The sequence below is a fragment of the Streptomyces sp. NPDC001502 genome, from assembly GCF_042894785.1.
Lineage (GTDB): Bacteria > Actinomycetota > Actinomycetes > Streptomycetales > Streptomycetaceae > Streptomyces > Streptomyces kutzneri.
In genome coordinates this window covers 57291-97903 of record NZ_JBIAVW010000031.1, presented here as the reverse complement: position 1 = coordinate 97903, position 40613 = coordinate 57291, and the positions used below count along the sequence as shown (strand labels likewise).

Genomic DNA, 40613 nt, shown 5'->3' with positions numbered 1-40613 from the left:
CGACCCCGAGGACAAGAAGGTCCTCGTCGCCCGCACCAAGGAACAGATCAAGAACGCCCCCGAGTTCCACCGCGACAAGCACCTCGGCGACGCCGTCTACCGGGAAGAGCTGGGCACCTACTACGGCACCGGCGCCCCCTTCGGCGGTCGCCCCGCCTGATCCCGATCCCGCACCACGACGCCGGTCCCGGCACCCTCCTGGGTGCCGGGACCGGCGTCGTGTGGGACCGGCGGTGTGGTGGGTCAGCCGCCCTCGGATGCGAGGACCTCGGCCAACGCGGCTTCCTGCTCCTCCACGTCTCCAGCACTCCCGGCGATCACCGCGTACCGCCAGGAACGGCCGTCGGGTGGCGCGTCCGCGTAAAGGACCACGCCCTCGCCGCGCTCCGGATCGAACGCGAGGCGGCAAGCGCGCAGCCGGGCGGCGGGACCAGAGCGGCGTACGGTTCGGCGACCGCCGAGGCTTCGGTCTTCGGGTGCGCCGACGCCTCCGCACGATGGGCCCGAGTTTCTGCCCTTCCGGCTCGGTCAGTCTGCGAACCCGGACCAGTTGCGCCCTCAACCCTCCCATGCTGCTTGGGGTGTCCGATGCCGGTGATCACGCTGGCGCCGGGGGTGCGGCTTCGCGGCGGCACCCTGGAATTCGGCGCCAAGGGTGTCCGGCTGACTGGGGACAGAGTCCTGGAGGCGATCTGCAGCCCCGAACAGGAAGCAGCTGTCCTCAACGACGTCACTGTGGCCGACCTGGGCACGCCGGTGCTGCGGGGGGGGGCGCACCACCGGGGTGCTGATCCTGGCCCGCGACGACCTCCAGCGGACTCGGCCCACCCTTCTTGGCCTGCGTCTCCTCCTCGTCCCCGCCGCCGTCGTGGTGGTTCTTCCATGCTTGCCAGACGGCCTTGAGGCCCAGCGCGAGTGGCAGCAGGCTCAGGTAGCGGACAACGGACTCGGGCAGGGATGTAGCGCCGAACGCGGCGGCCACCGCCATTGGCTTCCGCTGCGGCGGCAGGAGCAGTGCCGGTGGGCCACCAGCCGCTGAGCCGTAGGCCGGATCCGAGGGGCCAGACCGCGACCAGCAGGACGATGACAGCGGTGACGACGGTGAGCGCCCGCCGGGCCCAGGAGGCGGGCAGGCACGGAACCAAGCGTCATACGGCCTTCACGCCGAACGTGTCGAGTGCGAACAGCGGCATCAGGACGCCGGCCCCGAGCAGGGTGGTGACCAAGTCTGGCGCCGAGGAACCACCCGGCCCCGGTGCACGTCCGCCCGCACCATCGTCGGCTGATCGATGAGCAGCCCTGCCTCGCTCCAGCAGTTTGATCTTCCACTGCGGAGACAGGGGCCAGGACAAGGCCCTTCGCCGCGGTCAGCGTGTGCCGACATGCCGCGCATGGCGCAATGAGCCGCTCCGGCGGCTTCCCAGGTCACTTTGTGCGGAGGCGGTGACCGGCGTGGGCGGGCAGGAACGAGGTGGCGGGGCAGGTCATGGACGAGGAGAGAGTGGACCGGTCGGAGGGTTTCGGTGAGCGGCTGCTCGGCCTGTTGCTGGACCGGGCGCCGCATCTGCCGCCGCAGCTGATCGCCCCGCTGATCGCGGAGGAGGTGGGCCGGGTCGGAGGCCGTGACGTCTCCATCCTGCTCCAGGACTACGCGCAGGAGTTGCTGGTGCCGCTTCCGGGCAGGAAGCTGCATGTCAGTCAGCCCGAGCCGGTGATCGACTCCCCTGCCGGGCGGGCTTTTCTGCGCGGGGAGACCGTCGAGGTGCCGCTGGCCCGCGGCGGCGTCCGGATGTACTTGCCGCTGCTGGACGGCAGTGACACGGTGGGCGTGATGGTCCTCACCTTGGACGACGTCGGCGAGGACGACCGGCGCCTGCTGCGCCGACTCGCCGGCCTGGTCGCCGATCTGCTGGTCACCAAGAACGCCTACACCGACCAGTTCTTCCTGGCCCGGCGCCGGGAGCCGATGAGCGTGTCCGCGGAGATCCAGTGGGGCCTGCTGCCGCCCCTGACGATGACAGTGCCTCAGGTCGCGGTGGCCGGCATTCTGGAGCCCGCCTACCGCGTCGCCGGAGACAGCTTCGACTACGCCCTCAACGACAACATCCTGCACATGGCCGTGATCGACGCGATGGGCCACGGCCTGAACGCCGCCGCGATGGCAACCATCGCCATCGGCGCCTACCGGCATGCCCGGCGCGTGTTCGTCAGCCTGGCCGAGAAGTACACGTACATGGACGACGCCATCTCCGGGCAGTTCGGTCCCGACCACTTCGTCACCGCCCAGCTGATGCACCTGAACATCACCACCGGTGAGCTGGAGCTGGTCAACGCGGGTCACCCCGCGCCTCTGCTGATCCGCGACGGCAAGGTCGTGCGGCAGTTGGAGAGCGCGACGACGCTGCCCGTCGGCTTCGGCGGTGAGGAGCCCCGGATCAGAGAGCACACACTCCAGCAGGGCGACCGCGTGCTGTGCTACACCGACGGCATCATCGAAGAGCACGTCACCGGCGGGGAGCTGTTCGGCGAGGAACGCCTCATCCGTTGCGTCAACCGCCTCGGGGAAAAGCCGTCAGAGGGGATGCGGGCAGATCTGCGCCGGCTCTCCCACACGCTGAAGAGCGAACGAGGCGGGCACACCAGCGACGACGCCACCCTCTTCATGATCGAATGGCGCGGGGGCGCCGCCGACCACCTCGCGGTTCTCGACTGAACGCTTCGAAGCTGCGAATCATCCATCCTCAGTGGCGTGCGGCTGACAGTTCGGCCCATGGAAGAAGCAGTGCCCCGACCGGGGAGTTACGGTCTCGGACGTGGCTGTGCCTCCGTCCGACCTGAACGCCGTGGCCTACCGGACATCGACGACGACCGCACCGCGCCCGCGCGCCCGTCGTCCGAGATCGAACTCCCCACCGCCTCTGCCGGAGAAAATACCTGGTCACAACGGTCATTGCCCATCGACTAGGCGTACAGTTAAAGGACCGGAAGTACTTCGAGCACCGGCTTCACGCGGGTGTCATTTCCGGCGATCGCCTAAAAACCGGGCTGCCGACGGGCAGTCCGGGGGCAGGTCCGCATCATGACCACCACCCTCGACCGGACCGCGCCCCGCGACCTCGCCGCAGTGCTCCCGGCACGCTTGTCCCTCACCCCGAAGACCAACCTTGCCGGCCTGCTGGACGGTGCCTGGTGGCCCCGCTCGCGTGACCTTGAGGCCGAGCTCCCCGCTCTCGCCGCCGCTCTGGACGAGCCCTGGGGGCGCATCACGCGCGTCAGCGTGAACCCCAGCCGCTGGCCGGTCGTCCCGCGCACGGTTGCCGTGGCCGGGCGCGTGCTCCACGTGGGCTGGTTCACCGAACAGGACCCCGACAAGCTGATCCTGCTCTCCTACACCGTCGGCCGCTGGGACCTCCTGGTGATCCCGCCCGAGACCGAGCCCGCAGCCGCGGCCCGCCTGATGGCCGCCGCCGCGATCCCGGGCAGCGTCCTGGCCGCAGGCGTCCTGATGGCCAACGAAATGGTCATCGGGCGCGGCATCCGCGACGCCCGCCGCCGGGAAGCCACCTGGGAGGACGAGGCCGGGGCCTGCATGCCCACCTTCGGGGAGCCGTTCGGACGAGGCGCTCTCCCATTGTCCGCGAACGGCTGGAGGTGAGCTCCGTGGAGACCGTCGTCCTCATCGCGGTGATCATCCTCATGACCGGCATCGGGATGCGTTTGATCCACCTGCTGAACGCCCAGCACGACGCACGGATCGAGGCCTACCGCTTCAGTGACCCCCTGCCGAGGCCTCCCGGCCTGCCGGACGACACCGGTCGTCGAGCCCACCACACGGGTGCCGGCCGGTGAGGAACGGATCTTCCTCCGACCGGGGGCAGCGGGCGGGGCGCCTCGGCGCCCCGACCCGCCGGACTCCTCACCCGCCCTCGACGGGAACATCCGCCTCCATGCAGGACCCCGCCGGCACCGGCGCACGCTCCGACGAGACCTGAGAAGTCCGACGAGCCCCGGAGCCCACCCCCACCCCACACATTCGAAAGGACGCGGTCATGGCCACACTGCACGAACGCAAGACCTACCGCGACCAGGTGCTCCGGGTCCTGTACGAAGCCGTCGAAGGCAACCGCCTCCTCGGCATCACCGGAGCACAGCTGCGGCACGACCTCCACGTACCGGAACAGGACCTCGCCGCCGCCTGCACCTACTTGGCAGGCGAAGGACTCATCACCGTCGACTGGGAACCCGGCAACACCCCGGCGATGGTCACCCTCACCCACGAGGGAATCCGGCACATGGAAGCCGATGAGGAAGACACGGCTGAATCCCCTCACACATGCGAGGGCCTGGGACATGGGCAGGACCGGTGATGACACGTCCGCGTTACCCGTCACGGGCCCGATACCCCGGACACCCGCCCCGGAGTCTGTGTGCGCCAGGCGTGCACGGCGCGACGGCAAGATCCTGATGCGCTCGGGGAGGCCCGGGTGCGCCGTGTCGATCCGTGCGCCCCTGGCAGTGGGCTGTTCCGGTAGGGGCTGAGGGGTTACACCTGGATCAAGCAGAGTCACCCCGAGGCCGGTTCACACGTGAGTAAGTGTTCAGCACGTCATGCAGATTCGTGCCCGACTTCCCCTGAAGGATCCCCCAGGCCGCGCACCGTCACCTTTGTGGGAGTAGTGCGATGACCATCAGCTCTGCCGCCGACCCGCCCTTACCTCCTTCGCAGCCTCTCCCTTCGCCTCCGAGGATGGTGCTACCCCGGCATATCGCCGTGATCGTGGACGGCAACCGTCGGTGGGCACGCCAGCACCGTACTCATCCGGCCGCGGCCTACCGGCGCGGCGGGGAGCGTGTGCACGAACTGCTGACCTGGTGTCAGGCGGCCGGGATCCGAGCGGTCACGCTGTGGCCCCTGTCGGCGGACAACCTGCGGCGCGATCCCGCTGATGTCCGTGCTCTGGCCCAGGTGATCACTGAAGTGGTGTGTGAGCTCGCCGATGCCGGGTGTTGGCGGCTGCACCTGTTCGGCAACCCGGCACTGCTTGGCGATGACGCGCGGCGCAGAGTCCGCGGCGCTGTCCGGCGCACGGGTCGGGTGTCCGGTATGGCGGTCAACATCGCGGTGGCCTATGACGGGCGGGAAGACATCACCGCGGCGGTCCGGTCGCTGCTGGCCGAGCACGCCGGCCGGGGGACCGCGGTCGCGGACATCGTGGACGGCCTTACCAGTGATCAAATTGCGCGCCATCTGGCCCTGACCGGGCAGCCTCCGGTGGATCTGATCATCCGAACCTCGGGGGAGCAGCGCCTGTCCGGCTTCCTGCCCTGGCAGAGCGCCTACAGCGAGTTCTACTTCTGCGACGTGAACTGGCCCGACTTCAGCCGGGCGGACTTCGACGCCGCCCTCCTCAGCTACAGCCGACGATCTCGGAGGTACGGGCAGTGACGGTGGACAGAGCCATTTCCGCGCCCTATGACCCCCCGCGCCCTGAGCTTTCGTTCCCGTCGCTGCGCAGTGCGCATGCCGAGCAGCTTGAGGAAGGGGCGCTGCAATGGGCGGTCCAGAGGGGGATGGTGAGCGGCGGTAAGGCGGAGGCGTACTGGCGGCAGGTGGGCTTGGGCGAGGTCAGTGCCCGCGCCTACCCGTACGCGGAGGCATCCACCGGGCTGCTCCTGACGTGCTGGATCGGCTGGACCGCCTGTGTGGAGCGGTACTTCGACGAGCCCGCCGCACCTCCTCCTGGTGAGCTGCTCGCTCTGGTGGAGAGCCTGGCGGGTACGGGCGCGACGCCGTGGGTGCGGCATCCGCTCGCCGCGGCCCTGGTCGATCTGTGGCAGGGCACCACCCCTCTGATGCCGGCGCACTGGAGGCGGCACCTCGCGGTCAACCTCGCCGACTACGTCAACGCCTGCTCCGCCGAATCCCGGGACCATGGCAGCGACCCCCGACAGGTCGGGGTCGAGGAGTTCTTCGAGCAGCGGCGGCTCACCGTCGGCAGCTACGTCTACTGCGACCTGGTCGAACTGTCCGTGGGGTTCGCCGTTCCGGACGGCCTGTACCGCAGCCCGGTCTTCACCCGGATGCGGCAGGTGTGGAACGACCTGACCTCACTCGTCAACGACCTGGCCTCCGTACCCAAGGAACTCGCCGCCGGGGACATGCTGCACAACCTCGTACTCCTCACCCACCACCGGGACGCGGTCCCGCTCGCCCAGGCCGCCCTGCAGGTCGCCACGCACATCGAGGACCTCGCCAAGACCTTCATCGCCCTCGAAGGGCAGCTGGAGACGGAAGCCGACCGGCAGGGCCTGGCGGCGGCGGAACGGGAGGGCGTAGGGCGTTGTATCGAAGCCATGGAGGCGTTCATCGCGGGCGAGCAGCGCTGGCACGAGCTCAGCTCCCGGTACGCGCAGACCAGTGAACCCTCCGCAACACACGACTTGAAGGGACTGTGATGCTCGGTCGCAAGCGACAGCGCTGGTACACGAAACCCGACCTGCGTCCCACGGCGGGCGACGAAGCGTTCCCGTCGGCCCTGCCCGATCCGACGGGGTGGTTCTGCCTCGGCTTCTCCGACGAGGTGCGGCCCGGCAAGGTCATCACCCGCAGGCTCGTGGACCGCGACGTCGTGCTGTACCGCACGCGGAAGGGGCTGTTGCGGGCGGTCGAGGCGTACTGCCCGCACCTGGGCGCCCACCTCGGAGTCGGCGGCACCGTCGAAGGGGAAAACCTGGTCTGTCCCTTCCACCGGTTCTCCTACGGACCCGACGGAACCTGCGTGCAGACCGCGTACGGCAAGCGGCCCCCCAAGGCCCGGCTGGGGCAGCTGGAGGTCCGGGAGATCAACGGCGGCATCATCTTCGCCTGGTACGACCGTGACGGCCGCCCACCCTCGTGGGAGCTGCCCCAAGTCGACCTCACCGGGTATTCGCCTCTGGTGCACATCACCGTGGAGATGCCCACCCACCCGCAGGAGATCGGCGAGAACACCGTCGACGAGGGGCACTTCCCGGTCATGCACAAGTCGCCGATCCTGGCGATCGAGCCGTACACCTTCACCCGGCACGTCCTCGGCCTCAACTTCACCATGCGCGTCCCCCTTCCTCACCTGCCGCGTGCCGCCCTCACCGTCAGCTACGAAGGGGAACTCCACGGCCTCGGCTACACGGCCGGATCCATGACCTTGAAGGCCGGGCCCGTCCTGCGGGGCTGGATCATGCCCACCGTCGTAGGACCCTGGCGGATTCAGTTGCGGTTCGCCGCCTGCCTGCGCCTGCCCGCCCCGCGCTGGCTGCCCGACCGGCTCGGCCAGGTCTTGGCCTACGCCGGAGCCCGGGCCCTGTGCGACATCGGGCTCCGTACCACGGCCGCCGGCTTCGTGCTGAACGACGACAGCCCGATCTGGCACACCAAGCGCTACCAGGCAGCTCCGCGCCTGGCCGACGGAGACGGCCCGATCATGGCCTACCGGCGCTGGGCCGAGCAGTTCTACCCCGGCGGAGAGCCGGCCGACGAGCAGAAGGACGCCCATGCCGCCACTGTCCCCAGCGATCGACAAGCTCCCCTTCTACTGCCCGATACCGCCCGCACCCCATCCGCGCCCTGAGGCCCTCGACAGTAACTCCGTGCGATGGATGGTCGACTACGGGATCTGCGCACCCGACTCCTGGCTCGCTCAGATCAACAGCGGTCACGTCGCCTCCACGATGGTCCCGCTGGCCCAAGCGGACAGCGCCGCCCAGCACATGAGCTTGTTCTCGGACTTCTGCTACTGGGCGTACGCCTGGGACGACTCACGCGACGCGCGCCTGGACCTGCGGCCCCCCGGCGCACTCACCTCGCACTGCCTGCGTCTCGACAGGATCCTCGACTACCCCGGCCCGGCCCCGCACGAGAGTGACCCGTACTGCCAGTCGTTGTGGGACCTGCGCCGCCGACTCGCCGAACTCCCCGACTCCGAGCAGGTCAACCGTGTCAACGACGGCACGCGCCGCTACATCCACGGCAGCTACCAGTGGACGCGCATGCAGCGCAGCCGCTCCATCCCCGCGCTCAACGACTACCTGCTCGCCCGTAGCGACGACTGCGCCGGCAGCTGGATGGTGCCGTTCTACCCCCTCATCGGCGGCTACCGGCTCACGCCGGAGGAAGCGGGTGATCCGCTCACGCTGATCCTCACCGATCTCGTCCCTCTGATCGGCGCACTGGACAACGACGTCATCTCCCACCACCGCGAAGCCGCCATCGGCGAGTTCAACGTTCTCGACGTCCTGCGCAACCAGAACAACGGGTACCCGCTCACCGACGCCGTCACCGACGCGATCGCCCTGCGCGACCGGCTCATGACCCTCTACGTGCGCATACGCGACCACCTGGCCCGCACCGGCGGCCCCCACCTGGCCCGCTTCGCACACGACATCGGATACATCGTCCGCGGCCACATGGAATGGGCCCTGGAAACCAGCCGCTACCGAACCCCCCAGGACGCGAAGACCGGCGAGCTCCACGACGCCACCGCGTTCACCGTCGACTGGACCGACCACCCCGCCGACGACAACCCCCACCCGCCGGACCTCCCAGCGATCACCTGGTGGTGGGACCACATCCAGGCCGCCGAGGGCAACCGGCCGGCTCGAAAGGGCCCGCTCTCTTCCTGAGGCCGCCACGAGGCAACCGCGACGGCCGGTGTGCATGACGAGCGAGTCGTGCACACCGGCCGCGGGGACACGGGGAAGGGGGCGGCCAGAGACGGGACTACCAGAGCCAGGTGGGCATATCGCGTGGGAAGGGACCGCCCGGCTCGGCGGTGGCCGCGTTGGCCAGGAGGCAGGCGAGGATCACGACGTTGGCCAGACCCACACCCGCCAGGAGCCGAACACCAGGGCGTGCCGGGGCAGAGGTGCGGCCGCTCGTGGTGAACAGCCAGGGGACCGGGCGGGACTCGTCGATCCGGCGCAGAACCAGCATGGGGGTGACCAGGACCAGGCTCGCGGAGAGCACCTCCAGCAGCGGCAGCTGGTACCAGTGGCCCGCGAAAAGAGTGAGCGGGGGGGAATCCCACGGGGTAGGCGAACACGCCGGAGGACAGGAACAACGGCTCAAGCAGCAGGTCGATGAGGGTGCCGATGCCCGCGGCGGTGAGGAACAGCCGCCATACGCGCGGGCTACGGACTGCGCGCCGCAGCTGCCGTGCATGCGTCGCAGCCGGACGCGCTCCTGGCGGCGACCTGCGGGCGGAGGAACGTTTAGCCGGAGCAAGGGGCGCAATGCGCTGCCAGGTTCTGCGAGGTCCTTGTTCAGCGGCGGGTGGGGACCATCAGCAGCCGGTCGGGGCGCTCCACGGTGCCGACGCGGGAATGCACCGGGCGGTCGTCGGCCGGGCGGAGGCGCCATTGGGCCAGGACGTTGGTGAGCATGAGGGTCAGCTGTGTCCAGGCGTAGCCGTCGCCGGCGCAGCGGCGGTGGCCGGCGCTGAAGGGGATGAACGCGTCCTTGTGCTCAGGGGTGATGCGGTCAGGATGCCAGCGGTCAGGGGTGAAGGAGTCGGGCTCGGGGAACAGGGCGGGGTCGTGGTGGAGGATGTGGGGGCTGAGGTAGACGCGGGCTCCGGTCGGCAGCAGGGTCTGGTCGAGGTGCACCGGTTGGATGGTGCGTCGCATGAGGAGCCAGGTGGGGTGGCGGCGCAGGACCTCGCTGAGAACCTGCCGGGTGTAGGGCAGGTGAGGGATGTGCTCGGCCTGGACCTGGGTTCGGCCGGTCACGGCGTCCAACTCGGCCAGCAGCTGCTGCTCGACGTCTGGGTGGTGGGCGATTTCGTGGAAGGTCCAGGCGAGGGCGGCGCTCATGGTGCCGGTGCCGGCGACGAACAGGTTCAGGATCTCGTCGCACACCACCTCGTCCGACATGCCGGCCCCGCTTTGGCGGTCGCGGGCGTGGACCAGGGTGGACAGCAGCCCGCCCAGATCCCTGCCTGTGGTGCGCCGCCGGTTGATCTCCTGCCCGATCGCGTTGCGCAGGGCGGCCACAGCCTTCTGGGCTTGTGGATCGCTGCTTGGCTCGCGGGCGCCGGCCAGGTGGGTGCGCCAGGCCGCGGCCGGGGACAGGGCGCGCCGCATGGCGCCGTTTCTCACGGCGGTCCAGGTCTTGACGGTGGCCCGCAGGTCGTCGCTGGTCTGGTTGAAGATGATGTCGAGGAGCGTGGCAAGGGTGACGGCATCGATTTGGCGCGCCAGGTCGAGAGGGGTGTCCGGCTGCCAGGAGGCGGCCCAAGCGGCGGCGCGGTCGCTCATCACGTGGCCGAAGGAGGAAACGCGCTCCGGGCGGAAGGCGGGCTGGGCCAGGCGCCGTTGCCGGCGATGGAAGTCCCCGGATGAGGTGACCAGGCCGTTTCCCATCTGCTGGCGCAGCTCGTCGAACATTTCGCCCTTGTCGAATTTGCGGGCGTCGGGGACAAGGACCTGGCGGGTCAGGGCAGCGCTGGTGGCTACATGGACGTCCTGCGGTCCGATACGGATGCGGACCAGTTCCCCGTACTGGGGAAGGGAGCGCAGGAAGGGCAGCGGCCTGTGGGCGAGATGGTGGGCATGCCCCAGGAGTGGCAGCCGGCCGGGGACGAGCGGGGCGGGCCGTCCGGGGTCAGTGGCGGACGTCGTCACGGAGTGCCTCCTGCGGTTGGGGGGTCATCTCGGGGCCGTGCCGCCGGGATTCGTCGGGCCTGATCTGACCTCCGACTGCAGGTCCGATGACCGGCCGGTGGGTCAGGACCAGGGCCTCGACGGGTGAAGTGGCACGGACTGGCTGGTGATCGGGTCGGCGGTGAAGCGTCCGGTGACCGCCAGCCAGTGCAGGTTGGCCGCTGTGAGCCTCTCCACCAGGTCCACATGGTGGCCCAGTGCATCGAGCTGGCCCTGCGGCAGCCCGGGGGTGACGCGTAGGGATGCGGCAGCGGCGGTGAGGCCGGTGTGGCGCTGTTGGATCATGTCGGTCGCGCGGGTACGGGCGGCAGCGGCCGAGCAGTGGTGTCGGCGGGCGAGGACCGTGAGCAGGTTGTCCTGGCCGGCGGCCCGGTCGTCCTCCTGGCTGGCGAGGTCGTTCGCCCAGCCCGCGATGTCTGCCGCCGCCGATCGGAGCTCCGACAGTTCGGCTTCGAGTGCCGGTTCCTCGACCGGCTCGGTGTGGCCGGTGCGTTCCAGCACGGCCAGCAACGGGAACACGGTGATGGTGCGCCGCCGCAGCCCGACGTAGCGCGCCATGGACAGTCGGGTACCGGCTCGGCGCAATGCGACTTCTTCCTCGGTGGCGTCCAGGAAATCCGAGTAGTGCGCGGAGAACCGCTCCCGCCACCGGCCTGATCTCTCTGGATCGGTGTGCTGCAGCAGCTGGGCCAGGACCTTCGCATGCCGGCCTGGCGAGGCGGACTCGCGTCCGGTCGCAAGTACCTCGCGTAGGGGCGCGGTGAACTTCTCCAGCTCTACCGGTTGTGATCCCAGGCCTCGGCGGTCGAATTCGTCGTCCACCCAGCAGATGAACGCCGCCCACTGCGCGGTCAACACCACGTCCGCCGCACCGCCGTGCGGCAGCGCGCCACCGGCCAGCACCGGGAGTCTCATCCGTGCCAGCCGCCGCTCCCCTTCGGCGTCGCTGATCACACCCTCCTGCCAGGCCCAGCGCAGCAGCTGGGCCGCGACCGGGTCCGATAAGCCTGATGTGGGGTCCGTCATAGGCGGATCTTGGCAGATCACCATCAGCCGGGGACAGCGCACAGCAGGCCATGGCCAAAGTCCGCTGTTCTCCGCCTCCCGTAGAGGCGCCGGTCGGCGTCCGCTTCGCGCCATTCCCCGTTTGGCCGTGTTCTGCCAAGATCCGAACATGACTGACACTCCGCCTGGCTTGTCAACTCCTTCAGATCCGGCAGGTGTGACTGACGTCTGTACGGTCGGCTCCAGGCCGCCCGCGTCGGCGCCTTCCCGGAAAGGATCTAGATGAGAATTCCGGCGATCACCGGGGGTCTGCCCCGCTGGCCCCACGGCGCGTTACCTGTCGGCCTGTGGTCGGCCACACAACGGCTGCGCAGGCATCTCATCGCCCGCGTCGGCCCTGATGGTGCGGTACGGGAGCCCTGCCACAGCCGTGTTCTGGAGTCCGCCCTCTTACTGGCCCTCCTTGACCGCACCCGGGCGGATCCCGCCGCCCGTCGCCGGGTGGCCGACTACCTGGCCCGGTACCGGGACTCCCCTGGGCGGCTTGATCGATTACTGGCCCGGGCCGCTCTGGACGGCCACCAAGTGGCGGATCTGCCAAGCCTCGACGTCTTCCTTTCCCAGGCACCGGACTTCACCGGTACCCGCAAACGCGCCCTGCTCGACGCGGTGCTCCACCTGCTCGGCGTCGCACCTGCCGCAGCCGGGCCGCCCCCTCCCGAAGCATTCTCCCCACACGGTCTGCACCTGTGGGCACTCGTCCAGGTCACCGCGGTGAAAGTCGTACTCGCCCATGCCCACGGGGCACTCGCCGACATCGACGAGGGCGAGGTCGCTCTGCTCCGTTCCACGCAGCACCCCGGAACGGTGTGGGAGGGCAACCTCCTCATCCACCTGTCCGTGTTGCACGCCCTGTCCCTCATACCCGGCCACGAGCATCTGGTGGCCCAGGGGATACGGACCGCACTGACGCATCAACGCCCGGACGGCGGGATGCCGTTCATCTGCGACGAGGACACCTGGGTCACCGTCACCGCCGGCCTCGCCCTGCACGCCGCCGGAGCGGGCGCCCCGATCCTGGATGCCATCGCCCGGCGCCTGGTCGCCTTGCAGCAGAGCGGCGGCGGATGGTCCTACACCGAAGGCGCCGAGCAATCCGACGTGGACTGCACCTCGGCCGCCATCGAGGTCCTCCACGTCGTGGACACGAGGGCCCACCACGCTGCGATCCGCCGCGCGATCGGATCCCTGCACGCGGTGCGAGGCCAGGACGGCGGATTCCCCACCTACTTGGCCGGAGCCCCGTCGGAAGCGGGAATGGCCGCGGCCGCTGCCAACGCCCTCACCACCCAGGGACCAGCCGAGCATGCCACGGCCGAGGCCGCCCTCGCCTATCTCGGCGCCGTGCAGCGCGCTGACGGATCGTTTCCGCCGGACTGGAGCAGCAGCCGCCACCACACCGTCTTCCGGGCCGCCCTCGCCGCCACCCGTCACCCGAGCGCCGGCGGACACGCCGTCGCCCGCCGATGCCAGGACCTGGTGCTGGACAGCCAGAACAGCGACGGCGGCTGGGGCCGGCAGGACGGGGCACCCAGCGACGCTCTCAGCACCGCCTACGCCCTCATCACGCTCACCACAGTGACCGGCTCCCAGGCCCCTGCGGCTGTCGGCACCGGCGCGGCCTACCTGCTCGCCCAGCAGCGCCAGAACGGGTCCATCCGCAGCGTCCCGGACTCCATCGGACCACGCCCCTTCCCGTTTGCCGTCCCCGTCCTCGCCGACGTGTTCACCCTCCTCGCCCTGGGACACCTCATCCACCGCACCACACCGGATACCGGTCACAGAGGGCAGGTGAGAGACCGGGCAAGAGGCCGGCCCGTCGGCCGGATGTGACCTCTTTTTCCCGGCCCGGCACCCGGCGCCTCATCGCACCACGCATCCGCAGCCAGACCCATCAGCGCCCGCCAGTCCCAAGTCCTGCTTCGGCAGAGCTTCGAGAAGAGATGGACGGCAGTTGTGAAGAAGAACGCTCCCCGCCCCCGCACGTCGGCCGGGTTGAAGAGCAAGGTGTGCCTGGTCACCGGCGGCGCGCAAGGCATCGGCCTCGCCACCACCCACGCCCTGGCCCAGCAGGGCGCCCACGTCCATGTCGCCGACATCTCCGCCGACCACCTCGCCTCGGCGGCAGCGGGCCTGGATGCCGCCGGGCTACGCGGGCAGGTCACCCTCCAGCAAGTCGATGTCAGTGACCGCGCCGCGTACGAACAGTACATCACCGAGGTACACAAAGCCGGCGGGCGCCTGGACGTCCTGGTCAACAACGCGGCCTTCGTCAAATGGGCCGACGTGGCGGACATGAGCGTGGAGGACACGCAGCTGACCATGCGGACCGGCTACGACGCCACCGTCGTCGGGGTCAATGCCGTCCTGCCGCTGATGCGGGCGGCCGGCGGCGGGGCCATCGTGAACATGGGCTCCGCGGCGGGCGTCGTCTTCGTCAAAGGCCCCGCGGCAGCGTACGCGGCGTCGAAAGCCGCGATCAACGCCTACACCCAGGTCCTGGCCGGCGAGCTCACCGCCTCGCCCGTCCACGTCATGCTGGTGCGGCCCGGAACCGTGGGCGGCACCGAGTTCTTCGGCCGCCACGTTCCCTCCCATCTCATGCCCCGCATCGCCGACTTCCTGCCCGTCTCCACCCCCGAACAGGTCGCCGCCGCCATCGTCAACGGCCTCCTCCACCAGCGGGAAATCGTCGACGTCCCCGGCTACCTCCCGGCGATGTACCGCGCCTACGCCATGACCCCGGGCATCTTCCGCACACTCGCCTCCCTCGGCGGCCCGGCCCGACGCGACTTCGGCCACCCCACCCGCCGGTCGGCTTCCCGCCGGCCCCACGATGCAGTGGCAGGACCCGAAAGAGACGCGGGCGTGGGGATGCCAAGGACGGCGGGACCGATCGAGCGAACCGTTCACCGTGTCGGCTCGGCACGCTGGGTCGGTGCTCTGGCACGGGTCGCACTCGTCCCCCTCGACACCGCCCTGCAGACACGCACGACGGGCCGGTTCAGCGTCGGCCGCGGCCTCAAGGTGGCTTCCCTGCTCCTGACCACCACCGGAGCCCGCACCGGAAGCCTCCGCCCCACCCCGCTCTTCTACGTCGACCACGCCGACGGCTACGCAGTCGTCGGCTCCAACTTCGGCCAGGCCCACCACCCCGCCTGGACCACCAACCTCCTCAAGACACCGACCGGCACCGTCACCCTCGCAGGAGCGCAGATTCCCGTCACCGCACGCCTCGTCGACGGCCCGGAGCACGAAGTGATCTGGAACAAGATCCTCACCATCTCCCCCGGCTACCAGGCCTACCGCGACCGCTCCGGCCGGAACTTGCGCATCTTCCATCTCCAGCCCGTCGGCAGCACACCCGCGCAGCAGTGAACGAACCCGCCCGTCAGTCACCGTCCACCAGCCGGCTGCCGGAACCGCCGGCTACCGAAGAGCAGAGGGAAGTCACCGTGGAAGAAGACCAGAGGGTCACGCCGTATCCGTCGGGCGAATCGGTCGGAGCGTTCTACGACCAGATGAGCGCGTTCTTCGCCTCCGTGTTCGGCGAGCACCTCCACTTCGGGCTGTGGGACCAGGACGACGACTCCCTCATGGAGACGGCGCAGGTACGCCTGACCGACCGCCTCATCGACCTCCTCAACCCGCGGAGCGACGAGTACGTCCTGGACGTGGGATGCGGCACCGGACATCCCGCGATACGCCTCGCCCAGCGCACCGGCGCGAGCGTCCTGGGCGTGAGTGTCAGCTCCTCACAGGTGGCAGGCGCCACCGCGGCATCGAACAGCGCCGGGCTCTCCACACGAGCCGAGTTCGTCCAGGCCGACGCGATGAAACTGCCCCACGAAGCGGGGACCTTCGACGCCGCCTGGGCCATCGAGATGCTCTTCCACGTCCCCGACCGCCGCCACGTCCTGCGGGAAATCCGGCGCACCCTCAAGCCCGGCGGACGGTTGGTGCTCACCGACTTCGTCATGCTGGAACCGCTCACCGGCCAGGAATGGGAACTCCTCGCCCAGGGCTTCGCTTTCTCCTCCCTCATCCACCCCGACAGCTACGCCGACGTCATCACCCGGGCCGGCCTCGAAGTCGTCCAGGTCCACGACGTCACCGCCCATACGAGAGCGACCACGCGGGGAATCGCCGCCCGCTTCGAGCGGGACAAGGAACAACTGGCCGCCGTCTACGGCACCGAATTCGCCGCCCAGATGGAACTGCTGCTGCCGCTGTGCCTGTCCCTCGTCACCGACAAGATCGGCTACGTCATCGCCGAAGCCCGCCGCCCCCACGGCGCCTAACCTACGGCCCCGGTGGATGCCCACGGGCGCAGGCCATCCACCACCGTGCGGGCAACGCGTACACGACCACGGTCAGGCGACGCCGCAGCAGGGAGAGCGTCCCTCCGGACTCGGCCCGAATTCCCGGCCACCCCCCGGGAGCGTGCGGCTCCATTCCTGCGGGGCTGTCTGAGATCAGCGCGGTGCGGGCCGGCAGCTAAGGCAGTACGTCTACGGGGGCGCGCATTTGGGGATCAGGGAGTAGTGGGCGAAGGGCACCCACCACCGCGCCGAGCCGCCTCGAGTGGCGGCGCAGTGGACCCCACCGGGACGCACAGCCTGGCCCCAGCTCGTGGCCGTCGCCCTCACCGGCCTACTGCTGCTCCCGGTGCTCATGTCCTCCGGCGTCGCCCGCGCCCTCACCCTGCTGCCCCTGTGGGCGCTGATCCACTCCGTGGTGATCGTCAGGTATCGAGGCCGCTCGCTCGCGGACTGGGCCCCCTCGCCCTGCGCTACACGCTGCGCCGTACGAAGCGGCAGCTCGTCTGGCTGACCCGCCCCTCCAGCCGTCCCCGTCGCGAGGGACTCCTCCACCTTCCCGGCACCGCGGCCTCCCTGCGGGTTGTCACCTCCCCGGACGGCCGCCTCGGCGCCGTGCACGACCCCCACCACGGCACGCTGACCGCCGTCGTCAAGGTGTCCTCCCGTGCGTTCGCGCTGCTCGATCCGTCCACCCAGAACCACAACGTCACCGGCTGGGGTCGCACACTGGCCGCCTCGCGCGCATCGGCCACGTGGCCCGGGTCCAGGTGCTGGAGCGCACCGTGCCGGACAGCGGGGACTCCCTCAACCGCTACTGGAACACGTACGGCAACCCCGGCGCTCACCTGGCTGGACCGATCTACGCCGACCTGCTGACCGCCGCCGGCCCGGCCGCCGCCCCGCACGAGAGCTACGTCGCCCTGGCGCTCGACCTGAAGGCCGCACGCCGGCTGATCAACCAGGCCGGTGGCGGCCTCACCGGCCGCTTCACCGTGCTCACCCAGCTCACCTCCACCTTCGACCAGGCCGCCCACGGCGCCGGCCTGGCCCCTGCCGGGTAGCTGGCCGCTACCGGGATCGCCGCAGTGATCCGTACCGCCTACGACCCTATGAAGCTGGCGGCCCTCGACCAGTGGTCGACCACCGGGCGGCCTCAGGCCGATCCGGCCGCCGCAGGCCCCGTGGTCCTCGTGGTCCTCGTGGAGAAGGCAGACCGCATCGAGACCGACTCGGCCCGGCACGCCACCTTCTGGATCGAGAACTGGCCGCGCATCGAGACCTCCCCCGGCTTCCTGCACCAGCTGCTCTTCATCTCCGGAGTGCGGCGCACCCTGTCCCTGACCTACGAGCCCAAGGGCCCGACGCCGCAGCCGGCGACCTGTCCGGCCGCCTCGGTCACGCCGCCGAAGACCTCGCCCATGCACTGCGGCGGCTCATCCACGGTGACTTGGCCGGGATGTTCGACGCGCCGTCGACCGTACGGTTCGACCCCAGTGCCCCGATGCTGTCGATCGACCTGTCCCGGCTCGGCGGCACGAGCGACGACCTGCGCGAGCGCCTGGATGGAGTCCGCCCTGTCCGACCCCACCGGCGGGCGCCGCCGGGTGATCTACGACGAGGCGTGGCGCGTGATGCGGCACGTCGCCCTGCTGGAACGCATGCAGTCCCAGTGGAAGCTGTCCCGAGGCCTGGGCATCGCGAACATGATGGTCATCCACCGCCTGTCCGACCTCCTGACGGCCGGGGACGCCGGATCGCGGGGACGAGCTCTGGCCGAGGGCCTGCTGACCGATTGCTCGACCCGGATCATCTACCGCCAGGAGGCTGACCAGTTGGCCACCGCTGCGGCCGTGCTCGGACTGACCGGCGTGGAGACCCAGGCCCTCTCCGCCCTGACCAAGGGCCGGGGCCTGTGGAAGGTCGCCGGCCGGAGCTTCATCACCCAGCATCTGCTCCACCCGCGAGAACGGGAGCTGTTCGACACCGACCTGCGCATGGTGGCGAAAGGCCGCCGAACACGACAGACGCATCACGTAGCGTGACGTGTCATCATCTCGCGGAAGGATCAAGGACGAGGTGGGATCGCCCATGAGGTAGGTGCGGGCCGCGGCCCCGCTGGTGTCGAGCGCGGTCGCCACCTCCTCAATCGAGGCATCCTGGGCGGCGAGCTCGCACGCGGTGTCCTGGCCGGTGCGGGCGATGACGTGTCGGAGGTCGGCCAGGGCCTTCAATGCGACCCCTCGGCTCCTCGGCGGCCAGGCCGTCGAGTCTGCGGACGAGTTCAGGTGCGCGTCGTAGTCCGCGATCGGCCTGGACAGGTCGACGTCCGCCTCGCACAAGGGCCGCTCAGGCACAGGAGCGGTATGAGCGCCGCGGGATGACCTTGCGCTGTGGCGACTTCAGGCAGCAAGGGGAGCTTCGCTGCGCCTTTTCACCCGCCGAGAGGCGGGCGAAAAGGCGCAGATGCGGCCTACTGCTTGACCAGAGTGTGGAATTCGCTGAAGTCGAGCACGCGGTCGCGGTTCTGGTCCGCTTCCATGGCGTCCTTGACCTTCTCCCTGAGCTGTCCCTGGTGGCCCTCACGCTTGAAGTGGTTGGCCAGTTCGACGATGTTGATCTGCCCGTCGCCGTCGGTGTCGATCTGCTCGAAGATTTCCCTGGCCTCGGCCTCGGTCATCGCTCTTCCCTCTCGCATCACAGGATGGTCGTCCACACACAGTGACAGATTCGCCACGTGAGTTCACATGGCGTGACGGCCAATCGAGTGATCGCACGCGACTATGCCCGCCCCAACCGGACGGAACACGGTCCGCACAGTGCGCGTCGCAGCTGGTTCTGGCCGCGCTTCCGTGACGGCTCCGCCTGCCGCCCGCTCCGAGTCCCTTCCGCGCCTGAGCCCCGCGCCGGCCAGGGGAACGCTCGGGTCCGGGGCATGTGACGTACCTGTCAGCCGCTGGATCGGGCGCCCTACCGCGAACCACCGACAGGGCATCCTGGCCTGTCGGCCGGAAGGTGTCTGGCGGCTGCGTGCCCTCTCGCCTTGACTGCCGTTGATCAACGCGTCATCCGATCAACGGAGGGGAATCCGATGAAGAAGCTCAGCATGGCCGTTACCGTCGCCGGCCTGATCCTGGCCGGTGTGACAGCACCGCAGGCGATGGCCGCCGACGAACCGCGCCCCGTCACCAAGGAATGCCCCGGGGGCAACCAGTACTACGGGGACGCCGACTTCACACAGTTCTGGGAATGCTCCAACGGCATCGCATACCGCTTCGATTGCCCCGCCGGCCTGCACTGGGACCTCACCTTGCTGACCTGCAACTACCCCGAACAGGCCAACCGAGTCGAAGGCGACCACCTCCACAGCTAGGAGCTGTCCGGCCGATCACGTGACGCTGTCGGGGATCTTGAGATCGCCATCCGGAGAGGCGACGCGTCGCTCCTCCGGATGGGCGGCGTTTCGGCTATCACGCCTCAACTTGAAGCAGTTCGGAGAGCTTTCCCTCCCTGTCCAGCTTGGCAAGGCGCGCGTCCCCTCCCGGGGGTGCCGAGGCGTTGCTCCGCGCGTGTGACGCGGTGGCCGCAGTCGGTCCGGGGGACTGCCGAGGTCAGCAGGTGCTCGGCGCGGTCCGGCCGGCGAAGCGGTCCACGAGCCACGGGAGGCCCTCGGCGCTGGTGCCCTCGGTCGCGGCGATGTGCCCGGGGATGTGGTTGCCCGCGAACCTCACCGTCACACCCTGTCGGCACCAATCAGCGGCCAGGTTCTTGCCGACCTGCTGGGGAACGACGTCGTCCAGGGCGCTGTGGGAGAGCAGAACGGGTACTGCGGGCTTGCGCTTGCCGAGCTGTTGTTCGGCCACGATCGTGTCCCACGGGGCGCGCTTGAGGCGCTCGGTCAGCGGGCGCCCGTCCACGGTGAGGAAGCGTGAGTTCAAGAAGGGGTACTTGGCGAGGGCCTGCGTCGTGCACAGGTTGTCCCGCAGGTCGTTCGTCACGCGCTTGCCGTGGGCGGTGAGGTACGGGTTGACGTCGATGCCGTAGGAGGTGGCGAGGCCGGAGAGGGCGTAGTTGAAGAATGCGCCGTAGGCGGAGCCGTCCATGCTGTCGGCCACCTTGCTCATGTCCGCGGGCGGGGCGCCGACAACGGCGCCCTTGAGCTTCAACTCGGGCGCGTACGTCGGGGCCAGTTCGGCGGCGGATGCCGTCGCCCCGCCGCCCTGGGAGTAGCCGTACAGCGCGGCCGGACCCGCGTCCGGGAGATCCAGGACATCCAGACGCTGGGCCGCCCGGACGGAATCCAGGACGGCGCGGCCCTGCGCCTCGCGGTCCATGTAGGTGTGGACTCCGGGTGTGCCCAGCCCTTGGTAGTCGGTCACCACCACGGCGTAGCCCTGGTCGAGGAGCTTCTTGACGGGCAGCGCCTCGTACTCGGTGCCTTCGGCCAGCTGGCGGGAGGGGGCGCACTTGTCCGCGAGGCCCTGCGTGCCGGGGGCGAAGGCAACGATCGGGCGTTGACCGTACGGGGAAGTCCTGGGGTTCAGGACGGTACCGGTGACGGCAATGGCCTTCCCGGACCGGTCGGTGGTGCTGTACATGATCCGGTGGACACCCGCATCGACCTTGATCACCTTGAGCGGATCCAGGTAGAAGACACCCGGCTCAGAGCTCAGCACGTCGCCGTTCTCGGCGGGCAGGATCGCCGGTCGTTGCAGTGCGCTCAGCTGTCCTGCGGCAAAAGAGGCGTGGGCCGGCGCGGCCATACCGACGGCGGCAGCGGCGACCAGGGCAACCGCAGTGATGATCTTCTCCATACATAGAGGAACGATCTTCGAGCCGCGAGGCAACGCCGAGATGCCCGGTGTGAGTAGTTGCGGTACGGGATCGGCGTGTCCGGCACAGCAGCCGGAATGCGCCGCCCGCCAGGCCCCACCCATGTCGAACAGCCGCCCGACGCCAGTGAACCTCGACCACGCTGTCACTTGCGATAGGTCGCGGGGCTGCGACTTCAAGCCACAGCAGCCGCGGGTCGGCCAATTCATGCGCCACTACGGAAAGCCTCCCCGCAGACACACACAGCGACAAGGAGGGTGGGGGTAATCGAAGTGTCGGAACACTGTGCGGTCTCTCTGCGCAGTGTGAGAGGAGGCAGACATGACCACGGACCCGTGGGTGAGGGCGTGGGGTGCGAACGCGCAGGGGCAGTTGGGCAACGGCTCGACCCTCGCGCAGCGTACGCCCGCCGCCGTGATTGGGCTGACGCGTGATGATGTGCGCGAGGTGGTTGCAGGTGAGGGCTTCGCCGTGGCGCTGTTGCGCGATGGGACGGTGAAGAGCTGGGGTGTGAACGCCTCGGGTCAGCTCGGCAACGGCACCCTCACCGGGCAGCCGTCTCCCGCCGTGGTGGCCGGACTGTCCGGGGTGTCCGCGGTGGCTGCCGGCCGCAACCATGTGCTGGCCGTCAAGGGCGGACAGGTGCTGGCCTGGGGCGAGAACGCCCACGGCCAGTTGGGCACCGGCGAGGGCACCGCATCGAAGGTGCCGGTCGCTGTGCCGGGCCTGGACAAGGTGAAGGCGGTCGGCGCCGGTGACGGATTCAGCGTTGCCCTGGGCCAGGACGGCACCGTGTGGACCTGGGGACAGGGCACGGCCGGCCGCCTCGGTACCGGCTCGACCGCCGACAGGACCGCCCCCCAGCAGGTCGCAGACCTGGCCGATGTTGAGGCGATCGCGGTCGGAGACGCTCACGTCCTGGCTCTGACCGCCGACGGCGTCGTCAAGGCGTGGGGTGCAGGCGCCGATGGCCGGCTCGGCAACGACAGCAAGGCGGACAGCAGCACCCCCGTGGACGTGGCGTATCTGGATGCGGTGGCCAAGGTCTTCGTCGGCCAGGCTTCGTCGTTCGCTCTGATGGACGACGGTTCCGTCCAGGGCTGGGGAGCCAACGCCAGCGGTGAACTCGGTGACGGCACCAAGACCCCCCGCACCACGCCGGTCTCACTCGACCACCTGCGGGGCGTCCAGCACCTGGCGGGCGGTACCGGCTACACCATCGCCGCCCTACACGACGGCTCCGTCATCGCCTGGGGAGCCAACCAGGACGGACAGCTTGGCGACGGCAGCACCACCAGCCCGTCGGCCACGACCACACCCCTGGCACCCGGCAGCGGCGTCACCTTCGTGACCGCAGCCGACCGCAGCAGCTACGCGTACTGACAGCACGACCGCCCGGGGCTGGCGTACAGCTCCCGGGATCGCACGGCGGTGGCGGTTACCCTGTCTGCAAGTGACCGCCACGTTTCTTGTCCTGAGACTGTCTCAGCTCGCCTGTTGGAGAACGAGGTTCACGTCGGGCAGCCGACCGCCCGCGTCGGCAGCACCTCGCGCTCGTCCTGGTCGGCCGCCAGGCCCCCAGGCCCCCAGGCCCCCACGGTGCACGCTGCCACTCACTCACGGATGTACCAGCAGTGCACCGCAGCGGCCGGCATTCAGGACGCCGGGCCCTGGTCGCACTTCTGCCGGTTCGAGCCACGTGGGTTCGCGGAATCCTGGGGCAGCCCTCGGCAAATCCGGCCACCGGACTCTGCAGGTGCCCCGCGCATGGCGCGGGGCACGAGGGTCGGCGGGGCCGTTCAGTAAAGGTAGGTGGTGTTGCCGCCGAGGGAGGCGGTGACATGGGTGTGGCCGGCCCCATGGAACTGGACCTCGACGTGGGCGGGCGTGGTGGTGCCGTTGCCCAGCTGCCCCTCGCCGTTGTGGCCCCAGGTGAAGACCTTGCCTCCGATGATGGCCGCGGCGTGGCGGGCGCCCGCGGCAAGGGACTGGGCGCCCTTGAGGCGGGGGATCTCCACCGGGGCGGTGCGGTTGGTGCGGGCCACGGTGTCGGCGAAGTTCTCCTCACCCTCCAGGAGCTGCCCGTACTGGTTGTAGCCCCAGCCCCACACGGTGCCGTCGGAGGTGATCGCGTAGTTGTGGAAGGCGCCGGCGACGATGCTGTCCACACCTTCGATCAGGTCGACGTCGACCGGCAGGGTGCTGCTCTTGGTGCCGCTATTGCCGAGCTGTCCGTAGAGGTTGTAGCCCCAGCTCTTGACGGTGTCATCGGCGGTCAGCGCGAGTGCGTGGTGGGTCCCGGCGGCGATCGCGACGATGTGTTCCAAGCCCGTCACCTGACGCGGCACCGAGCTGCTGGTGCGGGCGCCGTTGCCGAGCTGGCCATGGATGCCCCGACCCCAGGCGTAGACCTTGCCGTTCTCCAGCAGAGCGAGGCTGAAGTCGCCACCCGCGGCGACTTGCTTGACCCTCGGCATGCCCTGGACTCGGTCAGGAACGTTGCGGTGGTCACCTGCGCCCTTGCTGCCGAGCTGCCCGTGGGCGTTGTCGCCCCACGCCCACACCTGACCAGTGTTATCCAGCGCGAGGGCATGCATCCCCCCGGCAGCGACGTCCTTGATGTTCGTGAGCCCGGTCACGGTCACGGGCACCAGCTGATCCGTATCGCCGCCGTTGCCGAGCTGCCCGGTCACGTTGTCGCCCCATGCCTGCACCGTCTTGTCGGTCCGCGCAAGGACGAAGGCGCTGTTGGAGTCCAGCCCGCCGCTGACGAGCTGGTCCACCTCCCCCAGGACCAGCGAGGCCACCGAAGTCGGGCGGAGGCTGTCCGCAGCCGTTCCGTTCCCGAGCTGGCCGGCGTCCCCGGCCCCCCAGCTCAGCACCGTGTTGTCCGTCATGATCATCCTCCCGAAAGGCATGCCGCGGCACGTAACGCGGCCAGCCTGCCGTCCCGCCCGCACATGATCGACAAGCCAGGCCGTGGATCACCCGAACGGGTCGGCACGGGCTCCAAATCTCGAAGATGACGCCCCTGATGGACTCGGACGTCTCCGACATGTGCCGGGCACGCGCCCTTTCAGTGAGCCGTGTGACTGCTTATCGTCTTTTGTATGGCCAACGGGGTGTTCCACACCAAGTACGGCATCGAGATCAATCTGACCTTCGAAGACTTGGGGCACCGAGATCGCCCCGGTCTGCTGCAAGAAATCACGCAGCCCGTCGGGGAACGGGAGCGCGACCTCCTGCAGTGCTTGACCGACCGCAACGGCGGACGGTGCGAGTGCGCGCTGGCCGAGAAGTCGCCCTGGATGTTCGTGCGTCGGCAGCGCCGCTCCGGCCGAGTCGTGTGGGTGGCCGCGCATCTTCCCCTGACGCACACTGCGACGCCGGAGGAGAGCGACAAGCACAAGGCGATGAAGGAGCGCATAGCCCGCTCCGCATCGCGCCACGGGCTGGACGTGCAGGTGGAAGCGCGGTCGGCGGACGGCCGTGTCATCACCGACGTTCTGGTATCCGGCGCCGGGGCTCGGGTGGGATGGGAGGCCCAGTACTCCCCCATCAGTGCAAGCACGGTACGGCGCCGTTCCGGAAGAGCGCGGGAGAACGGCATCGCACCGCTCTGGGTCACCGGAGACGCGTCATCGTCCATCGTCGACCGCGCGCCCTGGACCCGGGTCGACGACGTGCCGTGGCAGCGCATCGTCTCACCGCTCGCGATGGTCGTCCGTGGTGGTGTGCGGCACCTGCAGATCTGGAAGTGCACGCCCAGCAGCGAGCGGCCGTGCCCCGAAAAGGGTCAGCACTGCGGCAAGTTCCACAGCGGCTGGTTCCTGCCCGCCCTGTGCATCCCACAAGAGCGCGCCACAGCTCTGGATGAACTCGTCGTCACCAGCGCCGACGGGGAGCACGTGGCCGTCCGCGTCCGCAACAGCCATGACCCCAGGCGGGCTTCCTACCTCTGGGCCCTTGCAAAGGATGTGGAACGTTGGCGCGACCTCACGGGCGAAGCCGACAGCCCATCGGAGGATCAGCCGACGGATGACGAGCCGGTCACCTTCGCCGAGGAAGAACTCGACAGCTCCTGCCGGTACGGCCACCAAGACGGCCGCCACAGCAGCGACCCCCGGCCACGGCGGGACATGTCCTCCGCTACGGGTCTGCACACCTTCGACGAAGCCCCCGACCAGCCGTACCGCTCCCCCAGCCGGCCGGTGCAACTACGACGCTTGTCCGCTCGCGAACGCGCCGTCATCGCCACCGAACTGGGCTGTCCACCCTGGGAGATCGGACCCTGCATGCTCTGCGCAGAACCCATTCACCGTTACGGCCGATACAGCCCGCTCGCGTGCTCCAGCTGCCGGGCAACCACCCGAGTCGGATAGGGGTCACCGCCGCGGGCGGCGATTCACCCCGGCAGCGGCACGCGCTGCTGCGTCGGCGTGCTCCGCAGCACCCTGCCGGATGGTCACCGCCTTGGGGCCCGGACGATGGGGTGCGGAGCCCGCCGTTGCCGGGAGTTTCGCCGTTCGCCGAAGGCGCCAGACCAGGACGTCCGTGAGGTTGTCCGCAGACTCCAACTCGCGCTGGTCGATCACTCCCTGGAGCAGTGCCGTCGGCTCATACCCTGCCCGTTCGGCTTCCTCAAGCGTGGCTGCGAGTGCGTACCAACCAGGGGACGCCAAGAGCTGATCGGCACGGCCGTGAAGAGCCGAGCTCACGGCGTCAGCGTGTCGTCGCCGAGCGGATGGAGTGACCCGTCGACCCTACTCTCGCATCACGCTGAGCGGGAACGCGGCGGACGATCGACATGCAGCTCGGAGGTTCCAAGCCGCCTGGCGGGCGGCGGCCTGCTGGGCGTGCCCGCGGGCGGCGTGCCAGAGCACGGCGGCGACCGCGGCGAGGATGAGCGTGGACAGCAGCATCGCGGTGGCGCCGGCGTCTTCGCCACGGCCGAGGGCGACGCCGGCGCGGAGGATGCCTCGTGCGGCGGAGCGCATGGCGCGGTTGGCCGAGCGTTCTGCGCGGATGTGGGAGCAGGTGGCGCGTTCGAAGGCGCGGGCTGCCTGGTTCAGTTCGCTGCGTTTCGAGGCGGGCGAGGTCTGGGCGAGGGCGTCGAGGAGTTCTCCCATGCCGACGAGGTGGGCTGCTGCGTCTTCGTCATCGTCTGCCGTGAGAGTGGCTGCGACGAGCTCGACCAGAGGGGCGACCATCGGAGCAGCCGGAGGCCGGCTTTCGTGATCGGGGGCACGACATCTGGCTCGGGGCGTCAGTCCAGTGTCGGGTGACGTCGGCGGGCGCCGCGTTCTCGCCGCGGACGGTCTTGGCGTCCTGGACGGACTGCTGGAGCGCGGCCATCCGGTCGACGACTTTGCCCGCGGTGAGCGGCTCGGCCGCAGGCTCGATCCTGCGGCCTGCCCCCTTCGCCGCGATGACCTCCTCGCCGGCATCGCGGTAGGCGTCGCGCTGCTCTGAGAGCTCGAACCCCCTGGTCGGTCTTTACTCTGTGGTCCGGTGGGCGACTGCCGCTTCCCGGTCCATGGCCGCGATCACCACGATGAGGACGTCCTTGCCGTCCTCGAAGGCCTTCTGGATGTCCTTGCCCAGCTGCCCCTCCGGCAGCACGATGTCCCCCTTCGTCTCCCCGGACTCGTCCATGAGGGAGAGGAACCCGTCGGCGACATTGGTCAGCATGTACTCGATGCGGGTGACCACCGGTACTTCCACGATGTGAGTGGAAGGCGACACGTCCTCGTACGTCTTGCCGGTGAAGACGTCGACAGCGGTGATGTAGACCTTGTCATGGCCGTGCTTGCCGGTCTTGGAAGTCGACAGCTCGGTGATCTTGCAGGGGGAGCCCTTGAGGAGCACATAGTTGTTTTTCCGCAGGGCCGATGCCTGCGTCGAGCGGGACTTGCTCCCTGCCGGGGCCGATCCGGAATCGAGGTCGACGTCGCTCAACACTGCCTCCTGGTGCGCTTGTTTCCGCAGGTAGAACCGCAGTAGCCCAGCCCAACCGTCACGGACCAACGAGCACTCACCCAGTGGAGTGAACCCGGCCGCAAGTCGTCGGCCTGCATGCGGATGGCAGGTATTCCGCAGGTCCGAGTCCCTTCGTTGCCAGCAACGGCTTTGGGACTGGTAGGCGCGCATGTTGAGGTGTCGCGTATTCGTCAGCCGAGGTGTGTGCACGGCCCGATGAGATGACCGACAGTGATCCGGGAGTCTCGTTCTCTGCTGTTGGACCTCGTCTTGTGACTGCGAGCTTCCGCTTACTCCAGATAGAGAGCTGCCAAGCGGGGCAGTCGGCGGGTCATTTCGTCGTGGTCATCGAAATCGAAGTTCCAGGTGCGGTCCAGCTCCCGGTAGCGGATGGTGGGTGGGCTCGCTGGGAGCTGATCACCGGTCGCCGAGATGTGTGCGTTCCAGGCGATGCCCAGCATGTTCTCACCCTCCAGGTCGACGCCGTCGGCTGCGGAGGCTTGAACGATGGGCAGTTCTGCCAGGGCATCGGGATCAGCGACTACGCGCTCGAATACTTCACAGCCCTGAGCGATCAGCCAGCCGCGGAAGTAGTCGAAGCCGTCGTCAGAGCACCCACCGTTGGCAAGGTAAGCAGCGGCCCAGAGAGGATTGCTGTAAGAGTCGACCATCAGGTCCCACAGAACCTGCTCAGCTGCGACGATCTCCTCGACCGGCCGGGAGGCCAGCAGCGAGGTCGCCTCGCGAGCGACCGCTTCGCCGTCGTTCGGATTGGACGCCTGATTGCGGGCTGCCTCAATGAGCTGCCAGAACTGCTGCTTGTTCATGGAGGCAGAGCCTGCCACCTGGTACTGACATCGGGCCGGTCGCGGGAGCTTGGCTCACCAGAGCAGCCACGTCGCTCCTGTCAGCGTGTGTGGTCGCCAGGTGCATATCGACTCCAGGTTCCTCCGGCTTCGGTGACCAGGCAGGTGGCGGTCTTGTCGTGGTAGCCGCGTGCCTTCGCGATGATGGGTGCCGGGGCTTGGAGGACGAGCTGGCGGATCGCGGAGGCCCTGCCTCGTTGCGGCGGGACGCCGATCTTTCGCGTTCCACGCGTCGCTGCACCCGACCGTCGTCGTACGTCTGTCACGCTGATCGCGGAATCACCCTGTTCGCCAGACGCTGGCCCGATTCACTGGATGCCGGCTCGTCTGCGATCGATGTGCCGGCGCGGTCGCCGGTGCCCGGCAGGTCCTTGGCGAGCCGGCCTGCGAGTGCGCTCACCGGGCCTCGACCGGGTGAGGACGCCGAATGCGAGCAGAGCGAGCGCCGGCAGCACGGCGACGATGATTCCCATTGGCAAGGCGTCGGTGGCGCCACCCGCGCCGGCCAGCGGAGCAAGTGCCCCGCCGAACATGAACTGGCTGAAGCCGAGCAGAGCGGCTGCCGACCCGGCGTGTCCGCCGTGGTCGGCCAGGGCCTGGGCCGCGGCGTTCGGCATGACCAGGCCCACGCTGGAGACCAGGACGAACAGGCCGACCAGGAGCACGGGCAGGGGTGCCCGTGTCAGCACCGCGCCCAGGACCGTGGTGCCACCGGCCGTCGCGCCCAGCAGACCGGCGACCAGCAGCACACGGGCGCCGGCCCGGGCCACCAGCCGGCCGCTGATCTGGGCGGCCACAATGAGTCCGGCAGCGTTGACGGCGAACACGGCGCTGTACTGCTGCGGTGACAGGCCGTGGATTTCCTGCAGGACGAACGGCGAGCCGGAGATGTAGGCGAACATCGCCGCGAAGACCAGGCCGTTGGCCAGGACGTACCCGGTGAAGACCCGGTCGCTGAGCAGCTGCCCGACGACAGCCGGCAGCGGCTGGCGTGACGCGGAGGGCCGGGTCTCCGGCAGTCCTGCGGCGGAGGCCGCCAGCATCACGGCGCCGAGTACGGCCAGGGCCACGAAGATTCCAGGCCAGGCCGTGACGCGCAGTAGCTGGCCGCCGAGGACCGGCGCGAACACCGGCGCCAGGCCGGTGATCAAGGTCAGTGCGGAGAAGAGACGTGCGGTGCGGGTTCCGGAGGTGCGGTCGCGGACCATGGCGTTGGCGATGACGATGCCGAACGCCCCGCCGATGCCCTGGACCAGGCGTAGGCCGACGAGGGTCCGGACGTCGGGTGCCACCGCGCAGAGCGCGCTGGCGATCGTGTAGAGGGCGAGGCCCGCCAGCAACGGACGCCGCCGGCCGTAGGTGTCGCTCAGCGGCCCGGCGATCAGCTGCCCGATGGCCAGCCCGGCCAGGCAGGCGGTGATGGTGAGCTGGGTGGCCGCGGCGCTGGCGCGCAGGTCGCCGGCGAGGTCCGGCAGTCCGGGCAGGTAGCCGTCGATGGACAGTGGTCCCAGGGCCACGAGCGCTGCGAGCAGGACGATGAATCGGGTTTGCCGGCCGGCGGCGTCGTTGCTCATGGCTCAGTACGCCACGGTGATGCGGCGGCGGATCGCGGTGCCGCTCTCGATCGTGTCGGCCAAGGCGATCGCGTAGTCGGCGTACGAGATGCGGCTGTTGCCGTCGTCGTCGGTGAGCAGGGTGTCCCCGGCGCTGCGGTAGGCCCCGGTCCGCTCGCCCGCTCCGATGACCGCGGCGGGCGACACGTACGTCCAGTCGAGGTCGTGCACGCCGCGGTAGAGGTCGAGCGCTTCGGACTGGGCCTCGGCATTGGCCTTCCACAGCGCGGGGAAGTCCGGGTCGTCCATGACCCGGGCGCCGGTCGGCGTGCGCAGGCTACCGGCACCGCCGATGGTGACCAGGCGGGTGACGCCGGCTCGGCGGAGTCCGTCGATCAGCGCACGGGCGGCACCGACGATCGTGGCGCGGTCGTTCTCCTGGCCGATCCGGGGGCCGACGGCCGACAGTACGGCGTCGTGGGAGGCGGCGAGGCCGGCGACCGCGGCGGCGTCTGTGACGTCACCGGTGGTCACGGTCAGGGCCTTGTGCTTGAGTCCGTCGACGTGGCCGGCTCGGGTGACCGCGGTGACGGTGTGGCCGCGACGCAGTAGTTCCTCGGTGGTGGGCCGGCCGATGTTGCCGCTGGCACCGAACAGGACGATCTTCATGTGTTGCTCCTTGTTTCTGATGGTCAGAGGACGGGCTGGCCGTCGGCGATGATGGCCGCGGTGATGCCGCGCTCGTCGGCGGCGTGCTGGAAGCGCTGCTCGATGTCGGGTTGTTCGGTGTAGAACGGCGGGTTGTGGAACAGGCCGTAGTGCATGGCGCAGACGGTGCCGGCGCCGAGTGCGACGGCGGCCTCGACGCCCTGCTCGGGGGTCATGGTCGCCGGGACGTTGGCCGCGTAGCCCTCGAAGTGGGCGATGACACCGTTGACCGGGACGAACGCGACGTCGAACGGGCCGTGGTCGCGGGCGATCTGCCACCAGCTGCCGTGCCACTGGGTGTCGCCGCAGTGGATGACCCGCCGGCCGGCGCCTTCGACGACCCAGGCGACCTGGTCACAGTCGTTGCCGCGCCAGTCCAGCGAGGTCACCGGGGTGACGGTCAGCTCTCCGATGCGGCGTGACTGGCCCAGGTCCTGGGCAACGGGGGTGATGCCCGCCTCGTGCAGCGCCGCCGCGCTCGGGGTGTGGCAGCCGATCGTGCCGGTGGCCGCGATCCGGGCGATCAGGTCGTGGTCGTAGTGGTCGGGGTGCAGGTGCGTGATGAGGGCGTGGGTGCCGGGCGGGGTGTCGACCGGGTCGACCGGCCGGTGCGGCGGCCCCATCACGGGCGCCAGCGGAGCGACGTTCTCGAGCGGGTCGATCAGCAGGCGGGTGTCGCCGAGACGGATCTCGACGCCGGCCCAGGCCAGCCGACGCACGGAAAGGGTGGTGGTCATGGACAGCGACGCTAGACCGATGTTGTTGAGAAAGTCAACAAGAGAGTTTTGAATCTCAACACCACGATGTAGGGTGGTGGCATGCGCACCTACGGGCAGTACTGCGGCATCGCGAAAGCACTGGACACCATCGGCGACCGATGGACCCTGCTGATCGTCCGTGAACTGTTCGCCCTGGGTCCGTGCCGGCACACCGACCTGCGCAACGGGCTGCCCGGGATCGCCAGCAACCTGCTGGTCGACCGGCTCCGCGAACTCGAGGAAGCCGGCCTGGTCCACCGCGAGGCCGCCCCGCCGCCGGTGGCCACCACCCTGTTCTCCCTCACCGAGCGTGGCCGCGAGCTGGAGCCGGTGCTGCGGGAGCTGAGCCGGTGGGGCGTGCCGCTGTTGCGTGAGCCGGGCGGCAGCGACACCTTCCGCACCCACTGGCTGGACATGCCCGCCCGGGCACTGACCGACCACCGCCCCGACCAGCCGGCAATCGCCCTGCAACTGCACGCCGACGGCAACGAAGACCTGGTCATCGAAGTCAAGGACGGCTCGGTGCACACACACGCCGGCCGGGTCGACCACCCCACCGCGTCACTGACCGGACCGCCGCACCTGCTGGCCGCAACCCTGCTCGGCGACCTCGATCTGAGCGCCGCAGTACAGCAAGGCCTGCGGCTCAGCGGCGAACGCGAGGCAGTACTGCGCATCCTGCCCCGCTGATCCGGGTGTGAGACTGGTAGGAACATCGGTACAGCGGTTAACGCTAAGCCGGTGACCACGGGATCAGGGCAGGTCGTGGGCGGGCCTACCGCATCTCGGCGTTCGGGTGGGGCTGGGCCTGGAGCCGCTCGCGGAGGTCGACCTCCTCGGGGGTGAGCGGGTCCTCGGGCCGGCGGACGCGTACGGGCTTGGGCCGCTGCGGCAGGCCGTCGTCGGCTGCTGCGGCCTCGGCTCGGCCAGCTCCCCGGTGAAGCCCTCGATGCCACCGTGCGCCGCGAAGTCCACGAGGAGACCGGCCTGACCGTCACCGTGGTCCGGATGTTGTGGCTGCGCGAATACATCGGCGCCAACCACAAACACGCCGACACCGAAGCCAGCACCCACCGCATCGAAGCGATCTTCCATTGCACCCCCTCCGGTGACCCCAGCAAGCTTGGCGGACACGCCGAGGACGACTTGCAGACCGGCCTGGACTGGGTCGAGTTGGAGAACGTGCCCCACCTCAACCTGCTTCCCCACGCCCTGCGGCAGCCGATCACCGCACTCGCCGGCGCGGAGTACGCGACCGGCTACCTCGGCGACGTCGCCTGAGCACCCCGATGGCCAGCGCGTTCTGCCCGACTTAATCCGTCCACCCAAGCTCAGATCACGTCCGGCACCGTGCGCTGGTAGCGGACTTCGGACAGCAATACTCCGTCGTATTCGTCGACTTGAACGGCACCATCGGCGGAGTAGCCCGCCAGTTCATAGAAGCGCCGCGCCCGAAAGTTGTTGCGAAAGACCCACAAGAGCAACGTGCCGAAACCACGAGCCGCAGCATGGGTATTCACGGCGTTGAGCAGCGTGCGGCCAACTCCTGTCCCGATGAGTGACGGCTGGACGTAGAGGAGCATAGAGCTCACCCAGAGCATGGTCCGCCTCCGTGCCGCGGTAGGGCCCGAGGCAAGCCCACCCCGAAACTTCTGAATGATCATCAACCGCTACAAGATCCATCACCTGCCCGCCCGATCGCGCAAAACGCCTCCGGCACCGCTCGGCATCCTTCTCGACCCTCATCCCGTCCAAGTAGGGCTGAGGCACAATGCCGGCGTACGCTGCCTTCCAACCGGCCACACGTATTGCCGAGACAGCCGCAATGTCGGCTTCCTTCATGACCCGTACGGACATCATCTCGACACCATAAGTGACCCTTTGCGCGACCGTCCGAAATTTACGGCGAACCATCCCACCTCGTAACGATGGGCTTGCAGCGACGAAGGCTCAACTCCTCTCGCGGGTCGGAGAGTTTTGCCAGCTAGCTGGCGCTCGCAGCCGTCAGCATGGAGATTGCCTCCAGAACCCGTGCGACATCCGACATGAGCGGCTGTGTGGTCGCAGACGTACAGCAGACGGCCGACCTCGACCTCGGCGCCGGTCTCCTCCAGCATCTCTCGCTTCAAGGCCTCTTCCAGGGTCTCGCCAGGCTCGACCTTGCCCCCGGGCAGGCTCCACGAACGATCGCCGTCGGTGTCCTGGTCCAGCAGCAGGATCTGGCCGTCCTCGATGACGATGCCCGTCACGCGTGTATGCACCCGCTGACGCTATCCCCTGACGACACCGTCCGGGGAGCACACCGGTGAACGCGCAATCGACCACGGCAGTGGTGATCGCCGCCGGTGAACTGGGCACTCGGGTCGCCGGATGGTCGCCGTTCCTGCCCAAGGAATTCCGCCCGCATGGTGGAGGGAACACCACATGTACTCGCTCGCACCAGCCTCCGTGGTGGCCCACCGTCCGGTTCCCTCCCCCGCGTGGAGCTCGTCACGGCCACTCTAGGCAGCCACGGCCTCCTCCTCGAAGGCCTCGACGGAAAGATCGACGGGCTGGTGATCGCCGCGCTCGGCGCTGGCCACGTGCCGCAGACCTGGTGCGCCCGCCTTCAGGCACTGGCCGAGACCATGCCGGTCGTCCTCTCCTCCCGCATCGCAACCGGGCCTGCACTGAGCAGCACCTATGAATTTCCCGCGTCGGAGAGCGACCTGCTGAGCCGCAGACTCATCAGCGCCGGCACGCTCGATCCGTACATAGCCCGCCCACTTCTCGGTGTCCACCTCGCCGCGGGCTCTTCGCGCGCCGAGATCGCGAAGGCTTTCAGCGACCGCCACTGATCCCCACGACCAGAGAAGGATCGAACACAGCATGCGCTCCACCAGAATCGACACCGGCAGAACCTTCATGCTCGCGCTCGACCACGGAGAAGACTTCTTCACCAGCCTCACCGCATTCTGCTCGGAGCAGGGCATCCGCGCGGGCTTCATCCCGTCGTTCGTCGGAGGCTTCAGCTCAGCCCGGCTGGTCGGATCCTGCAAACCACTGGCCAACCCCGAAGCGCCCCTCTGGGAGGAGATCACCGTAGAGACCCTCGAAGCGCTCGGGGGTGGAACCCTGGCCTGGGACACCGAACAGGACTGCCTGGCTCCTCACATTCACGTCGCCGCCGGCCTCAAGGGGACTCCGCCGATGGACGGGTCTCTCACCTACTCGGCGCAACCGTGCAGTTCATCTGCGAAATCCCCATCGTCGAGGTAGTCGGAAGCGAGAACAGTCCCGGGCTTACGCGGCGTCGGGCCGCGGAACTGTACGACGTACCGCTTCTCGGCTTCGGCACAGGTCACGGAGGCTGGGCATCGACGACGAGGAACTGACCGTCGTCCTCAAACTCGCCGCCGAAGGACAGGCCACCGAGATCCTGCATGCCCTGATCGCCCGCTGGCCCGGCTCCACCACGCAGGACGGCCCGGGCACGGGGCCCTCCAGGACCGGGACGGCGACGGCGGACTGACGGTTCTCCTCGACCAGGCCCACACCGAGCAGTTCCTCACCTGGTACCGCGACAGGTCCTGAACCATTCGGCGGCCCCGGACATGACAGGACGTCCCGATTTCGGCCCGTGCGCCGAAATCCACGGCGCAAGGGCGCCAGGGGCCGGAACCTCCGGACCGAGCGAACGCACCGAAGTGAGACACAAGGGGCTCATCACCCCCAGAAGTTCTGGCAACTGCCTTGATAGTCCAAACAGAAGGCCCCCAGCTGTGCGGCTGCGGGGCCCTCGCGCTACCCGGCGCCCCGCGGCGCGGGTACCGTCCTGAATGTCGAAGTTCAGAACGGAGTCCATGATGCATGACCAGGCTCAAGAGCACATCGGTCAGCGCGTCCGTGTAGCGCGGATCGCCGCGGGACTGACGCAACCGGAACTTGCCGGCCTCGTGAGCCGGTCCCAGAGCTGGATCGAAGACCTTGAAGCGGGGCGGCTGGGCCTCGATCGGTACTCGGTCATCTCCGCGATCGCTGATGTATGCGAAGTCGATGTCGTTTGGCTCCTCGGCCAGCCGTACCGACTTCGAGGTGAGGACGGAGCCGCCGCGCACAGCTACATCCGCCCCCTGCGAACGGTCCTGCGTCGAGCCGGGCTCATCCTGTCTGGACACCCGGGGCTGGTTCCGTCGGTTGTGGGCACCGAGTTCGACCGTATGCAGTCCCAGGCCATGGCTGCCAACCGTGCCAGGCAAGGGGCCTCGCTACCCAGTGCTGCCGCGGTTCTGCCAGGGCTTCTCGAGGACCTGAGCGCGACCATTCTTCTCCACGACCGGGGGCCGCAGCGGGAGCTCGCCCTGCGCCTGCTCGTCGACGCAGCCCGCAATGCGCGCCAGACCCTCAATCAGCTCGGCTACCCGGATCTAGCATGGGTGGCCGCCGAGGTAGCGGCTGGAGCCGCAACACAGCTCGGCGATCCGATTGCGAAGGCAGCCGTCGCTTGGGACAGGTGCGGAGCGATGCTCCACCAGGGGGACACCCGAGAGACGGAAGCCATCGCCAAAGCGGCCCTGGACGACCTCGACCCCCTAGCCGAGGCTGGTGGGCAAGGCGCGCTCGCCCTTCAAGGAGCTCTGGTTCTGCGGACCGCAGTCGCGTGCGCAAGATCGGGACGCGCTGACGATGCCTGGGCTCACGGGAAACGAGCACTCGAGATCGCCGGGAGGCTTCCGGAGAACTTCGCGGACCTCGAATTCCAGACCGTATTTGGCCGTGCCAACGTGCAGGTTCACGCTGCGGAGGTCGGCGTGGAGGTCGACGAACCGGCCAAGGGCCTCGCGTTCGTCAAGGATGCGAACGTGTCAGGGGTGCCGTCCCGGGAGCGCATCACCCACTTCCGGATTGACGAGGCACGGGCGTTGCACCAGATGGGCAGGACCCCGGCCGCGGTTGCGACGCTGCGTCAGGCAGCAACGCGGGCGCCGCACTACGTCTACGCCCACCCCATGGCCCGCGCTCTCGTACACGAGATGGTTCGAAAGGGTGTACCAACCCAAGCTGCGGCGCTGTCAGGGCTTGTGCGGAACATGACGCTGGCCTTCTGAGCGCGGATCCTTCAGCGGAGGCTCTCCGGCCGTCGGCGCGAGACTGCCAGTACGCCCCATGCGGCTTTGGCATATGCCAGTTGGCGGCTCCCAGGAATTCTGGGGGCCGCCTTCCCATCGGGGGACCACCCTCATGCCATGTTCACACAAGGCGACGAGTCGAGTACCACTGGCGGTGAGTTCGCCCATGCCTTGCACGGCCGGGACACCGTCGAGTGCGCCATCGTCTACGTCCGCGAACTCCGATGGTCTGTCGCACCGGGGCACCGCTTCCGCAAGCGCGCCGGCTGCACCTGCGACAAATTCTCGTGTGACGTTCCCGGTGCGCACCCCGCCGCCTCGAGCGTAGACAGGCTCGAGCTGGGCGCGGTGCGTCCCGCCTTCGAGAACATCCCCGGCGCCGGGATCATCGCTGCGTGCACGGCCTTTGATGCCGTGAGCGTCCCGCACCACCTTGGCCTTGGTCTGATGATGGCGCTGGATGCAGGCGGAATCCATGTGCCCCGTCTCACCATGGACCCGTTCGCTGCGACGCTGCTGACCACTCCGAAGACGGGAGGCCTCCTGGCGGGGCCTGCCTCTGTCGTCCGGTCCGGCAGCGAAGCCTGGATCGCCCTCCCGCCTTCGCACGGTGTCCGGTGGGACACCCCTCCTGAACTCAATGTTCCCCTTCCTCCTGCCCAGAGACTCCTTCCCTACTGGCGTGAGGTCGTCGGGCGATCTCAGGCCGCGGACACTGCAAAACAGGAGCAGGGCTGATGGCCGCCCGCAGCGGGCCACGCCTGATCTGCGCTTTGCCCCTTTTCCGCGTCGGTCACAGGCGGTTCCCAAGCAGAAAGGGGCCGGAAATGCAGGCCGTGGCAGAGAAGTTACGCGGCCATCTCGGTGCGGAGCCGGGTCAAGGCCTGGCTGGCCGCATCCTTGGCAGCGGGCAGGGTCTCTCCGACCGCACGCAATACTCGCTGGAGCTGGTGGGGGAGCCGTTGGGCTCGAGCCTCATGCACCGCCGCGACGAGGAGTTCGGCGGCACCCTGTGTGTCACCGGCGAGAAGCCGGACGCGCCCGGTCGTGATGAGCTCGATGACGCGCCACTGGGGTGCGACGGTGGTGGTCGCGGCGGGCGCTGCTTGTTCGGCGCGCAGTATGGCCGTGCGGGTGCGGCCGGTGCCGATCAGACCGCGAAGCTCGATCTCGTACAGGGCCACGGGGTTAACGAGACTTGTGTGATCGACTTCATCGAGCAACGCCTTCGACTCCTGGACTGCACGGTCGAAGAGGGGTGCGTTGCCGAGGACGCCGGCAGCCCGGGCGAGGAGCGGGAGGACGGCCGCGCGGCTCGTGGGGTTGGGGGCGAGGGACGCTGCTCGGACGAGCCGGTTGACCGCGGCTCCGACGAGTCCTGCCTTCCGCGATTCATTACCGTGCATACGCAGCGCGGTAGTGGTCAGGGCAGGCTCGTTGAAGAAGGCCACGACGTCGAGACTCTTGCCGGTCCAGTGCGCGGCGGTGGCGAGGCGCTCCTCGGGAAGGACGTTTCCGAGCGCCGTGCCGAGACCGATCCGGGCGGCGGCCAGGAGGTGGAGGGCTTCGCGCTCGGTGTGTCCATCTCCTGCGCGGGCTTCCAGACGGGCCACGAGCGGCCAGAGTTCGGCGACTGCTTCCGAGGCGTGTCCTGCCTGCCGCGCGATCTCGGCGAGGCGCACGGTGGAGCGGCCGAACTGGAGGAGTGCCCGGAAGTCGGTGTCGGCGGGGTCAGTGATGCCCAGGACGTGTGGCGGCAGGGCGAGCTGGTCGGCGATGTGCCGCAGGGCAGTTACATCGGCAAGCCGGCGCTTCCCGAGCTCGATCGCGGAGACGTACGTCTTGTCGTAGCCGATGAGCGCGCCGGTCTCCGCTTGGCTCTGTCCATGCACGCGGCGGTGGAAGCGGAGGATCGCAGCGAGGTCGCGGGTGGCCAGAACGGCCTGGGCTTCGGGGGTTGCCCAGTGCCAGGCGGCGTGCCGGGCCGAGGGGCGCACCGTGTGTGCGCTGTCGGCACCGGGATCCGTCATCGCCGTCTACCTCGCGGCCCGCGCGGCGTACACGGTGGCGATGGACCGTTTGTACCCGTCAGGCATGGTCAGTCCCTGCACTTCGTGCTCGGAGAAGAGGCCGACGCGGGAGTGCTCGTGGCTGACGATCGGGGTCGCCTCTGGGGTGAGGACCATGCAGTCGTAGGTGACGATCAGGACGCGGCGCCCGGGGACCGGTTCGTAGACCCAGGTGTCAAGGAGCGTTCCAGCTTGGACGGTCCAGCCGGTTTCCTCCTTCAGTTCCCGCTCCACCGTCTCTTCGGGACTCCGATCTGCGGGGTTCGAGCCGGTGGGCGGCCCGATCTCCAGACGACCGCCGGGCAGTTCCCACTCCTGACGCTCGTTGTGCAGCAGGACGACTCGTGCTTGGTGGTCGAGAGCGACGGCTTTGACCGAGACCGGCCACAGCGACGGTTGGTACGGCATGAGGTTTCCCGGGATGTGGTGGGTGGACCGGCCCTTCGGAACGTAGCAGGCGATCGCCGATCACCGGAGCAGCTGCCCGGACTGTCCGGGTCGACAATCTGTCGCTTTACGGGGCTGCCGTGGTGTTCGGACCCTGGTCGGATCGTGGCCCTTCACAGAGGAGCGCATCAAATGCTGACGCGTGCACGTACGGCAAGGTTCGAGTCCCACTACGTCGATCAGCAGGCAGAGGGAGCCGACCACGTGATCGCCGTGCAGGTAGGTGCGCGCGGTGTGGTCATGGTGGACGGGCTCACCTCCCGGCAGGCCGTGCTCGACTTTGCCCAGCGGGTCATGAGGTTGGTGCCTCACCCCGACAGCGACCTGGACGGCCTCACCACGATCCAGGACATCGGGCTGGCCTCGGGGCAGCCGGGTCTCGCGGGTCTGGGCAGTGGCGAGCTGCGCGCCCACACGGAGCGCTCCAGCATCCCGAGGCCGCCGCGGCTCATGTTCCTGGTCTGCCTGCGGCCGGCGGTGTCGGGCGGGCAGGTGATCCTGATCGATGGGCGCGCGGTCCAGAACGACTTGGCCGCGAGCGCCCCGGCAGCGATCGAGGCCATGAGCCTTCGCGGCACCGCCTTCTACGGAGACGGCGGTGGACGTCCGTCCAGGATCTTCACGCCGCATCTTGGTGGCCGGATCTCCATCCGGTTCCGGCAGGACGAGCTCAGCCAGTTCAGTCCGCTCGTGAGCTGCTTCCTGCCAGCCCTCCGGCACGCCATCGCGGCCAACGAGAGCGCCTTCCTCTTGGAGCCCGGACAGGGCTATCTCATCGACAATCAGCGCTATCTCCACGCCCGTGCAGCCTTCCTCGGCCCCCGTCTGTGCGTACGCGCTCTGGGCATGCCCTCGTTCCCTCTCCCCAACGGCTTCGCTGCTGGCAGCGTGGCGGCGGAGTACCGGGCGGGCGTCACTCCGGGGCCGAAGGAAGCGGGCGGGCAGTCGGGCAACGGTGCGGCCGGCGAAGGCTGGAAAGTCCGGTGAGGGCGGTGACGCATTGGCCGCCGAGGACCCGTGACAACGGCGCTGTCGTCGAGGCGTACGAACGGGTACTGGGCTGGCCGCTGATCGTCGACGCCACGTTCGTTTCCGCGGAGCGGGCCGTGGCCGAGCTGGAAGGCGACGCCGAAGTGGAGTTGAGCACCACGTGCTCCGCCTTCGACGCCGTCACCGTGTCGTACGCGGTCGGTGTGGACATGCTGGTGCTGCTCGGCCGCCGGGACCTCGACCTGGCGCCATGCCTGACTGACGGGCATGACCAGGCCGTCTTCCTTGTCCGGGCCGGAACCGGTGAACCGCTCACCGCGATGGCGGGCGTATCGGTCGAATCCGGCCCTGGCGGACGACTGGTCCTGCCGCCCTCACCGCGCAGGCGGTGGGACACGCCCCCGTGGAGCACCCGGGCCGAGGAGCCGTCTGCCCTTCCTGCCGGGACCGAAATCGAACCCTGTCTTCGCGCTGCCTTGCGGCTGTTCGGCGGCTCGTCGCCCTGAGCCAGGCGACATCCCTATGTCCGCCGCCGTCTCAGCCACCTACGGAGAGCCATGTCCCCTCCCTCCATGCCTGTTGCCAGGTATGCCCGCTCCGCGAACGACAACGGGCCCAACCCGGCGCGTGCGGCCAGCCGCCCGCGAGAGATTCTCGGCATCCTTTCGGGCCGGGCATCGAGCTTGGGCCGCGCGCGACGGCTTGCCCATGCCCTCTCGACGATTTGTGACTTTGCGGGAGACGCCCCATGACCCCCACTACGCCGGCTCCGACGGAGAAGACTGCACCATCGTGCCGGGACGAGGCCCTGCGGCAGCAGCTGAGAGAGATGGCTGCCGACGAGCGAGCCGCTGAACAGGCCGCCGCGCTCGCCATCCTGGAGGCCGGGAACCAGCGGGCTGTACTGCGCCGACTCCGGCTCCAGCACGCACGCGAGCTCGAGGACATCGTCGGCCACCGAGGATGGCCCACGGTGCCCATGGTCGGCGACGAGTCCTCGACGTACTGCCTGCAGCTCGTTCTGAACTGCGAGAACCTCGCCTTCCAGATCCGTTGCAGGGATCTGGTCGAGAAGGCCGTGGCCGACCGGCGGTGCCCCGCGGCCCAGTACGCATTCATCGCCGACAAGGTCGCGGTCGCCTGGAGCCGGCCTCAGCGATTCGGCACCCAGATCAACCCGGTCACCACACGCCCGTATCCGATCGAGAGCAGCCAGGACGTGG

Annotated in this window: 41 protein-coding genes and 2 pseudogenes (1 of these 43 only partly in view); 26 read left to right on the top strand and 17 right to left on the bottom strand. The window is 69.0% G+C overall.

All coding sequences use genetic code 11. The features are described from left to right. Positions 1-160 (top strand): annotated as a pseudogene (locus ACFY0D_RS36320) (PRC-barrel domain containing protein); the annotation flags it as partial. Between the two features lie 83 nt (positions 161-243). On the opposite strand, the gene ACFY0D_RS36315 reads toward ACFY0D_RS36320, so the two are convergent. Next, complete coding sequence (locus ACFY0D_RS36315; RefSeq protein ID WP_390802174.1) at positions 244-417, bottom strand: peptide ligase PGM1-related protein; 174 nt, start codon at positions 415-417, stop codon at positions 244-246. 1069 nt (positions 418-1486) lie between these two features. Here ACFY0D_RS36315 and ACFY0D_RS36310 point away from each other — a divergent pair. The 8 genes from ACFY0D_RS36310 (at position 1487) to ACFY0D_RS36275 (ending at position 8658) form a co-directional block, all read left to right on the top strand. Continuing rightward, positions 1487-2713, top strand: coding sequence for a PP2C family protein-serine/threonine phosphatase (locus tag ACFY0D_RS36310; RefSeq protein ID WP_390802168.1), 1227 nt, complete (start codon positions 1487-1489; stop codon positions 2711-2713). Between the two features lie 366 nt (positions 2714-3079). After that, complete coding sequence (locus ACFY0D_RS36305; protein ID WP_390802167.1) at positions 3080-3655, top strand: DUF5994 family protein; 576 nt, start codon at positions 3080-3082, stop codon at positions 3653-3655. A 5-nt stretch (positions 3656-3660) separates the two neighbouring features. Next, the gene (locus ACFY0D_RS36300; RefSeq protein ID WP_390802166.1) at positions 3661-3849 is read left to right on the top strand and encodes a hypothetical protein; all 189 of its coding nucleotides are present in this window, start codon (positions 3661-3663) and stop codon (positions 3847-3849) included. Between the two features lie 200 nt (positions 3850-4049). After that, positions 4050-4367, top strand: a complete 318-nt coding sequence (locus ACFY0D_RS36295; protein WP_390802165.1) for a hypothetical protein — start codon at positions 4050-4052, stop codon at positions 4365-4367. Between the two features lie 320 nt (positions 4368-4687). Continuing rightward, positions 4688-5446 carry a polyprenyl diphosphate synthase gene (gene uppS / locus ACFY0D_RS36290; protein WP_390802173.1) on the top strand — a complete coding sequence of 253 codons (759 nt, stop codon included), beginning with the start codon at positions 4688-4690 and terminating at the stop codon, positions 5444-5446. 128 nt (positions 5447-5574) lie between these two features. Then, entirely contained in the window at positions 5575-6456 is an 882-nt protein-coding gene (locus tag ACFY0D_RS36285; RefSeq protein WP_390802164.1) for a hypothetical protein, read from the top strand. Then, complete coding sequence (locus ACFY0D_RS36280) at positions 6456-7607, top strand: Rieske 2Fe-2S domain-containing protein (protein WP_390802163.1); 1152 nt, start codon at positions 6456-6458, stop codon at positions 7605-7607. Before ACFY0D_RS36285 ends, ACFY0D_RS36280 begins: the two co-directional genes overlap by 1 nt. 28 nt (positions 7608-7635) lie before the next feature. After that, complete coding sequence (locus tag ACFY0D_RS36275; protein WP_390802172.1) at positions 7636-8658, top strand: terpene synthase family protein; 1023 nt, start codon at positions 7636-7638, stop codon at positions 8656-8658. A gap of 97 nt (positions 8659-8755) precedes the next feature. Here ACFY0D_RS36275 and ACFY0D_RS36270 read toward each other — a convergent pair whose 3' ends face one another. The 3 genes from ACFY0D_RS36270 to ACFY0D_RS36260 all read right to left on the bottom strand — a co-directional run bounded on the left by ACFY0D_RS36270 (position 8756) and on the right by ACFY0D_RS36260 (position 11721). Continuing rightward, positions 8756-9001 carry a hypothetical protein gene (locus ACFY0D_RS36270; RefSeq protein WP_390802162.1) on the bottom strand — a complete coding sequence of 82 codons (246 nt, stop codon included), beginning with the start codon at positions 8999-9001 and terminating at the stop codon, positions 8756-8758. 296 nt (positions 9002-9297) lie between these two features. Beyond that, positions 9298-10656, bottom strand: coding sequence for a cytochrome P450 (locus tag ACFY0D_RS36265; protein ID WP_390802161.1), 1359 nt, complete (start codon positions 10654-10656; stop codon positions 9298-9300). A gap of 102 nt (positions 10657-10758) precedes the next feature. Then, a complete protein-coding gene (locus ACFY0D_RS36260; RefSeq protein ID WP_390802160.1) occupies positions 10759-11721 on the bottom strand; it encodes a terpene synthase family protein in 963 nt (320 codons plus the stop codon). A gap of 261 nt (positions 11722-11982) precedes the next feature. Here ACFY0D_RS36260 and ACFY0D_RS36255 point away from each other — a divergent pair, with 261 nt between their 5' ends. From ACFY0D_RS36255 to ACFY0D_RS36240, 4 genes and pseudogenes are all read left to right on the top strand, one after another. Then, a complete protein-coding gene (locus ACFY0D_RS36255) occupies positions 11983-13593 on the top strand; it encodes a prenyltransferase/squalene oxidase repeat-containing protein (RefSeq protein WP_390802159.1) in 1611 nt (536 codons plus the stop codon). Positions 13594-13716: 123 nt separating this feature from the next. Continuing rightward, positions 13717-15138 carry an SDR family NAD(P)-dependent oxidoreductase gene (locus ACFY0D_RS36250; RefSeq protein WP_390802158.1) on the top strand — a complete coding sequence of 474 codons (1422 nt, stop codon included), beginning with the start codon at positions 13717-13719 and terminating at the stop codon, positions 15136-15138. A gap of 77 nt (positions 15139-15215) precedes the next feature. After that, a complete protein-coding gene (locus tag ACFY0D_RS36245) occupies positions 15216-16061 on the top strand; it encodes a methyltransferase domain-containing protein (RefSeq protein ID WP_390802157.1) in 846 nt (281 codons plus the stop codon). Positions 16062-16344: 283 nt separating this feature from the next. Continuing rightward, a pseudogene (locus ACFY0D_RS36240) lies at positions 16345-18124 on the top strand (SCO6880 family protein). Positions 18125-18552: 428 nt separating this feature from the next. On the opposite strand, the gene ACFY0D_RS36235 reads toward ACFY0D_RS36240, so the two are convergent. Next, on the bottom strand, positions 18553-18777 hold the full coding sequence (locus ACFY0D_RS36235) for an EF-hand domain-containing protein (RefSeq protein WP_388624395.1): 225 nt from the start codon (positions 18775-18777) through the stop codon (positions 18553-18555). A gap of 393 nt (positions 18778-19170) precedes the next feature. Between ACFY0D_RS36235 and ACFY0D_RS36230 the strand changes: the two genes are divergently transcribed. After that, complete coding sequence (locus ACFY0D_RS36230) at positions 19171-19452, top strand: carbohydrate-binding module family 14 protein (RefSeq protein WP_390802156.1); 282 nt, start codon at positions 19171-19173, stop codon at positions 19450-19452. A 238-nt stretch (positions 19453-19690) separates the two neighbouring features. On the opposite strand, the gene ACFY0D_RS36225 is transcribed toward ACFY0D_RS36230, so the two are convergent. Beyond that, the gene (locus ACFY0D_RS36225) at positions 19691-20893 is read right to left on the bottom strand and encodes an alpha/beta fold hydrolase (protein WP_390802155.1); all 1203 of its coding nucleotides are present in this window, start codon (positions 20891-20893) and stop codon (positions 19691-19693) included. 340 nt (positions 20894-21233) lie between these two features. Here ACFY0D_RS36225 and ACFY0D_RS36220 point away from each other — a divergent pair, with 340 nt between their 5' ends. Next, on the top strand, positions 21234-22295 hold the full coding sequence (locus ACFY0D_RS36220; RefSeq protein ID WP_390802154.1) for an RCC1 domain-containing protein: 1062 nt from the start codon (positions 21234-21236) through the stop codon (positions 22293-22295). A 416-nt stretch (positions 22296-22711) separates the two neighbouring features. On the opposite strand, the gene ACFY0D_RS36215 is transcribed toward ACFY0D_RS36220, so the two are convergent. After that, positions 22712-23809, bottom strand: a complete 1098-nt coding sequence (locus ACFY0D_RS36215) for an RCC1 domain-containing protein (protein WP_390802153.1) — start codon at positions 23807-23809, stop codon at positions 22712-22714. A 213-nt stretch (positions 23810-24022) separates the two neighbouring features. Here ACFY0D_RS36215 and ACFY0D_RS36210 point away from each other — a divergent pair, with 213 nt between their 5' ends. Beyond that, on the top strand, positions 24023-25294 hold the full coding sequence (locus ACFY0D_RS36210) for a hypothetical protein (RefSeq protein ID WP_390802152.1): 1272 nt from the start codon (positions 24023-24025) through the stop codon (positions 25292-25294). Between the two features lie 381 nt (positions 25295-25675). Here ACFY0D_RS36210 and ACFY0D_RS36205 read toward each other — a convergent pair whose 3' ends face one another. Continuing rightward, positions 25676-26122, bottom strand: coding sequence for a hypothetical protein (locus ACFY0D_RS36205; RefSeq protein WP_390802151.1), 447 nt, complete (start codon positions 26120-26122; stop codon positions 25676-25678). A 64-nt stretch (positions 26123-26186) separates the two neighbouring features. Here ACFY0D_RS36205 and ACFY0D_RS36200 point away from each other — a divergent pair, with 64 nt between their 5' ends. After that, positions 26187-26384, top strand: a complete 198-nt coding sequence (locus tag ACFY0D_RS36200; RefSeq protein ID WP_390802150.1) for a hypothetical protein — start codon at positions 26187-26189, stop codon at positions 26382-26384. A gap of 24 nt (positions 26385-26408) precedes the next feature. On the opposite strand, the gene eif5A is transcribed toward ACFY0D_RS36200, so the two are convergent. The 5 genes from eif5A to ACFY0D_RS36175 all read right to left on the bottom strand — a co-directional run bounded on the left by eif5A (position 26409) and on the right by ACFY0D_RS36175 (position 30755). After that, positions 26409-26870, bottom strand: coding sequence for a translation initiation factor IF-5A (gene eif5A / locus ACFY0D_RS36195; protein WP_390802149.1), 462 nt, complete (start codon positions 26868-26870; stop codon positions 26409-26411). A gap of 311 nt (positions 26871-27181) precedes the next feature. Then, positions 27182-27718, bottom strand: coding sequence for a DUF4240 domain-containing protein (locus ACFY0D_RS36190; protein ID WP_390802148.1), 537 nt, complete (start codon positions 27716-27718; stop codon positions 27182-27184). 347 nt (positions 27719-28065) lie between these two features. Next, complete coding sequence (locus tag ACFY0D_RS36185; protein WP_390802147.1) at positions 28066-29331, bottom strand: multidrug effflux MFS transporter; 1266 nt, start codon at positions 29329-29331, stop codon at positions 28066-28068. Between the two features lie 3 nt (positions 29332-29334). Continuing rightward, positions 29335-29979 carry an NAD(P)H-binding protein gene (locus tag ACFY0D_RS36180; RefSeq protein WP_351321382.1) on the bottom strand — a complete coding sequence of 215 codons (645 nt, stop codon included), beginning with the start codon at positions 29977-29979 and terminating at the stop codon, positions 29335-29337. Positions 29980-30002: 23 nt separating this feature from the next. Beyond that, positions 30003-30755, bottom strand: coding sequence for an MBL fold metallo-hydrolase (locus tag ACFY0D_RS36175; protein WP_390802146.1), 753 nt, complete (start codon positions 30753-30755; stop codon positions 30003-30005). An 81-nt stretch (positions 30756-30836) separates the two neighbouring features. Between ACFY0D_RS36175 and ACFY0D_RS36170 the strand changes: the two genes are divergently transcribed. Then, positions 30837-31466 carry a winged helix-turn-helix transcriptional regulator gene (locus ACFY0D_RS36170; RefSeq protein ID WP_390802145.1) on the top strand — a complete coding sequence of 210 codons (630 nt, stop codon included), beginning with the start codon at positions 30837-30839 and terminating at the stop codon, positions 31464-31466. A gap of 216 nt (positions 31467-31682) precedes the next feature. After that, positions 31683-32057 (top strand): NUDIX domain-containing protein, encoded by a 375-nt coding sequence (locus ACFY0D_RS36165; protein WP_390802171.1) that lies wholly within the window; start codon positions 31683-31685, stop codon positions 32055-32057. A 50-nt stretch (positions 32058-32107) separates the two neighbouring features. Here ACFY0D_RS36165 and ACFY0D_RS36160 read toward each other — a convergent pair whose 3' ends face one another. Both ACFY0D_RS36160 and ACFY0D_RS36155 read right to left on the bottom strand, forming a co-directional pair. Then, complete coding sequence (locus tag ACFY0D_RS36160; RefSeq protein ID WP_390802144.1) at positions 32108-32359, bottom strand: GNAT family N-acetyltransferase; 252 nt, start codon at positions 32357-32359, stop codon at positions 32108-32110. Between the two features lie 273 nt (positions 32360-32632). Continuing rightward, the gene (locus tag ACFY0D_RS36155) at positions 32633-33025 is read right to left on the bottom strand and encodes an NUDIX domain-containing protein (protein WP_390802143.1); all 393 of its coding nucleotides are present in this window, start codon (positions 33023-33025) and stop codon (positions 32633-32635) included. A gap of 231 nt (positions 33026-33256) precedes the next feature. Here ACFY0D_RS36155 and ACFY0D_RS36150 point away from each other — a divergent pair, with 231 nt between their 5' ends. The 4 genes from ACFY0D_RS36150 to ACFY0D_RS36135 all read left to right on the top strand — a co-directional run bounded on the left by ACFY0D_RS36150 (position 33257) and on the right by ACFY0D_RS36135 (position 36622). Next, positions 33257-33613, top strand: a complete 357-nt coding sequence (locus ACFY0D_RS36150) for a hypothetical protein (protein WP_390802142.1) — start codon at positions 33257-33259, stop codon at positions 33611-33613. A gap of 31 nt (positions 33614-33644) precedes the next feature. Further along, the gene (locus tag ACFY0D_RS36145; RefSeq protein WP_390802141.1) at positions 33645-34034 is read left to right on the top strand and encodes a PPC domain-containing DNA-binding protein; all 390 of its coding nucleotides are present in this window, start codon (positions 33645-33647) and stop codon (positions 34032-34034) included. A gap of 584 nt (positions 34035-34618) precedes the next feature. Further along, complete coding sequence (locus ACFY0D_RS36140; RefSeq protein WP_390802140.1) at positions 34619-35863, top strand: helix-turn-helix domain-containing protein; 1245 nt, start codon at positions 34619-34621, stop codon at positions 35861-35863. Between the two features lie 138 nt (positions 35864-36001). Beyond that, on the top strand, positions 36002-36622 hold the full coding sequence (locus tag ACFY0D_RS36135; RefSeq protein ID WP_390802139.1) for a hypothetical protein: 621 nt from the start codon (positions 36002-36004) through the stop codon (positions 36620-36622). Between the two features lie 110 nt (positions 36623-36732). Here the strand turns inward: ACFY0D_RS36135 and ACFY0D_RS36130 are convergent, their stop codons facing one another. Both ACFY0D_RS36130 and ACFY0D_RS36125 read right to left on the bottom strand, forming a co-directional pair. Then, positions 36733-37914, bottom strand: coding sequence for a helix-turn-helix domain-containing protein (locus tag ACFY0D_RS36130; protein ID WP_390802138.1), 1182 nt, complete (start codon positions 37912-37914; stop codon positions 36733-36735). Between the two features lie 6 nt (positions 37915-37920). After that, positions 37921-38361: an NUDIX domain-containing protein gene (locus ACFY0D_RS36125; RefSeq protein ID WP_390802137.1), complete on the bottom strand. Its 441-nt coding sequence runs from the start codon at positions 38359-38361 to the stop codon at positions 37921-37923. Between the two features lie 171 nt (positions 38362-38532). Between ACFY0D_RS36125 and ACFY0D_RS36120 the strand changes: the two genes are divergently transcribed. From ACFY0D_RS36120 to ACFY0D_RS36110, 3 genes are all read left to right on the top strand, one after another. Further along, on the top strand, positions 38533-39387 hold the full coding sequence (locus tag ACFY0D_RS36120; protein WP_390802136.1) for a TauD/TfdA family dioxygenase: 855 nt from the start codon (positions 38533-38535) through the stop codon (positions 39385-39387). 119 nt (positions 39388-39506) lie between these two features. After that, positions 39507-39896: a hypothetical protein gene (locus ACFY0D_RS36115; RefSeq protein WP_390802135.1), complete on the top strand. Its 390-nt coding sequence runs from the start codon at positions 39507-39509 to the stop codon at positions 39894-39896. Between the two features lie 242 nt (positions 39897-40138). Continuing rightward, positions 40139-40613, top strand: the 5' portion of a protein-coding gene (locus tag ACFY0D_RS36110; RefSeq protein WP_390802134.1) for a DUF6624 domain-containing protein. The gene runs 125 nt beyond the window's last position; the window shows 475 of its 600 coding nt (coding positions 1-475); the start codon lies at positions 40139-40141; the stop codon falls past the right edge of the window.

Excerpts from the sequence above, each read along its gene's own strand:
- ACFY0D_RS36310 (WP_390802168.1), top strand. The coding sequence starts at position 1,487 with ATGGACGAGGAGAGAGTGGACCGGTCGGAGGGTTTCGGTGAGCGGCTG.
- ACFY0D_RS36305 (WP_390802167.1), top strand. The coding sequence starts at position 3,080 with ATGACCACCACCCTCGACCGGACCGCGCCCCGCGACCTCGCCGCAGTG.
- ACFY0D_RS36295 (WP_390802165.1), top strand. The coding sequence starts at position 4,050 with ATGGCCACACTGCACGAACGCAAGACCTACCGCGACCAGGTGCTCCGG.
- ACFY0D_RS36280 (WP_390802163.1), top strand. The coding sequence starts at position 6,456 with ATGCTCGGTCGCAAGCGACAGCGCTGGTACACGAAACCCGACCTGCGT.
- ACFY0D_RS36275 (WP_390802172.1), top strand. The coding sequence starts at position 7,636 with ATGGTCGACTACGGGATCTGCGCACCCGACTCCTGGCTCGCTCAGATC.
- ACFY0D_RS36260 (WP_390802160.1), bottom strand. The coding sequence starts at position 11,721 with ATGACGGACCCCACATCAGGCTTATCGGACCCGGTCGCGGCCCAGCTG.
- ACFY0D_RS36255 (WP_390802159.1), top strand. The coding sequence starts at position 11,983 with ATGAGAATTCCGGCGATCACCGGGGGTCTGCCCCGCTGGCCCCACGGC.
- ACFY0D_RS36235 (WP_388624395.1), bottom strand. The coding sequence starts at position 18,777 with ATGCGAGAGGGAAGAGCGATGACCGAGGCCGAGGCCAGGGAAATCTTC.
- ACFY0D_RS36230 (WP_390802156.1), top strand. The coding sequence starts at position 19,171 with ATGAAGAAGCTCAGCATGGCCGTTACCGTCGCCGGCCTGATCCTGGCC.
- ACFY0D_RS36225 (WP_390802155.1), bottom strand. The coding sequence starts at position 20,893 with ATGGAGAAGATCATCACTGCGGTTGCCCTGGTCGCCGCTGCCGCCGTC.
- ACFY0D_RS36220 (WP_390802154.1), top strand. The coding sequence starts at position 21,234 with ATGACCACGGACCCGTGGGTGAGGGCGTGGGGTGCGAACGCGCAGGGG.
- ACFY0D_RS36215 (WP_390802153.1), bottom strand. The coding sequence starts at position 23,809 with ATGACGGACAACACGGTGCTGAGCTGGGGGGCCGGGGACGCCGGCCAG.
- ACFY0D_RS36210 (WP_390802152.1), top strand. The coding sequence starts at position 24,023 with ATGGCCAACGGGGTGTTCCACACCAAGTACGGCATCGAGATCAATCTG.
- ACFY0D_RS36205 (WP_390802151.1), bottom strand. The coding sequence starts at position 26,122 with ATGGTCGCCCCTCTGGTCGAGCTCGTCGCAGCCACTCTCACGGCAGAC.
- ACFY0D_RS36190 (WP_390802148.1), bottom strand. The coding sequence starts at position 27,718 with ATGAACAAGCAGCAGTTCTGGCAGCTCATTGAGGCAGCCCGCAATCAG.
- ACFY0D_RS36185 (WP_390802147.1), bottom strand. The coding sequence starts at position 29,331 with ATGAGCAACGACGCCGCCGGCCGGCAAACCCGATTCATCGTCCTGCTC.
- ACFY0D_RS36180 (WP_351321382.1), bottom strand. The coding sequence starts at position 29,979 with ATGAAGATCGTCCTGTTCGGTGCCAGCGGCAACATCGGCCGGCCCACC.
- ACFY0D_RS36175 (WP_390802146.1), bottom strand. The coding sequence starts at position 30,755 with ATGACCACCACCCTTTCCGTGCGTCGGCTGGCCTGGGCCGGCGTCGAG.
- ACFY0D_RS36170 (WP_390802145.1), top strand. The coding sequence starts at position 30,837 with ATGCGCACCTACGGGCAGTACTGCGGCATCGCGAAAGCACTGGACACC.
- ACFY0D_RS36160 (WP_390802144.1), bottom strand. The coding sequence starts at position 32,359 with ATGCTCCTCTACGTCCAGCCGTCACTCATCGGGACAGGAGTTGGCCGC.
- ACFY0D_RS36145 (WP_390802141.1), top strand. The coding sequence starts at position 33,645 with ATGCGCTCCACCAGAATCGACACCGGCAGAACCTTCATGCTCGCGCTC.
- ACFY0D_RS36140 (WP_390802140.1), top strand. The coding sequence starts at position 34,619 with ATGATGCATGACCAGGCTCAAGAGCACATCGGTCAGCGCGTCCGTGTA.
- ACFY0D_RS36135 (WP_390802139.1), top strand. The coding sequence starts at position 36,002 with ATGTTCACACAAGGCGACGAGTCGAGTACCACTGGCGGTGAGTTCGCC.
- ACFY0D_RS36130 (WP_390802138.1), bottom strand. The coding sequence starts at position 37,914 with ATGACGGATCCCGGTGCCGACAGCGCACACACGGTGCGCCCCTCGGCC.
- ACFY0D_RS36125 (WP_390802137.1), bottom strand. The coding sequence starts at position 38,361 with ATGCCGTACCAACCGTCGCTGTGGCCGGTCTCGGTCAAAGCCGTCGCT.
- ACFY0D_RS36120 (WP_390802136.1), top strand. The coding sequence starts at position 38,533 with ATGCTGACGCGTGCACGTACGGCAAGGTTCGAGTCCCACTACGTCGAT.